This window comes from Thioclava electrotropha, from assembly GCF_002085925.2.
GTDB classification, from domain to species: domain Bacteria; phylum Pseudomonadota; class Alphaproteobacteria; order Rhodobacterales; family Rhodobacteraceae; genus Thioclava; species Thioclava electrotropha.
The window spans coordinates 851161-907254 of the sequence record NZ_CP053562.1 but is presented as its reverse complement, the minus strand read 5'-3'; the positions used below and the strand labels follow the sequence as shown (position 1 = coordinate 907254).

The following is a 56094-nucleotide window of genomic DNA, read 5'->3' as shown; positions in this document are numbered from 1 at the left end:
GTCACCCACGACCAGATCGAGGCGATGACGCTGGCGACCCGGATCGCGGTGATGGATAACGGACATATCCGTCAGGTGGCCGAACCCGGAGAGATCTACGACGATCCGGTGGACCTCTTCGTCGCGAGCTTCATGGGATCGCCGTCGATGAACATGCTGCCAGGCGCTCTGCGGCGCGATGGGCAGACGGGCGCGCTGTCGGTGGAGGTGGCCGAGGGCACGGCGGGGGCGCTTCGCTTTCCCCTGCCTGCGAGGTTCACCGAGCGGGTCACCGCACCCGATGGACACAAGGTCGTTCTGGGGCTCCGGCCGGAGGCGATCTTCATGGCCGGGACCGAACTGCCCGGCCCCGACCGTTTCGTCTTCGAACGCCCGGTCGATCTGGTCGAGCCGACAGGCCCCGACACGATGATCGTCTTCGCCCTTGGCGAGATCGAGGTGATCGCCCGGGTCCGCCCGGAGGATGCCCTGCCCCCGGGCGCGCCCTTCAGCTTCGAGGTCGATATGGGCAAGGCCAAGGTCTTCGATGCCGAGACCGGCCTGCGCCTGTGACGCGGACCTTCGTAAGCCCCTAAAGCCCCCCGCGCCGATTGGCGCAACGCGGCTTTCGGCTATCGTCTTCGCAAGAGGAAAACCCGGTGGAGCGTCAAAGCTTACAGCAGGCCGCGACTTGCAGCGATGCTCGCAGCTTCTCTCAATGTCTTGGCCCCGAGGCGGTCCGCAGCGCCCCTGAGACGGGCCTTTACCCCGCCGACCGAGAGCTGCAATTCGTGGGCGACTTGCTTGTGCAGATAGCCCTTGGAATAGAGTTGAAGGGCCTGCATCTGCGCCTCTGTCGGCATCTCGGGCTCGGCGGCATGGATGCGCGACAGCACCGTCTCGATCTCTTCCATCTCGGAGACGTGCAGCTCCCGGTCAGCGCGCGCAAAGATCCCGAGGCTCCGCTTCGGCATCTCCTCCGTCCCATGGATCGACACGACACTTCCGAATTCGAAGCCAAATTTCCGATAGTCGCGCATGAAGTCCGTGCCGACGAAGCTGTCTATGTCCTTCCATCGCGCATAGCCCGAATTTTCCTGACACCAACGCAACAGCGGGTCGGCCAGCGCCAGTCCAGAAAAGGTATAATGATTGATCCAGTCAGCCGGAAACAGGTTCAACTCGGCCTCAGGCGCGAAGAAACCCGCCCGCAAAGCGATGTAGCAACCGGCTGGCGCGCGTTCGGCGAAAAGACTTTGAAAATCACTTAGCATCGTGTCGTTTCGATCTTCCATTCCCTCCGAGGGATTTATAGTCACCAAAGAGGAGAGCTCAATTAGGCCAAGCTAGTGCCGCGGCGTTTTGGTCAAGAATTTCTGTCAAGTTTATACAAGGATAGCTGCATGATCGACGTGCATGAAATGCGCCAGAGCTTGCAACGTCTGGGTGAAGTATCTGATTGGAAATTCGCCCTAGGGCTGCACATTCGCTTCGCCAATCCTACGCTGCTCTACCAGACATATCCACAAGAATGGATGAATTTCTACACCGCAAACGGCCTCGTATTCGTCGATCCGACGGTCAAGTGGGCGATGACCCATACAGGGATTTGTGATTGGTCCGAGCTCGCGGACCAAGACGAGAGCAATGTGTTCGGTCAGGCCGCCGAATTCGGACTGCGCTTCGGGAAGGCCATCGCGATCGGGGAGACCTCCCGGTCCGCTGGATTTTTCACACACCCTTCGCGGAAGATCGAAGACGCTGAGGCCGAGGAAGCCCGAGCGCTCCTGGAAGAGCTTCACGAGATGACGAAAGGTGTCGAGTCGTTGTCCGAGGGCGAGTTGGAGCGGCTCCGGTCTGAACTCCGCTTCTGAGACGATCCGGAAAGCCGGATCGTCCCCGAGAAAGCGCAGCAAGCCCGTGCTGTGTTCGCCCGAGCTTCGCTGCACGCATTGCGATCACCCGTCGAGTCGCACCGCGGGCTCGGGTCGCCCTGCAATCCCGGAGGGGGCGCAATAGACCCGGCCCTGCGCGACGTCGGGCGCCTCGATCCCTTCCTGAGCCGTGGTCACGAAAAGCGTCGTGAACTCCGCTCCGCCGAAAGCGGGACAGGAACTGTGCCGCCCGCCGACCGCGATCGCCCGGTCGAAGCGCCCGTCGGGCAGGTAGCGCGCCACGCGCCCAGCCCCCCATTGCGCACTCCAGAGTGCGCCCTCGGCATCGGTCTGCGCGCCGTCGGGGTTCAGACCCTCCGCACTCAGATCGACGAAGATTTCCGGCGCGTCCTCGGGCCAACCCTGCGCGTCGAGCGCGACGGTCATGATCTTTCCGGTCGGGGTGTCGGCGAAATAGGCGCGCCGGCCGTCCGGCGCGAAACAGATCGAATTGGGGATGGTGATCTCGGGAAAGAGCCGCTCCACCGTGCCCTCGAAATAGCGGTAGATCGCCCCCGCGCCCGTCTCCGCGTTCTTGCCCATGGTCGACGCCCAGAAGCCGCCCATCGGATCGGCCCGGCCATCGTTGCAGCGGGTGGCGGTGCTGTCGGCCTCGATCGCGGCGAGCGGCTCATGCGCACCCGTGGAGATGTCGAAACGACGCAGCCCGGTCTCGGTCGAGATCACCAGCGTCTCGGCATCGACCCAGCCCGCAGCCGAAGCCATCTGCCCGATCTCCCATTCGCGCGGCCTGCTCGCGTCGCGGCTGAGCATCCGCCCCGCGAGGATGTCGAACCAGAACAGCTGGCCACGTTCGGGATGCCAGAACGGCCCCTCGCCAAGGAAACAGGCGCGGTCGTCGAAAATCTCGAAACTCATGCCCCGCAGGCCTCGTCATAGCTGGCGACCAGCGCGCGGGCTTTCTCGGCAACGGTCTCTACGCTGTCGCCGGGTTTGTAGATCGACGAGCCGATGCCGTAGCCGGCCGCGCCCGCCTTGTGCCACTCGCCCATATTCGCGGCCGAGACACCGCCCACCGCATAAAGCGGCACCTCGGGCGGCAGCACAGCGCGCATCGCCTTGAGACCAATCGGCCCGATCAGCTCGCCCGGAAACAGCTTGAGCCCATCCGCCCCAGCGGCAAGCGCCGCGAAGGCCTCGGTCGGGGTCATCACGCCAGGAAAGCTCTGCAGTCCGGCGGCTTTCGAGGCAGCGATCACCTCGGTGTTGCAATTGGGCGAGACGATCAGCTTCGCACCGGTCGCGGCGACGGCGGCGACCTGATCCGTGGTCAGGACCGTCCCCGCCCCGATCAGCGCGTCGGAGCCGAAGCGCTCCACCATCGCGGCGATGCTGTCGAGCGGATCGGGCGAGTTCAGCGGCACCTCGATCCGGGTCACGCCCTCGGCGATCAGCGCCTCGCAGACGGGAAGGGCTTCAGCGGGGGTGATCCCGCGCAGGATGGCGATGATGGGTCGGCTCATGTGTCAGCTCCGATGGTCTGGCGCGCGGCATAGAGCCCCGCAAGGGTCACGTCTTCGGCGTCATGACTGGCTGCTTGGATGCCGCAACCGGCCAGCGCCCGGGTGTAGAGTGGGCTGAGAACAGGGCTTCCGATCAGCGCGACGGGCTGGCCCTGCCAGAGATCGCGCGTGGCGGACAGCTCCCAGCCGACCAGCAGCCCGGAGAGGCGGCATGCGGCGGTCTCGGGCGATTGCGCACCCAGTAGCGCCCCGGCCCGCAGCGCGAACAGCGCGCCATAGGCCGCCGCGGGATCGGCCAGCGCCTCGGCCACCGCCGCGTCGAAAGCTGCCATGTCCTGACAGCCTTCCCCGATCGTGTGGCGCAGCACCGAGCGATGCGCGAGCAGGTCGTAGATCTCGCCGGTCATGCAGCTGCGGAACCGCTCGATCCGGCCCGCGCGCAGGGCCACCCATTTCGTATGGGTTCCCGGCAGACAGATCGTGCCCTCGAAGCCGGGATTGCGCAGCAGGAAGCCCGCGATCTGGGTTTCCTCGCCGCGCATCACGTCGGGCGGACTGTCCTGACGCAGGCCGCAGGCGATATAGACGGGGCGCGCGGCATGATCCGGCACCCGCACGAGGCGCGGTTGGGCAGTGCAGGGCACCGGCGCGTAAGGCGCCTCGGCCCAGCCCTGACGCGAGCCGACCATGCCGCAGGTCACGACCGGGGCCGCGCCCCAGCCCGCGACGGCGTCTTCCAGCACCGGGCCGAACTCGGCGGGGGTGAGCTTGCCCATCCCCTGCTCCGAGCTCCGTCGGTCGAGCACCTCGCGCCCGCGCATCGACCAGACGCGCAAATGCGTCGTGCCCCAATCGGCGGCGATCCAGTCGGGAGCCGCGTCACTCATAGTCTTTCTCCTTCAATCACGTGAATGCGCTCGGGGAAGGTCCAGGGCAGGGTGATCCCCTGCCCCATCAACGCTTGCCCGCTGAGCGTAATCGGTCCGGTCTTGAGCGCGGGCGCCCCACGCGACAACCGGGGCAGATCTTCCGCGGTGATCAGCCGCAACCGGTAGCGCGCCGCGGGGTCGAGCCCGGTCAGCCGCAAGGGGCGCGGCAGGATCTGCGCAGAGGTCGCCGCCTGACCTGCGAAGGCCACGAAACGGCTGCCATCCTCGGCCAGCTGCAACTCGGCGATCACGGCCGGGTCAGCGCTGTCGAGCCGCAGGATATCTGCGCGCATCCGCCAGTCGCGGTTGTCCTTCCACCAGCGGGTGACGGCGCTCAGAACCTCGGCCTCCTCCGTGGTCAATTCGCGCGGGTCCATCTCGAAGCCCATATGGCGTTGCGCCGCGACCCATGCCCGGGTGCGAATGTCGATCACCCGGCCCGAGGTGTGGCAATGGCGCGGACCGACATGGGAGCCGGTGACGCAGCTCGGCAGGAACAGCGCCGCGTCATGCTGGATACGCAGGCGTTCGAGCGCGTCGTTGCTATCCGAGAGCCAAACCCGACCGGTGCGCTCGAGAATGCCGAAATCGATCCGGCCGCCGCCCGAGGCGCAGCTTTCGAACTCCACGTCTGGATGGGCCGCGCGCAGCCGGTCGAGCAGATCGTAGAGGCCGCGCGCCTGCGCGGCATCGGGATGCGGCAGCACCCGGTTATGATCCCATTTCACGTAAGAGATCGCGTAGGCCGAGAGCACCGCGTCGATCGCCGCGAAAAGATGATCGCGCACCGCCGGGTTCGCCATGTCTAGCACGCGCTGCTGGCGGCCCTCGATCTGATCCTCCGGGCCCAGCAGCCAGTCGGGATGCGCGCGCGCCAGATCGCTGTCGCGATTGACCATCTCGGGCTCGAACCAGAGGCCGAATTCCATCCCGAGGCTTTGGACATGATCGACCAGCGGCGTCAGCCCGTCGGGATATTTGCGCGGATCGACCGTCCAGTCGCCCAGCGAGGTCGTGTCGTCGTCACGCTTGCCGAACCAGCCATCGTCGAGCACGAAACGCTCCGCGCCAAGTGCTGCGGCGCGCTCTGCGATGGATTTCAGCTCGGCCAGATCATGTTTGAAATAAACCGCCTCCCAGCAGTTGTAATGCACCGGGCGCGCCTTGGCCCAAGGGGCGTATTTGCGCAAATGGCGCTGGAAGGCGACCGCGCAGCCATTGGAGCCCGATTCCGAGAAGGCCGCATACAGCGTCGCGGTCTCAAACCGCGTCGCCGGTTCCGGCTCGGAGCCGCTCGCATGGCCGAACTGGATTTGGCGCCGCCCGTCGGGCAGTTCCTCGGCAACGATCCGGTGCCCGCCGGACCAGCCGTAGTGGAAGGCGCGGGTTTCGCCCTGGGTCTTGGTGGCACCGCGCGACGGCAGGATCAGCCCCGGGAAATGTTCGTGCCCGGTGCGGCCCGTATGGTTGTCGCGCACGCGCTGGCCGGGACGCCACGGCGTCGGCTCGATCTGGAATTCACCGATCCAGCGACCGGAAAATTCATGCATCTCGTCGGCCAGTTGTGGCCCGGGGAAAACCGGGGCGGCGAGCCAATGGAGTGTGATCGGCGTGGCGCTCTCCAGCTCGGCCCGCGCTGCAATCAGTCCGGTGTCGGCGTCGAGCGCGAAGCTGGCCCTATAGCTCACACCCGACGCCGCATCGCGATAGACCAGCGTGAGCCGATCCTCGCGAAGCTCTTCCGACGCGAAGCGGAAGGCGGGCCGTAGCGGCCGCCCTGCCCCGTCGCGCGCGATCAGGCCCGGTTCACCGGGGAAGCTCTGGCTGGCCTCGGGACAGATCGAGACCTCCGGCGCGCGATCGAGCATCCCGCCGGTGACATCCGGCACGCTCGCCGCGGCCAAGCCCGCGAGATCTTCCCCCTTGGGCAGCGCCGCGCCCCAATAGACGATCTCGGGAAGCCGGTCGTCGTGACCCGCCAGAACGAGGCTCTGGCGGGCGTCTTGCAAATGCCACGTGCGGATCATTTCACCGCCCCGAGCGTCAGCCCTGCGATGAAGTGTTTCTGCATCAGGAAGAACATAGCCACCGGCGGCAGCGCGGCGAGGATCGAGCCTGCCGAGACCAGTTGCCACGCCGCGACCCATTGGCCGTTGAGCGATTGCAGTCCCGCGGTGATCGGCTGGGTATCCGCCCCCGTCGTCAGCACCGTCGCCCAGAAATAGTCATTCCAGATGAAGGTGAAGATCAGCACCGACAGCGCCGCGATCGCGGGCCGCACCAGAGGCAGCACGATGTGCCAGAAGATCTGCCATTCGCCGACACCTTCAACGCGGGCGGCCTCGATCAACTCTTTCGGCAGCGCCTTGATGAAGTTGCGCATGAAGAGCGTGCAGAAGCCGGTCTGGAAGGCGACATGGAACAGCGCGAGCCCCGTGATCGTGTCGTAAAGCCCCATCTTCACCGTCAGGTCGCGCACAGGCACCATGAGGATCTGGAAGGGCACGAAGTTCCCCGCCACGAAGATGAAGAAGATCAGCAGGTTGCCCTTGAACTTGTAGACGGCGAGCGCAAAGCCCGTCAGGCAGGACAGTGCGACCGCCCCGATCACCGTCGGGATCGTCACCTTGAACGAGTTCAGCATGTAGCTCGCGAAAGGCGAGTTCTTGAACACGTCGAGATAGTTCGAAAACGCCAGATAGGACGGTATGCCGAAGTAGTTGCCCTGCGCGAGATCGCTGGAGGGCCGGATCGAAGTGACGGCGACGCCCAGAAGCGGCAGCAGCCAGACCACCAGCATCACCGGAAGGGCTATCTGATAGGTCAGCCGGGCGGCGGGGCTCATGGATTGAATGGGTTTGGGAAACATCTCACAGGCCCCTTTCGTCGCGCCACATCTTCCAGATGAAGCCCGAAATGAAGATCATCATGATCGCGAACAGCACCACCGCGATCGCCGCGCCGTAGCCCATGCGATAGCCGTATTCCGACAGCGCCTGCTCATACATGTAGTAGGACAGCACCCGCGAGGAGCCGAAGGGCCCGCCATCGGTCATGATCGAGACGAGATCGAAGCTGCGCAGCGCCCCGATCACGGTGACGACGACCGCGATGAAAGTGGCCGGGCGCAGTTGCGGCAGCACGACATACCAGAGCATCTTGATGCCCTTCGCCCCATCGAGACGCGCCGCCTCGATCTGGTCGGGCGCGACCGCGTTCAGGCCGGTCAGGTAGAGGATCATGCAATAGGCGATCTGCGGCCACAGACCCGCTGCGATGATCCCGTAGGTCACCGTGTTGGGGTTCGCGAGGATCGCGATCCCAGTCCCGTCGAGCCATTTCGTCAGCTCGAAGAACAGCCCGAAGCCCGGTGCATAGAACCACGAGAAGATCAGGCCGACCACGACCTGAGAGATCACGAAGGGGAAGAAGAACAGCGACTTGTAGATCCGGATACCGCGCACGGTCTGGTTCAGGAACAGAGCGATGAACAGCCCGAACGGGATCGCCAGCATATAGAGCACCAGCCAGATCAGGTTGTTCTTGAGGCTGGTGTAAAAAGCGTCGTCATCGAGCAGCTCGAGATAATTCGACAGCCCGACCCACGTTTTCGCGCTCAGCCCGTCCCATTGGAAGAACGAGATCCACATCGACTCGCCGATCGGGATCAGCACGTAGATCAGGAACATCAGCACGCCGGGGGCGAGAAACAGCCAGGGCGCAAGTTTTCGGTTCAACCGGCGGCGGCGCGGTGCGGGCATGCCGGTCTCCGCGCGCGGCTCGGACATAGCGGGTGAGACGGTCATCGTCGCACTCCTCGGATCTGGAAAAACAGGAAGGGGCGGCGCCCTGTGACAGGCACCGCCCCTCGGGGAGGATCAGTTCTTGTAGACGCGCTGACGCACCTTCTCGAGACGCTCGAGGATTGCGTCGAGATGGTCAGGATAGGCCATGAATTCCTGGAAGCCTTCCATGCCCGCCTTCGCCATCTGCGCAGGTGCGTCACGGTCGAAGAACTGCGCGATGCCGCCATCGGCCGTGGACAGGATTTTGAAGCCCGCCTGCAGATAGGGATCGTCGCCCACCGAAGAGTTCTTGTTGATCGGCAGCTGACCGAGTTCTTCGTTCATCTTGGTCTGCACATCGGCCTTCGCGACATAGGCGAGGAACTTCTTGGCGTCCGCCTTGTTCTTGGCGCCTGCCGGAATGTGGATCGTATCGGTCGGCGCTTCTTCGGCGCGCGGGATATCCGGGTTGATCGTCGGGAAGTCCATGAAGCCCAGCGTGTCGTTGGTCATCCCGCCATCCTTGAAGGTGGCGACGGCGAAGTTGCCCATGACGTAATTCGCGGCCTTGCCCTGCACGATGTTCGACACCGCATCCTGCCAGTCGATCGCGGCGACGTTCTTCGTGGTGTAGGGCAGAACTTTCTTCCACTCCGCGAAGACGGCCTTCACCCGGTCATCGGTCCACGGAATCTCACCGCTGGTGAGCTTCATGTGGAAATCGTAGCCGTTGGTGCGCAGATCGAGATAGTCGAAGATCCCTGCCGCCGGCCACAGCGCCTTGGTGCCGGTGGTCAGGCAGTCGACGCCCATCTCCTTGAACTTCTTGCAGTTCGAGATGAACTCGTCCCAGGTCTTGGGCACCTCCACCCCGGCCTTCTTGTACACGTCTTTGTTATAGTAGATGCCCCACTGGTAGTAGGTATAGGGCACGCCCCATTGCTTGCCGTCGATGGTCATCGACTTGAGCGCGGAGCCGAGGCTGTCCTTGAGTCCGTTCTCCTCCCAGACATCGGACACATCGGTGAACTGCCCGGCATTGACGAAGGGCGCCATGCGGTTGCCCGCATACCAGTTCGCCAGATCGGGGCTGTCGGCGGTCAGGAAGTTGCGGATCGCGGTCTTGTAGCCCTCGTGATCGAAGGTGTTCACCTCGACTTTCACATCCGGATTTTCGGCCTCGAAGCCTTTCACGAGCTGTTCGAACGCGGCTTTCGGCGCCGGATCGGACGCATCTGTGAACAGCTTGAGCACGCGCTGCTCGGCCATCGCCGGAATGGCGATAGAGCCCATCAGCGCCACAAGCGCGGTGGTTTTCAGGAAATTCATTCGGTTCTCCTCCCGTTTCAGTAGCACATGGCTCAAAGATTTTAGTTTCAAATATTGGAACCATGTTTTACATATTGAAATGCTGCCGCGAATCTCTCATCCTGTCAACAGCCCTGAGGAGGAGCCCATGAACGACGCCACGCCAAAGTCGGAGAAATCGGACGGCACGGTTGGACGCACGCTGGCCGTGCTCGACCGCGTTGCCGAATTCGGCCGCCCCGTGCGTTTCGCCGAGTTGCTGCCGGTCTGCGATCTGCCCAAGGCGACCCTGTATCGCTTCGTGCAGACGCTCACGAACCAGGGCATGCTCGCCTTCGACGAGGATCGTCAGACCTATCGGCCGGGTTTGCGCCTCGTGCGCCTTGCTCATGCCGCCTGGGCGCAAAGTTCGCTTGCGCCGATCGCAGCGCCCTACCTCGACCAACTGTCGAAGGAGACCGGTCAGACGCTGCACCTCGCGCAGCTCGATCAGGGCATGGTGCTCTATGTCGACAAGCGCAACGCCTCGCGCCCGGTCGAGATGTTCTCGCAATCGGGCAAGGTCGGTCCGGCCTATTGCACGGGCGTGGGCAAGGCGATGCTCGCCTATCTACCCGAGGACGCGCTGCAGAATGCGCTGACGCGGCAGAGCTTTCATCGTTTCACGGAACACACCCTGACCGACGCGACGAGCCTGCGCGCCGAGCTGGAGAACATCCGCAAGCGCGGTTTTGCCTGGGATGACGAGGAGCACGAGCCCGGCATCCGCTGCATCGCCGCTCCGATCCTGTCGCCGCAGGGCCGCGTTCTGGGCGCGCTCTCGATCACCTCGGGCCAGCCCGACGGTCAAAAACAACTCGAAACCTATGCCCCGCTGATCCTCGAGACAGCGGAGAAGATCGCGAAAGCGGCCAGTGACTGGCGCTTTCCGGAACAGAAACGCGCCGACTGAACCCCGGCGCGTAAAAACAGGGAGGAGACCCCGTGAGCGGAGTCGCATTGGAGAAGATCGTCAAGAGATTTGGCGATGCGGAGGTGATCCACGGCGTCGATCTGACGGTCGACCCGGGGGAATTCTGTGTCTTCGTCGGGCCGTCCGGCTGTGGCAAGTCGACGCTTTTGCGGATGATCGCGGGGTTGGAGGAGACCTCGGACGGCGCAATCCGCATCGGCGGGCGCGAAGTCACGAAGGCCGAACCCGCCGAGCGCGGCATCGCGATGGTGTTTCAGACCTACGCGCTCTACCCGCATATGACGGTAGGCGAGAATATGGGCTTCGGGCTGAAGATGAACGGCCATCCGAAGGCCCAGATCAGTGACAAGGTGCAGGAAGCGGCGCGGATCCTGAAGCTGGAGCCGCTTCTGGACCGTAAGCCTGCCGCACTCTCGGGCGGTCAGCGCCAGCGTGTGGCCATCGGCCGCGCGATCACCCGTGGCCCGGAGGTGTTCCTCTTCGACGAACCGCTCTCCAACCTCGATGCCGAATTGCGCGTCGAGATGCGCGCCGAGATCGCGCGCCTGCACCGCGAGATCGGGGCGACGATGATCTACGTCACCCACGATCAGGTCGAGGCGATGACGATGGCCGACAAGATCGTCGTGCTGCGCGCGGGCAATATCGAACAGGTCGGAAGCCCGATGGAGCTTTACGACGATCCCGACAATCGCTTCGTTGCGGGCTTCATGGGCTCGCCTTCGATGAACTTCCTCGCCGCGACCGTGGTGGAGGGGCAGCTCGACGTGCCCGCTCTGGGGCAGCGCGTCGACAGCCCCGTTGCCTTGCCGGCAGACGGCACGAAGCTGGAAATCGGCATCCGCCCCAACGCGCTGCGCCTGAGCGGTGCGGAGGGCAACTTCACCATCGAGATGGCCGAGAACCTTGGCGGCGTCAGCTATGCGCATCTCGACGCGGCCACCGGCGAGCGCGTCGTGGTCGAGACCGATCAGCGCCTCCACGGCGCGGTCGGCGGCAAGACCGGGCTCAGCTTCGATCTGGCCTCGGTCTATGTGTTTGACACCAGCACGGGCGCACGGGTGCGCGGATGAGCCTTGCCATCGGCCTCGTGGGGCTGGGAGCGATCGCCCGCGCCCAGCACCTTCCCGCGATCGCGGATACCGACGGCGTGCATCTCGCCGCCATCGCGAGCCGCAATGCCACCCTGCCCGACCTGCCAAGCTATCCCGACCTGCGCGCGATGCTGGACGCCGAGCCCGAGATCGGCGCCGTCTCGCTCTGCACCCCGCCGCAGGGGCGGTTCGATCAGGCGATGGCGGTGCTGCGCGCGGGCCGTCACCTGATGCTCGAAAAGCCGCCCGGCATGACGCTGAGCGAGGTCGAGGCGCTGCGCGAGACCGCCGCCAAGGCGGGACTGACGATCTTCGCCACCTGGCATTCGCGCGAGGCGGCGGCCGTGGACGCGGCGCGCCAATGGCTCGCCGGGCGCGAGATTTCCGCGATCCGGATCGACTGGCGCGAGGACGTACGCAAGTGGCATCCCGGCCAGGAGTGGATCTGGCAGCCGGGCGGGCTCGGGGTCTTCGATCCCGGCATCAACGCGCTCTCGATCCTGACCCGTATCCTGCGCCAGCCGGTGCGGCTGACAGCGGCCGCGCTAAGCATCCCGCGAGGTCGCCAGACCCCGATCGCCGCTGATCTGGAGATGTGCGCAGGCGAGACCCCGATCACCGCAGCCTTCGACTGGCGGGAAACGGGTGACGAGCTGTGGCGCATCACCCTTCAGACCGAACGCGGCACAGCCATGCTCGACAAGGGCGGAGCTGAGTTCAGCGTCGATGGCGAGGTGATCGCCACGGGCGAGAACCGCGAATACGCCAATCTCTACGCCCGGATGCGCGATCTGGTGCGCGCCGGCCAAAGCGATCTCGACCTCGCGCCAATGCGGCTTGTCGCAGACGCCTTCATCAATGCACGTTTCGCGATCACCGATCCTTTCGACGCCTGATCGCGCCCACTAACCCTGAGGACCGTTATGAAAATCACCGCCATCGAAACCTTCATCGTGCCGCCGCGCTGGTGTTTCGTGAAAATCTCCACCGACGAGGGCATCTCCGGCTGGGGCGAACCGGTGCTCGAAGGCCGCGCAGCCTCTGTCGCCGCCTGCGTCGAGGAACTGTCGGACTACCTGATCGGCAAGGACCCCGGCCATATTCAGGACCACTGGACGGTGATGTATCGCGGCGGCTTCTATCGCGGCGGCGGGATCCACATGTCGGCCATCGCCGGGCTCGATCAGGCGCTGTGGGACATCAAGGGCAAGGCGCTTGGCGTGCCTGTCCATGCGCTTCTGGGCGGCCAGCAACGCGACCGCATCCGGGTCTATAGCTGGATCGGCGGCGACCGGCCCGGCGACACGGCGCAGATGGCGCGCGAGTGCGGCGACCGGGGCTTCACTGCGGTGAAGATGAACGGCACCGAGGAGCTGCAATTCATCGACTCCCACGACAAGATAGACGCCGTTCTGGCGCGCGTGCAGGCGATCCGCGAGGAAATGGGCCCCGATTTCGGCATCGGCGTGGACTTCCACGGTCGCGTCCATCGCCCGATGGCCAAGCAGCTCGCGAAGGAACTCGAGCCCTTCAATCTGATGTTCATCGAGGAGCCGGTGCTGAGCGAAAACGCCGAGGCGCTGCGTGAGATCGCCAACCATTGCTCCACCCCGATCGCATTGGGCGAGCGGCTCTATACGCGCTGGGATTTCAAATCGATCCTGCAGGGCGGTTACGTCGATATCGTCCAGCCCGACCCCTCGCATTCTGGCGGCATCACCGAGACCTACCGCATCGCGGCGATGGCCGAAGCGCATGACGTGGCGCTGGCGCTGCATTGCCCGCTGGGGCCGATCGCGCTGGCGGCGAACCTGCAGCTCGATGCGGTCTGCTACAACGCCTTCATTCAGGAGCAGTCGCTGGGCATCCATTACAACAAGGGCTCGGACCTGCTCGATTATCTGAGCAACCCGTCGGTCTTCGAATATGACGACGGCTTCGTCGCGATCCCGCAGGGCCCCGGCCTCGGCGTCGAGGTCAACGAGGAGAAAGTCCGTCAGGCGGCCTCTGAAGGTCACCGCTGGCGCAACCCGATCTGGCGCCATGCCGATGGCAGCTTCGCGGAGTGGTAAGCATGAGAGAGATCAGCAAACTGAACGAGGGCTGGACGTTCGCGGAAGGCTTCGACGCGGCGAAGGTCGCGGAGCCGCTGCAGGGCGAGACGGTCACCCTGCCCCATAACGCCGCCGACCTGCCGATGAGCTATTTCGACGAAGCCGCGTTCCAGCGCCCCTTCACCTATCAGCGCGAGATCGCGTGGAACGATGCGTGGGCGGGCAAGCTGGTGCGTCTGCGGTTCGACGGAGCGATGGCCGATGCCGTGGTCTATGTGAACGGCGCGGAAGTGCTGCGCCACCGCGATGGCTACACGCCCTTCACCGTCGATCTGACGGACCGGTTCGAAGGCGGCACGGCGCTGGTGACGGTGCATATCGACGGGTCGGAAAACCCCGAGATCCCGCCCTTCGGTGGCCGCATCGACTACCTCACCTATGCCGGGATCTATCGCGATGCGTGGCTCGAGGTGCTGCCCGAGGCCCATATCGCAAGCGTGAAGATCGAGACGCCCGACGTGCTGGCCGAGGCCAAGCGCGTTCTGGTCAAGCTCGACGCGCCGGGCACGGTGGAGGCGGTTCTGTCGGACGCCGACGGCCACGAGATCGCGCGCGGCGAGGGCACCGGAGAGATCACCTTCGAGGGCCTCAGCGGCATCACGCTCTGGTCGGTCGAGACGCCCGTGCTCTACACGCTGGCTCTGACCCTGAGCCAAAGCGGCGACCGCCTCACTCAGCGCTTCGGTTTCCGTCACGCGGAATTCACGCCCGAGGGGTTCTTCCTCAACGGCAAACGCGTGGTCCTGCGCGGCCTGAACCGGCACCAGAGTTTCCCCTATTCGGGCTATGCCCAAGGCAAACGCAGTCAGGAGCGCGACGCGGAAATCCTGCGTTACGATCTGGCCTGCAACATCGCGCGCACCTCGCATTACCCGCAAAGCCCCTATTTCCTCGACCGCTGCGACGAGATCGGCCTCATGGTCTTCGAGGAAATCCCCGGTTGGCAGCATATCGGCGGCGATGTCTGGCAGGACGAGTCCGTCGCCAATGTCGAGCGGATGATCCGGCGCGACTGGAACCACCCCTCGATCATCATCTGGGGCGTGCGGATCAACGAGAGCCCCGATGCGGAAGCGTTCTATAAACGCACCAATGCCCTCGCGCATGAGTTGGATGCGACGCGCCCCACCGGCGGCGTGCGCTGCATCACCGACAGCCAACTGCTCGAAGACGTCTACACGATGAACGATTTCATCCTCGGCGATTTCGAACTGCCCTTCTCGAACCGGCCGCGCACGAGCTTGCGCGACCAGCAGGAGGTGACGGGGCTTCCCACGCGCGTGCCCTATCTGGTGACCGAGTATAACGGGCACATGTATCCCACCAAGGCGGGCGACCCCGAGCATCGCCAGCACGAGCATGTGCTGCGCCATCTCGACGTGCTCAACGCCGCCCATGATCCCGATGCCGGGCTTGCGGGCTGCATCGGCTGGTGCATGTTCGACTACAACACCCACAAGGATTTCGGCGCGGGCGACCGGATCTGCCATCACGGCGTGATGTCGATCTTCCGCGAGCCGAAATTCGCGGCCTACGCCTATGCCAGCCAGCGCGATCCCGACGAGGCGATCGTGATGGAGCCGGTCACCGTCTGGTCGCGCGGCGAGCGCAATATCGGCGGGGTGATCCCGTTGATCGTGCTGACGAATTGCGACGAGGTGGAACTGTCCTATGCCGATGTGGTCAAGCGCGTCGGGCCTGATCGCACCCGCTTCCCGCATCTGCCGCACGCGCCGGTTATCATCGACTACGAGCATTTTACCCCGGACGAGGTGACCGCTTGGGGAGAGAGCTGGCATGCGGGCCGCCTGCGCGGCTATCGCAACGGCGAGTTGGTGATCGAGCGCGACTTCCCCGCCGATGCGATGTTCGACCGGCTCGAAGTGGCGCCCGATGTCACCGAGGCCGAGGCCGATCCGAGCGAGGAAATCCGCGTAATGATCCGCGCCCGCGATCAGGCCGGCAACAAGCTGCACTTCCTCAACGAGCCCGTTCACCTCACCGTCGAAGGCCCGGCTAAGCTGATCGGCTCCGACTGTCCGGTGCTCGCCGACGGTGCGACCGGTTGCTGGATTCGCCTGACGGGGACGCGCGGCACGATCAAGGTGACCGCGCGGCTTCGTGAGACGGTCGAGACAATCGAGATCGCGGCGGAGTAAGCGGCAAAGGCAGTGACGCTCGGTCAAGGCCATGGGGCAACCCGTTCGCGGCATGACATGTCGTTGAACGGGCGCCCGCTTTGGCCGGTTCGAACCTGTCGGGGTCGCATGACGCCAGCGCTCGGATTCCGCTGACAAAATGCCGATGCATAATTTTACATTATATGTCTTATTACAATTTCCAAATTTTTATTTATCACACTGCCTGCTATGAGCATCGGGCAAGGTAGGGACCCACGTGCCGTAGCCCCTATTCGGACAAGCTGCGGCATGTCAGACTTTAACCGGTCTCCCCGATCAACCCCGTGCTCAGCAGGAGGAAGCACAGATGGACGGAAATGACGTGAACACGGGCGGCAAGTGCCCGGTGATGCATGGCGGCAATACCGAGCTTGGCTCGAACGTGATGAACTGGTGGCCGCAGGCGCTCAATCTCGACATCCTGCACCAGCATGACACCAAGACGGACCCGCTGGGGCGCAGCTTCGACTATGCCGAAGAGGTCGAGAAGCTCGACTACGACGCGCTGAAAGCCGATCTGCATGCGCTGCTGACCGAAAGTCAGGAGTGGTGGCCGGCTGACTGGGGCCATTACGGCGGTTTGATGATCCGCCTCGCCTGGCACTCGGCGGGCTCCTACCGTCTCGCGGATGGGCGCGGCGGCGCGGGCACCGGCAATATCCGCTTCGCCCCGCTCAACTCGTGGCCCGACAATGCGAGCCTCGACAAGGCCCGTCGTCTGCTCTGGCCGCTCAAGAAAAAATACGGGAACCGGCTCAGCTGGGCGGACCTGATCATCCTCGCCGGCACCGTCGCCTATGAAAGCATGGGTCTGAAGACCTTCGGCTTCGCCTTTGGCCGCGAGGACATCTGGCATCCCGAGAAGGACACCTATTGGGGCGCCGAGAAGGAATGGCTCGCGCCGTCGGACGAGCGCTATGCCAATGTCGACAAGCCCGACACGATGGAAAACCCGCTCGCCGCCGTGCAGATGGGCCTGATCTACGTGAACCCCGAAGGCGTCAACGGCCAGCCCGACCCGATGAAGACCGCGGCGCAGGTCCGTGAGACCTTCGCGCGCATGGCGATGAATGACGAGGAAACCGCCGCGCTGACCGCGGGCGGCCACACCGTCGGCAAATGCCACGGCAATGGCGACGCGTCGGCGCTCGGCGCGGAACCTGAAGCCGCCGATGTCGAGCAGCAGGGTCTCGGCTGGTTCAACCCGAACCTGAAGGGGCAAGCGAGCAACTCGATCACCGGCGGGCCGGAAGGTGCCTGGACGACGAACCCGCTCGAATTCGACATGGGGTATTTCGAGATGCTCTTCGGTCATGAATGGGAAGTCACCCAGAGCCCCGCTGGCGCGAAACAGTGGAAGCCGGTGGACATCGCCGAAAAGGACATGCCGCTCGACACTTCGGACCCGAGCCAGCGCCGGATGCCGATGATGACCGATGCCGACATGGCGATGAAGGTCGACCCGATCTACAACGAAATCTGCCAGAAATTCATGGCCGATCCGGAGTATTTCAAGGAGACCTTCGCCCGCGCCTGGTTCAAGCTGACCCACCGCGATATGGGCCCGAAGGTCCGCTACAAGGGCCCGTGGGTGCCCTCGGAAGATCTGGTCTGGCAAGACCCGGTCCCCGCCGGGTCTACCGATTGGGACGTGGACGCTGTGAAGGCGAAGATCGCGGCCTCGGATCTGTCGGTGGCCGAACTGGTCTCGACCGCTTGGGACAGCGCGCGCACCTATCGCGGCTCGGACATGCGCGGCGGCGCCAATGGCGCGCGCATCCGTCTGGCCCCGCAGAAGGACTGGGAAGGCAACGAGCCCGCCCGTCTGCAAAAGGTGCTTTCGGTGCTCGAGCCGATCGCGGCGGAAGCCGGTGCCTCGGTGGCCGACGTTATCGTGTTGGCGGGCAATGTCGGCGTCGAGAAGGCGATCAAGGCCGCCGGTCATGACGCGACGGTGCCCTTCGCGCCGGGTCGTGGCGACGCGAGCGACGAGATGACCGATGCCGACAGCTTCGATGTGCTCGAACCGCTCGCCGACGGGTTCCGCAACTGGCTCAAGAAGGACTACGTCGTCTCGCCCGAGGAGATGCTTCTGGACCGTGCCCAGCTGATGGGACTGACCGCGCATGAAATGACCGTCCTGATCGGCGGCATGCGGACGATCGGCACCAACTATGGCGGAACCAAGCACGGCGTCTTCACCGACCGTGAAGGCCAGCTGACGACCGACTTCTTCGTCAACCTGACCGATATGGGCTATAGCTGGCATCCGGTGGGCGACGGCGCCTACGAGATCCGCGACCGCAAAACCGGCGCGGTTAAGTGGACCGCGAGCCGCGTCGATCTGGTCTTCGGCTCGAACGCGATCCTGCGCGCCTATGCCGAGGTCTATGCGCAGGACGACGCAAGCGAGAAGTTCGTGGAGGACTTCGTGGCCGCCTGGACCAAGGTGATGAACGCCGATCGCTTCGATCTGGGCTGATCGCCTCTCCCGAAGAAAATCGCGCCCCTCGCAGGATGACCTGCGGGGGGCGTTTTCGTTTGGGGGATCAGCGAGACTCCGGTCCCGGCTCAGACCGACGCCCGGGGCGACCAGTCCCGGGCAGCGCCCGACCTCCCCCCGGGAGGGCGCTTTTGCCACCTCGACGCGAGCACACCTGTCGATCGGATGTGGTACGATAAAGCACAGACCACCTATCTCGTGCCTGCGCCCACCCGAGGTCGGGCCCCGCCCTCATCGCAGGCGGATAGCCGAAAAGGATATGGGCGCCGTTCCGCCTTACAGCGCCGCCGTCGTCACATAGCGCAGCGCGCGGGCCACCTGCTCGGGCGTGCGCGCGACCGCATTGGCCGCCGCATCGACCTCCTTGAGCGCATGATCGTGCTCGGGCGGCTGAAGCACGATGATCGGCTTACCGAGCGCCGCCGCATAGCCCGCGTCGAAGGCCGCGTTCCACTGCTTGTATTTCTCTCCGAAACACACGACGAGCACGTCGCAGCGCTCGATCCCGGTGCGGATACGGATCGCGTTGAGCGACGCGCCCTTGCGGTCATGCCAGAACTTGTCCTCTTCCGCGCCGAAGATCTCGACCCCGCAATCATCCGAGGCCCCGTGATCCGTCACTGGCCCCGACCATTCGATCTCGAGCCCTTCGCAGGCCGATTTCACCGCCTCGCGCCAATCGGTGTGAATTTCGCCGGCCAGATAGACATTCAGTTTCATCGCATCCTCTTTTCGCTGTGGCGTGGGCCCCGCTTCGGGCCGCGTCTCTTTTCCAGCGCGATCCTTGAGGATCGGGACCAGCTTGGCAACCTCTCCGGTCGTCCGCCCCCCTCCGATCCGCTCCCCATGCGTTTGATCCGCCAGCAGGCATAGCGACATGTCATTGACGCCGGTCAGTGCGCGAAATCGGCCACCTGCTTTGCTGGGAAGTGTTCGAAATCCTGGGAGGAGGAGAAAGCAATGAACGGTGTGGTGATTTCAAGCGTGGCAGCGCTCCTGCTGCTGACAACAAACGCTCTGGCGCAGGAGGATGCCGGTCGCGAGGAATACATGGTCGCCTGCGCTGGATGTCATGGCGAGACCGCGAAGGGGAATGGCCCGCTGGCAGGGCTGCTGGATATTCAGACACCCGACCTCACGAGCCTCGCGGCGAAGAAGGGCAACGGCGAATTCCCGTTCGACTACACGCTTCGGATGATAGATGGCCGAAACGAGACGCGGGCGCATGGCAGCAAGATGCCGGTCTGGGGGGACCGTTACGCGGCCTCGGCGACCAGCGAGCGCGGAGAAACGGCGGACATGGTGGCCCGGGGGCGCATCCTGTCTCTCATCTATTATCTGGCCTCGATACAGCAGTAGCGCCCCGGCGCAGATGGTGGTGGGCCTCGGCATCTGTGCCGGCACTTTGATCGGCGGGCGCGCGGCGGACCGCTACCGCTTTGGCGCGATGAAGATGGCGGCCTTCAAAATCGCCAACGCCCTCGGCATGGCGGCGGGCGGGCGGGCGGAAGGAGCTGATGATCATCGACGGCACCAATCACGTCGACCCCTACGGCCAGACGGACATCATTCCCGTCGGCAAGCTGCAGAGCGTCTTCGAAGGCCATATGGCCTGATCACACACGAGGCAGGAAGCCGGGCCTCGTGTCCGGCTTCTTGATGTCCGCGGCCATGCCAGACGAAACACACGATGTGGCTTAGTCCTCATCAATCGGCCGAACAGCATGGAGCGCGCGACCCTTAGGATGGAAATCCTTCCTCTGCAGGACGAACATGCCGCAGCTTCTCGGGGTTTCGGACAATCCATATTGCTTTGATCTTTCCGGAATGAACCGCGAAGGCCGTGGTTTGCAGGACACCATTTTCCCGCACCACATATCCTGTTGCTCCGTTGATCAACTGCGGTCTCGGCACAGGCCCATTCGTCAGCTTGCCCTTCCGGGCCAACCCTTCGAAGAAGCGCGCGGCGTTCCGGCTCCCTCTCAGCACGTTGATCGCCGCCGGAACCTTGCCGCCACCATCCGTATGCACCTCGATATCTTCAGCGAAGATTTCCAGCAGCCGATCCATATCGCCCTCGCGGCTCGCAGCCCAGAATGCCGCGACAAGCGGGTGGGTCTCCCCTGCCCATTCCGGCGAGTTCCGATCGGCACCGGCGAGCTTGCGTCTTGCCCGCGAGACCAGCTGCCGACAATTTGCGGAAGACTGGCCGACGACCGCCGAGATCTCTTCGAAACTGTTATCGAACCCGTCGCGAAGAATGAACGCTGCGCGCATCTCGGGCGATAGTCGATCGAGCGTGAGCAGGAGTGCAATCCCCACGTCTTCGGTCAGGATCCAATCGCTTTCGGCATCCGCCGCATGGTCGGTGACAATCGGCTCGGGCAGCCACGCCCCCACATAGGTTTCCCGCCTCTTCTGCGCCGATCGCAGATGGTCGAGGCAAAGGCGCGTGACGACGGTCGACAACCATTGCGCCGGACGTTCGATGCCGGAGAGCCCGACGGTTTGCAGTTTCAGCGCCGCATCCTGAAGGATGTCTTCCGTCTCCGAGACTGACCCGGTCATTCGATAGGCGAGCCCCGCCAAGCGGCGGCGCTCCCTTTCGAAAACCTGCTGTGTCTCAGGCAACGGCATGATCGCGCTCTCTGATCTTGTGGGTAGACCGGAACCCAATCGCGAAACGATTCCACGCGTTAATCAACGTAACAGCGAAAGTCAGGTCGACGCATTCGCGCTCCGTAAAAACATTTCGGAGGCGCTGGAAGACCTCCTCCGAAGCACCCTGTTGCTCGATCCTTGTCAGGGCTTCGGCCCAATCGAGTGCGGCGCATTCGCGTTCGTCAAACGCAGGGCTTTCCCGCCAGGCCGCCAGCACATCGAGCTTTTGCTGCGACACACCCGCCTCCCGCGCGGCAGGCGCATGCATATCGAGGCAATAAGCACATCCGTTGATTTGCGACACGCGCATCTTGATAAGCTCCCGCAGCATAAGCGAAATCGAAAGCTCCTTCGTCGCCTCCTCGGCCGCCCTCATGGCCTTCATGGTCTCGGGGGCCGCTTCGTAGTAGTTCATTCGGGGCGTCATCGGCATCTCCTTGGGTTATATACCAGAAGACGAGACAGCCCCCCGCTTTGTGACAGGCGGAAAGAAAATCTCTCTGTTCAGGTAGCCGGGTCTGGAGCCTAAGGGGACCTACGCCTTTTCGCCAAAGCCATGCGCCGGAACGGACGAACTCGGTCGAAGCTTTCGTCGCGCGGGGCATTTTAACGTAGATGCAATTCGCGGCGGCTTGTTCGGGCCAGCACGCGCGAATTTCAAACGTCGCGCTGCACTTCTTCAAGCACCTCGGCCAGCACCGACACGGCCAGCAGCCGCGGATCGCGCGCGGATTGGATCAGCCCGATTGGCCCATGAACCCGCGCGCGCGTCGCCGCGTCGATACCGCGGGCCTGCAAGCCCTCCTGCCGTCGGCTTTGCGTGCGCACGCTGCCTTGTGCCCCGATGTAGAACGCAGGGGTTGCGAGCGCCGCCTCGAGAATATCCAGCTCCCAATCGTGGTCGTGAAACAGAAGGATCACCGCCGTGCGCGCGTCGATGGCAACGTCTGAGGGGATCGCGCTTCGGTCCAACCTGCGCACCGTGCAGCCTGCACCTTCGGCATTGGCGAAACTGGCGTCTTCGGGCGTGAGCAAAAGATGCGGCGCGCCGGTGGCCCGCACCAGATCGGCGAAGAACACCGCCTCGGCCCCGGCACCGAAGATCACGAAGCGCGGCTCGGGGCGAAAGGCGATACGCAGCTCTCCCGGCTCGTCGGGGGCCTCGTCCTCCTGCATCAAACGCAAGCACCCCGAGGCGCTCAGTCCCAAGGCCGCCTCCGCGCGGCGCGCCCGCCTTGCCGCAAGCTCGCGAAGCAAAGAACGGTCCGGCGCGGGGATCACCGTGACCTCGAGCGCGCCGCCGCAGGGCAGCTTCAGATCGAAAAAGGGCGAACCGGCCCCATAGCGCAGCTTGCGCACCTGCCCGTCGGCCTGCGCCGCGCGCGCATGTTCGGCCACATCTTCTTCGATACAGCCAGAGCTAAGCGCTCCGAAGCGCCGACCGTCCGGCAAGATCGCCATCGCGGTGCCGACATTGCGATAGGCCGGGCCTTCGATGGCAGAGATCACCGCGATCGCACCGGGTGTGTCGGACCGCGCCAGTTCGAACCACGGATCTTGCGCGGCGGGATGGGTCACGGCTGGCCCCTCAATCGTTCGACCCGGCCAGCGCGCGCTGCGCGACCTCGACAAAGAATTGCACGCCCAGCGGCAGGATGGAGTCGTTGAAATCGTAATGCGGGCTGTGCAGGTTGCGCCCGCCCTCGGTCGATCCGTTGCCGATCCAGCCGTAAGCGCCGGGCACCTTCTCCAGCAGGAAGGCGAAATCCTCGCTCGCCATGCTGGGCGCGTAATCGACCTGTACCGCGTCGCGGCCCACGATGGCCTCGGCGGCGCGACGTGCGGTTTCGGCGGCCTCGGCATCGTTGATCGTGGCCGGGTAGCGGCGCTGATAGATCAGCTCGGCCTTGGCATGAAACGCCTCGGCGATCATTTCGGCGCGGCGCGTCATCTCGGCCTGCACGAAATCGCGCGTCGCGGGGCGCAGGGTGCGCACAGTGCCGTGCAGGGTCACTTCGTCGGGGATCACATTGAGCGTGTGGCCCGCATGGATCTGCGTGACCGAGATCACCGTCGCGTCGGTCGGATCCACCGCGCGGCTGACGATGGTTTGCCAGGCCATCTGCAGCTGGGCCGCCAGCGTGATCGGGTCGATCCCCTCATGCGGCATCGCGCCATGCGAGCCCTTGCCCATCACCTTCAGCTCGAACGTGTCGAACGCGGCCATCACGGGGCCCGCGCGCATCGCGATCTTGCCCGCCTCCAGCCCCGGCCAGTTATGCAGCGCAAAGGTGCTGTCGAGCGGGAATTGGTCAAGCAACCCATCCTCGATCATCACCCGCGCGCCGCCTTCGTTTTCCTCGGCGGGCTGGAAGATGAACACCACCGTGCCCGGTCCCGGCGGATCGGCCGCCATCGCCTGCGCGGCGCCCAGAAGCATCGTGGTGTGACCGTCATGGCCACAGGCATGCATCTTGCCGGGGATCTCGGAGGCATAATCCGCGCCGGTCAGTTCGGAGATCGGCAGCGCGTCGATATCGGCGCGCAGGCCGACCGTCGGCCCCTCGCCATTTCGCAGAACGCCGATCACCCCGGTCCCGGCCAGCCCCTCATGGACCTCAAGTCCGAAAGCACGCAACTCAGCCGCGATGAAGGCGGCGGTCTCGTGTTCCTCGAAGGCCAGTTCGGGGCGGCGATGCAACGCGTGCCGCCATTCGACCAACTGGTCTTCCATCGCCTTGATCGCCGGGGTGATGTTCATCGCGCGTCCTTTTCAACCAAAGAGCCAGCAGATCCCAAGCCCGAGGCCAAGACCGACCAGAAGCCACGCCACGCGGTCGATCAGCGGAATATGTCCCGCCGCCGCAGTGGCCACCGCGCCCGTCGGGGCAGCGCCTTCGCTTGACGGAGCGGTCTCTTCCGCCTCGCCGGTCACGACCCGCGAGAAGGCATTGAAGAAGTCCTCGGCATTCTTGCGCGCCACGCCCTGAATCAATCGCCCGCCGACTGCGGCCAGTTTACCGCCAACCTCGACATCGGCGACATAGGACAAACGCGTGCCCTCGCCTTCGGGCGCGAGCTTGATTTCCGCGCCGCCCTTGGCGAAGCCCGCAGGCCCGCCCTGCCCGCGCCCGGAGATCCGGTAGGACACGGGCGGAACGAGATCGCTCAGCTCCACCTTGCCGCGAAAGCTGGCCGAGACGGGGCCGACCCGTGCCACGACCGTGGCGGTATATTCGGCCTCACCCGTCTGCTCCATCGCTTCGCAGCCCGGGATCGCGCGGCGCAGCACCTCGGGGTCGTTGAGCCCGCGCCAGACCGTTTCGGGATCGGCCGGGATCAGGTGATCGCCTTCGAACCGCATCACCCGGCCTCCGCATGGATCGCGTTATAGGCACGGTAGAGCGCCTGCGTGCCCTCTTCGCCGAAGCCGTCATCCACCAGCTTGCCATAGAGGCTGCGCGCCAGCGACAGGCCCGGCAGATCGAGGCCCAATCTTTCGGCTTCGCTCAGCGCGATCGACATGTCCTTGACGAAGTGGTGGACGAAGAAGCCGGGCGCGAAATCCTCGTCCACCATCTTCGGCCCAAGCCCGTTGAGCAGGAAGCTCGACGCAGCCCCGGTTCCGATGACTTTGAGAACCTGCATCGGATCCAGACCGGCGGCGCGCGCGTAGCTGATGCTTTCCGCGACCGCGAGCATGGTCGAGGCGATGGCGATCTGGTTGGCCATCTTGGTGTGCTGCCCAGCGCCCGCCTTTCCCATCAGCGCGATATTCCCGCCCATCAGCTCCAGCACCGGAAGGACCCGCTCGAATGCCCGCGCATCGCCGCCCAGCATGATCGCGAGCTTGCCCGCCTTCGCACCGACATCGCCGCCGGACACCGGGGCGTCGAGCGCAGAGAGGCCGCGCGCGAGAGCCGCCTGCGCGATCTTCCCGGCCAGGGCCGGGCTCGAGGTGGTCATGTCGATCAGCACCGAGCCCGGGCGCGCCTTGGCGATGATCCCATCCTCACCGAGGTAGACCTGTTCGACATCGGCTGGGTAGCCCACGATGGTGATCGTGATATCGCTGGCCTCGGCCACGGCGCCGGGGCTGTCACACCACGTCGCCCCCTTCGCGACGAGGGCGTCGCCCTTGGCGCGGGTGCGGTTGTAGATGTTGAGCGGATGCCCCGCGGCGAGGATATGCCCCGCCATGTGCTGGCCCATGATTCCGAGTCCGATGAAGCCGACGCTGAGTTTCTCTTCTGTCACGGCTGGGTCCTTTTCGTTGAGCTGGGCGCGGCCTCTCGGAGAAGCGCGCGAATGGATTGGGGGGTCAACGGAAGACGCTCGATCGTCACGCCGCGCGGCGCGAGCGCATCGCTCACCGCGTTGGCGAGCACGCCGATTGCGCCCATCACGCCGCCTTCGGCCATACCCTTGATCCCCGCGGGGGTGCGGCGGTTCGGCGTGTTGTGATGCAGGATTTCGAATTCCGGGAGTTCGTTCGGGGAGGCCACGAGGTAATCGGCGAGCGTCGCGGAGAGGTTCTGCCCCGTGCCGTCGTAGATCACCTGTTCGAGCAGCGCGCCGCTCAGCCCCATCGCGATTGCGCCCTGCTGCTGGCCGCGCACGACGATCGGGTTGAGAACGGTGCCGGAATCCTCGGCGACGAGATAACGGTCTATGGTGATAGCGCCGGTCTGCGGGTCGACCTCGACCTCGCAGGCATGGGTCGAGTTGGAATAGGTCATCGCGGGCGGGTCGTAGCTATGCGAAAAGTCGAGCCCCGGCGCGATCCCTTCGGGAAGCGCCAGCGGATCGAGATAGGCGCGCCGCGCGATATCGGTCAGCGCAAGGCCCGTCTCCTGCCAGTCGTCGCCGATCATCCGTTCGATCTGGCCTGCGCGCATGCGCAGCCCGCCAGCATCGTTGAGATCGAGCATCGAAGCCGCAATCGCGAGCACCCGCTCGCGCGCCTTGAGCGCACAGAGATAGAGCGTCCCGCCGCCGGCCGTCGCGCCGCGTCCGCCGCGGCTGCCCATGCCGTAGGGCGCGATATCGGTGTTGCCCATATGGACCGTGACATCTTCCGAGCGCACGCCGAGCCCTTCGGCCACCGCCTGCGAAAGCGGGCTCTCGTAGCCCTGCCCAGTGCCCATCAGGCCGACGGAGGCGTTGACCGCTCCGCTCGGTTCGATCCGCACCCAGGCTGATTCATGGCCCGATCCGGGGATACCGGCGGATTTGTAGAATTCCGAGCCATAGGTCGTGCTCTCGATCACCGTGCACAGCCCGAGCCCCAGATAGCGCCCCTCGGCGCGCGCCTGCGCCTGCCGGGCACGGAAGGCCGCGACGTCGATCGCGTCCACGGCGATCTCGAGCGTCTCCCGTGGGCTGACATCTTCGAGGAGTTCGCCCGTGGGCATCTTGTAGGGCAAATCCTCCGGGCCGAGCGCGTTGATACGGCGCACCTCGACCGGGTCGAGGTCGAGGTCGCGGGCGATGGCGTCGATCGTGCCCTCCATCACCCAGCTCGTGATCGCCATGGGCGCGCGCATCGGGCCTGCGCCGCATTTATTGGTCAGCGCGACGCGGACTTCGTAGGCGTAGTCCTGAATCCGGTAGGGACCGGTCATGATCAGGGCGATGACGCGGGCCATATAGTTGGCCGGGTAGAAGCAATAGCCGCCGAAATCCTCGTCGATCTCGAGCTCGAGACCGAGAATCCGTCCGGTTTCGCTGACCGAGGCGCGGGTGCGGCACTCGTATTCCCGCGCATGGGCGGCGGACATCAGGTTCTCCATCCGATCCTCGCGCCACCGGATCGGGCGGCGCAGGTGGCGAGACAGAGCCGCGACCGTGAGTTCCTCGCGATAGAGCGCGATCTTCTGACCGAAGGCGCCGCCCACATCGGGGCTCATCACCGTCACCTGGCTTTCCGACAGGCCCAGCCGCGCAGCAAGCTGGCTGCGCAACGGATGCGGGACCTGATTGCCGATATGCATGTTCAGATGCGCGCGCCCGTCATCCCAATCGGCGACGCAGCCGCGCGTCTCCAGCGGGACATGCGTGTGGCGATGGAGCGAGAAACGGGCCTCGACGACGCGATGCGCCTCGGCCCGGCGCGCGGCAGGATCGCCGACGCACAGGCTTTGATGCGAGACCATGTTGCTGGTCAGGCTGTCATCGACCAGAGCGGCATCGGACGCGAAGGCCTCGGTGATCGAAGTCACCGCCGGAAGCTGGTCATATTCGACGGCGACACATTCGGCGGCATCCTCGGCGAGGTAGCGATCGGTCGCGACGACGCAGACCACCGGATCGCCGTGGAAGCGGACCTTGTCGATCGGAAGCGTCGTCAGCTCGGTCGGCTGCAGCCCCTCGATCGGCGGTGCGAGGCGCAGCCGCGTCGTCATCTGATCGAGATCGCGCCCGGTGAAAATCCCCACGACCCCCGGCATCTCAGCGGCTTCGGCGCTGTCGATCCCGAGAATGCGCGCATGAGCGTGGGGCGAGCGCACGAAGCTCACATGCAGCGCGCCGGGAAAGGCGAGGTCGTCGAGATAACGCCCGCGACCGGAGACGAGGCGTCGATCTTCCTTGCGCGGCAGGGCGCGACCAATCTCGGTGAAATCACCGCTCATGCCGCCTCTCCACGCATCCGGGCCGCAGCCTTCAGCACGGCGGCGACGATATTCTGATAGCCCGTGCAGCGGCACAGGTTGCCCGACAGGACATCGCGCACTTCCTCTGCGGTCGGATCCGGGTTCTCGCGCAGGTAATGCTCGAAGGTCACCACGATGCCGGGCGTGCAGAAACCGCATTGCAGCCCATGTTCCTCGTGCAGCGCCTGCTGAAGCGCCGAGAGCGCGTCGGGCCGTCCCATGGCCTCGACCGTCGTGACCTCGTGGCCCTCCATCTGGGCGGCGAAAGTCAGGCAGGCGCGCGCCGGACGGCCGTCGATCAGCACGGTGCAGGCGCCGCAGACGCCGTGTTCGCAGCCGACATGGGTGCCGGTCAGGCCGAGGTCGTCGCGCAGCACATCCGAGAGCAGCTTGCGCGCAGGCACCCGAACGTCGTGGGTTTCGCCATTCACGCTCAGCGAAAGCGTCAGGGGGTCGTGTGTCGGAGCGGTCATGCACCCTCCTCCCGGGTCAGAGCGGACTGGAACGCGCGAATGACAAGCGTTTCGGCAAGCTCCCGGCGATAGACGGCGGGCACCTGTTCACTGTCTTCGGGCGCGATCGCCGCGGCGGCCGCGGCTGCGAGGTCGCGAATGGTGTCCTCATCGGCCAGCCTGCCCTGCGCGCGCGCCTCGATCTCGGGCAGGCGCAGCGGGACGGTATCGACGCCGCCGAGCCCGAGCCGCAGCGCATCGATCTTGCCCTCCGCGTCGCGCGCGAAACTGAGCGCGACGCTGACCAGCGCGAAATCGCCGTGACGGCGCGAGAAAGCCTCGAAGGCCCAGAGATCGCCGACCGGGAGCGGAAAGCGCAGCGCGGTGATGAGTTCGCCATCGCGCAGATCGACCGTCATGATCGATTGCAGGAAATCGGCGGCGGCAACTTCGCGCGTGCCTGCCGGTCCCGATATCACCAGCGTCGCGTCCAGCGTGACTGCGATCAGCGGCAACTGGGCGGCGGGGTCCGCATGGGCGAGGCTGCCGCCGATCGTGCCACGCTGACGGATCGCGTAATGCCCGATCGAGGCGGCAGCGGCACCGAGAAGCGGCAGGCTCCGCTGCACTTCCGGCGCATTGGCCAGCCGGTGATGGCGCGTCAGCGCTCCGATCTCCAGCATGTCCTCCTTCACCCGCACGCGGTCCAGCTCGATCAGATCGTTGAGATCGATCAGATGGCCCGGGCGCGCCAGCCGCATGTTCAGCATCGGCCCTAGGCTTTGCCCTCCGGCGATCGGCTTGGCCGCCGGCCCATGCGTGCGCAACAGCGCCAGTGCCTCGGCAAGGCTCGCAGGCCGGTGGTAAGTGAAAGGGGCGGGTTTCATCGTGTCAGGCCGCGTTCCAGATCAGCGACTGACCGGTTTCGCGGTCGAAGACATGCAGGCGGTTGAGATCCACCGCGAGGGTGATGCTCTCGCCGAACGCATGGCGCAGATCCTTGCCGACGCGGAAGAACAGCTCCTCGCCGCCGAAATCCATACCCAGATACTGATCCGAGCCAACCGGAAGCACCGAGTTCACGGTGCCGCTGAGCGCATTGTATCCCGGCTCGGCAGTGCCTTCCGCGACATCCTCGGCCCGGATACCCAGCCGCACCGCGCGGCCCTCCTGCCCTTTCAGGGACGCTGCATGATCTGCCGGCAGTACGAGACGCAACCCATCGCGGACGAAGGCCATCTCGTCATCCGGCCCGGCCTCGAGCACGCCGTCGAAATAGTTGATCGGCGGGCTGCCGAGGAACGACGCCACGAAAGTGTTCGCGGGGCGCTCGTAGATGTCGTCGGGCGTGCCGATCTGCTGCACGACCCCGTCATTCATCACCACGATACGATCCGCGAGCGTGAGCGCCTCGGCCTGATCGTGGGTCACGTAGACGAAGGTGGTCTCCATCGCGCGGTGGAGTTCCTTGATCTCCGCGCGCATCGAGATCCGCAGCGCCGCGTCGAGGTTCGACAGCGGCTCATCCATCAGGAAGACCGACGGGTCACGGACCATCGCGCGTCCCAGCGCCACACGCTGACGCTGGCCGCCCGAAAGCTGCGACGGACGGCGGTCGAGCAGGTGCGAAATCTCGAGCTTCTTCGCGGCATCTTGCACGCGTTCGTCGATCTCTTCCTTCGACGCGTTCCGCATCTTCAGCCCGAAGCCGATATTGTCGTAGACGGTCTTATGCGGGTAGAGCGCGTAGCTCTGGAACACCATCGCGACGTCGCGCTTGTGCGGCGGGACGTAGTTCACGACCTGCTCGTCGAAGATCAGATCGCCGTCCGAGACTTCCTCGAGCCCTGCAATCATGTTGAGGGTCGTGGATTTGCCGCAGCCCGAGGGGCCGAGCAGGACGATGAACTCGCGATCCTCGATATCGAGGTTGAGATTGCGCACGGCATGGAAGCCGTTGGCGTATTTCTTGTTTACGTTGGTGAAGCGGATCCGGGCCAAGACTTTGTCCTTTCTAACCTTTGACAGCCCCGGCGGTCAGACCGGAAACGATGTAGCGTTCGAAGACGATGGCGACGATCACCGGCGGCACGACCGCCAGGACGCCAGCGGCGTTGAGGAAGGAGAAGCTCACCGTGAAATCGGAGGTGAACGAGGCCAGCAGGATCGGCAGGGTCTGCGACGCGGAGGTCTGCGTGAACATCAGCGCGAGCAGGAATTCGTTCCAGCTGGTAAGGAAGGTGAAGAGGACCACGGCGACGAGCGAGGGCAGCGAGAGCGGCAGGAACACCTTGATCAGCGCCTGGAACCGCGAACAGCCATCGACCCGCGCGGCCTTGTCCAGCTCGTCCGGGAGGCCCTCGAAATACTGGATCAGGATGAAGACCGTGAAGGGCACCGTGATCGCGAGATAGGTGATCACCAGGGATCCGAGCGTATCGAGCATCCCGAGTTTGCGGATCACCAGGAAGAACGGCACGACCAGCGCGATATCGGGGATCACCCGCGTGATCAGGATGAAGTAGACCGACGCGTTGCGCCCCCAGAACCGGATCTTCGCGATCGCATAGGCGGCCGGCACCCCGACGAGCAGGTTCAGGATCACCACCAGGATCGAGACGATCAGGCTGTTGGCCATCGACGGCAGGAGGTTCTCCGCGGTGGAGGGGATGAAGTCACCGGCAGCCGGATCGGCGCCCGAGCGCGTCTCGTAGGTGACGGGCTCGTCGTTCCCGGCGGTGAAGATCGCCTCGAAATTGCGCAGGGTCGGCTCTTCGGGAATCCAGTGCGGCGGGATCGAAACGATCTCGGTCTCGGTCTGGAACGCCGAAGAGACGAGCCAGGACACCGGGGCGAGAATGTAGGCCGCAAGGACGATCGCGGAGACCACGATCACCAGACGCTGCACAATACGCCCGATTTTCTGGCGGCGGCGGTAGTCGATCGTGTCGACAGGCGGGGTGATAGGCATATCGCTCATGTCAGATCTTGCGCCCCAGCGTTCGGATGAAGAGGTAGGAGAGTGCGAAAGTCGCGATTGCGAGGAGGTAGGACATCGCAGCACCGCTCCCGAAGGACAGGTTGCGGAAGGTCTCGACATAGATGTGCCACGAGAGCACATGCGACGCGCTGCCGGGCCCGCCCTCGGTCAGGATGAAGAAGAGATCGAAATGGCGGATCGCCATCATCGTCTCGTAGATCATCACCAGCATGAAACCGGGCTTCATCGCAGGCAGGGTGACATGCACGAAGCGCTGCCAGACCGTCGCGCCATCGACGCGTGCCGCCGCATAGAGATCAGACGGGATCGACTTGAGCGAGACCAGCAGAAGGATCGTCGTCAGCGGCACTTCCTTCCAGACGAAGGCATTGGCGATCAGGAACAGCGTTTTGTCCTGATCCCCCAGCCAGACCATGTATTTGTCGATGAAATCGAGCTGATAGAGCAGGCCGTTCAGTGCCCCGTAGCTGGAATCGTAGATCCATTTCCACATCAGCGCGTTCGCGACATAGGGGATCGCCCACGGCACCAGCAGGATCGTCGACAGGATACGACGCCCGCGGAATTCCTGATTCAGCAGCAGCGAGACAAGCAAGGCTATGAAAGCAATCGCGGTAACCGAGACGAGCGAGAAACTCACCGTGCGCCAGACCGCGCCCCAGAAAGCCTCATCGCCGAGAAGATCGGTATAGTTCTTCAGCCCGACAAAGGGGGTCCGGTTCGGACGCGTCAGTTTGATGCTGAAGAAGCTGATATAAAGCGAATAGGCGATCGGGAAGACCGCAACCGCGCCCAGAACGGCCATGACAGGAGCAAGAAACAGCATGGCGCTGCGCTCCTCGTATCCCACCCGCCATTTCGGGCGTGTCGCCCGTGTCATTGCATTCGCCACGTCATGCTCTCCCGTTGCCCTGCCCGACAGGCGGCGGGCCTTTTAGAAAGGCCCGCCGCACCTGCTCAGTAGCTGTCCTTCAGCTCGTTCCACAGATCGGCAGATTTCTTGACCGCTCCGGCCGGATCGACATTGCCGAGGATGGCCGATTGCCAGGCCGACCCGTTGGTGTCGTTCCACTCGCCGAACCACGGGGTGACCGTGTCCTTCTTGCGAGCGAGCGCCTGCTGAGCCTGAATCATGTCGACATCGCCATAGGAGTCGTAGGCCGCGCGGATCTCGGGATCCTCGAACAGCGGCTTCACGCCGAACCCGGCGCCGATATCGAGGAACAGGAGCTTCTGGAACGTGTAGGCGCCATCCGCCTTGCCGCCGAACCATTCGATCAGCTTCGCGGCATTCTCGGCGCGCGCCTTGTCTTGTGCAGCCTGCGCCGACATGCCGTGGAAACGCATCCAACCGACCGTCGCGTGAGAGCCGTTGGCGCCTTTCGGCATCATCGCCTGCTTCACATTGCCCGCGATCTGCGACTGCTCGGGATCGTTGAGCATCCGCAGACGGTATTTCGCGACCATCGCGAAGGCGTGGTTGCCCGCCGCGAAGGATTTCAGGCCAGCCAGTTCGCCGGTCTCGACACAGGCGGGCGAGACGATCTCGTGCTTGTTGACCGCATCGACGACCCAGCTCAGCGCCTCTACAGCCCCCTCTTTCGGGTCCTGCATCACGGCCATGCCGTTGTCGTCGACCAGACGGCCACCATGCGAATAGACCAGCGTCGAGATGAACTCGATCAGCCAGCTTTCCTGCGCCATCGCGAGCATCATCGGATAGTCGGCAATGCCCTTCTCTTTCATGACGAGCGACTGCTCGACCAGCTCGTCCCAGGTTTCCGGCGGAGCGTCGAAGCCGGCTTCCTTGAGCTTCGCCTCGTCATAGAAGAAGGCCATGTAGTCGGTGTAATAGGTCAGGCCGTACTGACGACCGCCATAGGTCATGGAGTCGGTGCAGAAATCCTCGGCCTCGGCGTTGTATTTCATCAGGCTGTCGAACTCGTCGACCGGAGCGATCCAGCCGGCTTCGGCCCATTCGGGCAGCCAGGAATCCGACACCCACATCGCATCGAGCGGCGCACCGCCCACGAATTTCGCGACCATGCCCTCGCGGTACTGGGCCCAGGGCGAGTTGCCGTAATTGACCGGGATCCCGGTTTCCTTGGTGAAGGCGCTGAGGTGGCTCTGCACGGTGTCGACCGCCGCCGACCAGGTGTGCATCGTCAGCGCGGCCGTTTCGGCCTTCGCCGGACGAACCAGACCCGGCGCCATCAGCGCCCCTGCGCCCGCCGCCGAGTAGCGGAGGAAATCCCGGCGCCCGAGACGGCGCGTCTTATCCTTGAGCATCTTTCGATTCCTTTTGCATGGCCGCCTCAGCCCGAGCCCGTTCAAAGCCCAACCTGCAGCAAGCCGTCCCTGTTGATCTTGTTTATGGGAACCGACGCTATTGGCGATTTATTTATTCGTCAACTGACGACAAACGAAAAAGTGAGGATTTCCCTTCCGCAACGGAAATCGCACAAAATTTCAGCGCCTGCGGAAGCCTCCGCAGGCGAAATCAGGGAAAATGTAGCGGATTGCAGCGCTCAGCGGCCGCTGCACACCTCGACCATGTCTTCGAATCCCGCGAGGAACACGCGGACATGCATCGTTACCACCTGGTCTTCGGAGAGCGACAGGCTGCTTTGATAGATATGGCGTCGAATCGCGTAGTGAGAGATCGCACCGTGCAGCGTCCACGCCATTTCGCGGAGCAATGCGGGATCTTCCGGCAGCTCTACGCCCCGCTCATGCGCCACTTCGCGCATCACGGTCTCCAGCAACTGCATGACGATCGCTGCGATGTAGTCAGGCGCCATATTCGCCTCGGCCAGCGAGGCATAAAGGAACAATCGCAACCACTTCCGGGTCAAGGTAGACTGAAGATAGTCGCGATAGAATGCGTCGAGGCGCACGGCCATGGGCTGCGAACGATCCTGAAGCTCAACGAACCAGACGGCCTTGAAAGCACCAAGAATTTCTCGGTTATAGACCTCTTTGAGCAAGTCTTCCTTGGTCGGAAAGAAGCGATAGAGAAGACGCTGGGAGATGCCGCATTTCTCCGCCAGCTGCCGCGTCTGCCCCGCAAGCCCGTTCTCCGCAAAGAACTCGGTGGCGACGTCCAAAATCTGGGCACGACGCTCATTGAACGGCATGCGCACAGCGCCTTGCGGCGAGCCGGGCTTATTTCCGGCGCCGTTCGTTTTGGACGAACCTTCAGTCATTTTTGGCTTGGCCTGCACGTTTTCCCCTTGGCACCCCTTGTTGTTCATTCCGACGCCGGACGCAACGACTTCAGCTCCCTACATTAGCCCATTCCGCGCGAAGGCAAAGTATCTTTTCGTCACTTGACGACTTATGTGTTGCGAAAACCTGAAGTTTGGTCGTAGCTTCGGCGCATGACGGGACGTCAGTGCCCGCGATTTTCTGCCATTCACGCCGGAGTCCAACATGATCTACGAACAAAGAACCTACCGCATCACCCCCGGGAAGGCGCCCGAGTTCCTCAAGCTCTATGAAGCCGAGGGTCTGCACATCATCACCCAATATGCGAAGCTTGCCGGATGCTGGGTCAGCGACAGCGGCGTGCTCAACGCGGTCACCTTCCTCTGGGCCTATGAGGATTACGGCCACCGCAGCGCGCAACGCGCCAAGCTGGGCGCAGACCCGGAATGGCAGGCTTTCGTGCCCAAGATCCTGCCTTATCTCGTGCATCAGGAAAGCATCTTCCTGCAGCCCGCGGCCTTCTCGCCGCTCGACTGATCCGGGCGCGGGCCACCATGCGCACGCTTGGCATCCTCCTCGCCGCCGGCGCCTCGCGTCGGTTCGGCGCTCAGGATAAGCTGCTTGCCGACTGGAACGGCGCCCCTTTGGTGCTGGCAGCGGCGCGCGCGCTCGAGGCGTCGGGATGCGATGCGCTCGTGGCGATCGTCTCTTCCGAGAGGGTCGCCGTTTCTCTCCCGCCGTCGTTCAAGGTGCATCACGTGGCACCGGGCCTGCCGCTCTCCGAGAGCTGGCGAGCGGCGCGCGGCGTCGCAACGAGCCGCCGGGCAGAACGTGCGCTGTTTATGCTGGGCGACACGCCTTTCGTTTCAACCGACACGCTCCGCGCCTTGGTGAATAGCGACGGCGGCAGCCGCGCCTGCACCTTCAACGGTATCCCGATGCCGCCAGCGCTTCTGACCGCGCACGACTTGAGACACGCACCCGATCAGGACGAAGATCAAGGTGCCCGGGAGCTGTTGCGCGCCCTGCCGCGTAAGTCGCTCATCCCCCTTTCAGCCGAAGAGGCGAGTGACATCGACACGCCCGAAGACCTCCGCCATCGTGGGGTTGGCCTCAAGCGTGAGGATCGCGCCTGACCCTTTCTCCAGGGCGCGCATTGTCGGGATACCGATCTTGGCGCGGCACGCGAGTTCGGCTTGCGTAGGTCCGCATCCCATGCGCCCGGCTCTCAAGACCGACAAAAGACGACAGCGTCCAACGCCCGTCCGTAATTTTCAGCTTTTCGTCCCGATCTCATCGAGCGCGCGGCAGAGCCGTTCCGTCACCTGCTCGGTGCTGGCTGTGCCGCCGAGGTCGCGCGGGCGACTCTCGGGATCGGCTGTCACGACCTCGATCGCGCGCATCATCTGCGCCTCGGCCTCAGTCTCTCCCAGATGCCCCAGCATCATCGAAGCACTCCAGAAGGTGCCGATGGGATTGGCGACGCCCTTGCCGGTGATATCGAAGGCCGAGCCATGGATCGGCTCGAACATCGACGGCGCGGCGCGTTCGGGATTGAGGTTGGCTGTGGGGGCGATGCCGATCGACCCTGCGAGCGCCGCCGCCAGATCCGAGAGGATGTCGGCGTGAAGGTTCGTTGCGACGATCGTGTCGAGCGAACGCGGATCGAGCGTCATGCGCACGGTCATCGCGTCGACCAGCATCCGATCCCATGTCACGTCGGGAAACTCGCGCGCGACCTCTGCGGCGATCTCGTCCCATAGCACCAGCCCGTAGCGCTGCGCGTTGGATTTCGTCACCACCGTCAGACGCTTACGTGGGCGCGCCTGGGCCTGCGAGAAGGCCACGCGCATGATGCGCTCGACGCCGGTGCGGGTGAAGATGGCGGTCTCGGTGGCGACCTCGTGCGGCTGGCCGCGATGGCTGCGCCCGCCCTGCCCCGCATATTCGCCCTCGGAGTTCTCGCGCACGATCAGCCAGTCCAGATCGTCCGGACCGACACCGGCAAGCGGGCTCGACAGGCCCGGCAAGATCCGGGTGGGCCGTAGGTTCGCATATTGATCGAGCCCCTGACAGATCGCGAGGCGCAGCCCCCAGAGCGTCAGGTGATCGGGCACGTCCGGAGCGCCGACCGCGCCGAAAAGGATCGAGTCATAGGTTCGCAGTGCATCGACCCCGTCTGCGGGCATGAAAGTGCCCTCGCGCTGAAAGCGTTTCGAGCCCCAGTCGAAGCGGTCGACCTCGAGCCGGAACGCGTTGGTCTGGCGGCTCAGGTGGTCAAGCGCTGTCAATGCGGCGTCGACCACCTCTGGCCCGATCCCGTCGCCGGGGATGGCCGCGATACGATGAACCCGGGTCGTCATGGGCGCATCACTTCTTGAGCCACGCCTTGAAGGCGTCACCGTAATCGGGATGCCAGCGCGACAAGGGCGGGCGGTTCTCGGTGATGTCGCCCGCTGCCCAGAGGATGCGCTTCACATCCGTTGCGCGATCCACGTCGTTGTCTGGGCACAGAATGTAGAAATCGCCGCGCTCGATCGAGTCGAAGAGGAACTCCACGACCTGCTCGGGCGTCCATGCATCGGCGGGTTTCTCGGTGCGCCCGCCCGCAGTGAGCGGCGTGTAGACGAAGCCCGGGATAAACAGCCGCGCCTCGACCTTGCAGTCCGCGCGATTGCGCAGCTCGTGCTGAAGCGCCTCGGTAAAGGCCTTCACGCCGACTTTCGACACGTTATAGGCCGGATCGCCCGGAGGCGTGGTGATCCCCTGCTTGGAGCCGGTATTGACGATCAGCCCCGGCGCGCCCGACGCAATCATGCGCGGCGCAAAAATCTGGCTGCCCCGGATGATGCCACCCATATTCACGTCGAGGATGCGGTCCCAGTTGCCTTCCGCATCGAAGATCGAGCTGCCGGGCTGCATGCCCGCATTGTTCATCAGCAGATTGACCGGCCCGAAATGCGCCCAGACCTCATCAGCGAGCGCCGTGATCTGCGCCCGGTCCGAGACATCGGTGGCCTGCGTCATTACGTCAGCCGCCGCCGCACCCGCAGCGATCAGGGCGTCGTAGGCGGCTTCGAGGGCCGCCCCCGGCAGATCGGCGATGCAGACACGCATCCCCAGCCCGGCGAGGTGGCGGGCGGCGGCGAGACCGATACCCGAGGCCCCTCCGGTGACGACTGCGACATTGCCTTTGGCGAGAGCGGGATGCATGGGATTTCTCCTTTTTTCGTTCGGTGTCCGAGCTCGACGCGCCTCAGGCGGTTGCGCCGGCGAAGACCTCGAAATCAGTGTCGATGATGGTGGGTGTCGACGGGCGCTCGGGCGAGGCCAGAACCTCCTCGATCGCCTTCTTGCCGATGAGATAGCGGTTCGAGCGGACGGTCGAGAGCGGCTGGGGCAGCTCCTTGCCGATATCGAGACCGTTGAAGCCGAATATGGCGAATTGGTCGGGCAGGCTGATGCCTTCGGCAAGGCAGTGGAAGACGCCGCCCACGGCCATGTCGTCGTTGGAATAGACCGCGACGTCGATCTGCGGGGCCGACGCACGCAGGCGCGCGGTCTGCTCCCGGCCCGTCCCGACCGAGCTGGGTCCGTCGTCGATCGCATGCGCCTCGACCGACAGGCCGGATTCCGCGAGCGCCTCGCACAGCCCGTCATAGCGCAGCCGCGCCCGGCGGTCGGCGTTCCAGTCATGGCCGACATAGCCGAAATGGCGGTAGCCGCGCGAGATCAGGTGGCGACCGATCGCGTGGCCCGCGCGGCGGTGCGAGGTGCCCACCGCGATGTCGATCGGCGTGCTGTCGATATCCATCATCTCGACGACGCGGATGTCGCTTTGCTCGAGCATCTTGCGGGTGGCGTCGGTGTGGTCGAACCCGGCGAGCAGGATCGCGGCGGGTTTCCAGCTGAGAATGCCGCGCACGACGGCCTCTTCGCGGTCGACATTGTAATCCGTGGTCGAGATCACCGGCTGCAGGTCGCTTCCTTCGAGCCCGGCATGGACGCCCTGCAGAACCTCCGGGAACACGATGTTGGAGAGCGACGGGATGACGACGCCCACGAGGAAGGAGTCGAGCGAGGCCAGCGAGCCCGCGATGCGGTTGGGGACGTAGCCCATCGCGCGGACCGTCTCCATGACCTTCTCGCGGGTGGACTCGGCGACGAGCCCCTTGTTGCGCATGATCCGCGAAACCGTCGACTCGCTGACATTGGCACGGCGCGCGACCTCGCGCACCGTGATCTTGCTTTTGCGGTCAGGCAATCGCTGTTTGGTCCCCATGACGCTTTCCTCCAATTCCTTTCGGGCAAGCCCGAGTCAATGACCCAGAAATGCACCTAGCGGCAGCGTTTTCATAGGCCATACGTGCATGGGCGCTAAAAACATCGCGGGGACCGTGGCGATCATACCTCCACGTATTTGCGCCACGGATGCGCTTCCTTGAAGCCCAGAACCTCGCGCGCCTTGCGGTTCGAAATCGGCGCCTCGTCGGCGCCCATCTCGCGGGTGATCGGCGTGTTCGGGCAGTATTTCTTCAAGAACTCGGTGGTCGGCATATCGGCGGTGATCGTGTCGTTGACCGCGTTGAACACCTGATAGCCCAGCCCGTCCTTCTCGATGCACAGATGCACGATCTCACCCAGGTCGCGGGCGTCGATATAGCTCCAGGCGTTGCGCTTGCGGCTCATCGGGTCCTTAAGGAAGCCTTTGAACATGCCGTATTCATCCGGCTCGATCACGTTGCCGATGCGCAGCGCATAGATATCCGCGCCGTAGCGGGCGGCGAAAGCGCGGGCGGTCTTTTCGTTGCAGACCTTGGAGAGCCCGTAGCTGTCCATCGGATCGCTGTCGTAATCTTCCTCGAGCGGGAAGGAGTGGAAATCCTTGTCGCCCTCGGCGAAGCACACGCCGTAGGTCGTCTCGGACGAGGCGATGATCACCTTGCGCACGCCGAGCTTCATTGCCGCCTCGAGCACATTGTAGGTGCTCATGACATTGGCCTGATAGGTCACGTTGTCGGGCTCGATCAGCACGCGCGGGATCGCGGCGAAATGCACGATCGCATCGGGCGGCGAAGGCGGCGCGCCCTTCTCGAACCCGCCGAAGTCGTGGTGGGTGGTCAGCGCGTTGAACACGGCGCCGCTGTCGGTCACATCGGTGATCAGCGTGTTGACGCCGGGCAGGTCGAGCGGCTTGAGGTCGACGTTGAGCACATCGTAGCCCTTGCTCAGCAGATGCGGCACCGCATGACGCCCAGCCTTGCCGGTTCCGCCTGTAAATACTACGCGCTTGGTCATTTCAGTCTCCGTTTCGTTCATTCACATTTGGTTCGACGGGACGGCCTCAGCCGGTCGCCGCCAGCATCACGCTCTCCTGCGTGGCGTTCTCTCGGGTCAGTTCACCGCTGATCTTCCCCTCCTTCAGCACGATCACACGGTCGCTGATCGCAAGGATCTCCGGCAGGTCCGAAGAGACCACGATGATCGACATGCCCTCCTCGGCCATCTTGCCCAGCAACGTGTGGACCTCGGCCTTCGCGCCGATGTCGATCCCGCGCGTCGGTTCGTCGACGATCAGGATCTGCGGGCGGCGCGCGGCCCATTTCGCCAAGACGACCTTCTGCTGGTTGCCGCCCGACAGGTTGAGCACCTTCTGCTCGGGCGACGGCGTTTTGATGCCCAGCGCGCGGATGTAATCCGCACAGGCCGCGGTTTCCTTGCGACGGTTCACGAAGTCGAGGCTGCAATAGTCACTCAGATGCGTCAGCGAGAAATTCTCGCGCACCGACATGCCGAGGACAAGCCCGCGCGACTGCCGATCCTCGGTCACAAATCCGAGCCCATGCTCGATCGCGTCCGAGGGCGAGGAAATCCGCGCCGGTTTGCCGTTGATCGAAATCTCGCCGCTATGGGGGCGGCTGCCGAAGATCATCTCCATCACTTCGGTCCGCCCGGCGCCGACCAGACCGAAGAAGCCCAGCACCTCGCCGCGACGCAGGTCGAAATCGACGTCGCGCACGAAGACGCCTTCGTCCTTCACGCGCTTCTCGGTGAGATTGCGCACCGACATCAGAACCTCGTCGGTCGCATGGGAGATGTGATGACCGAAGAGCTGATCGAGCTCGCGATCCACCATCAGGCGCACCAGCAGGTCGCTCGTCATCTCGGACACGGGCCGAGTGTCCACCGTGCGCCCGTCGCGCAGCACGGTGACGCGGTCGGCGATCTCGAAGATTTCCTCGAGCTTGTGCGAAATGAAGACGATGCCGACACCCTGCGCGGCCAGCTTGCGCGACATGCGCAACAGTGTCGATGCCTCGTGGTGGCTGAGCGACGCGGTCGGCTCGTCCATGATGATGAGCTTGGAATTGTAGGAGATGGCACGCGCGATCTCGATCAGCTGCCTCTGGCCGATCGAAAGCGTGCCGACCATCGCTTCGGGATCGATTTCCACGCCAAGCTCGTGCAGCACCGCGCGGGTGTCCGCATTCATCTTGGTGCGGTCGATCAGGCCCGTGGGCAATAGCGGCTCGCGCGCGAGAAAGACGTTCTCGGCGACGGTGAGATTATTCACCACCGCGAGTTCCTGGTAGATGATCGAGATGCCGAGCGACCGGGCATGGACCGGGTTCTTGATGACGACGGGTTCGCCCTCGACCCGGATCTCGCCGCCCGGATCCGCGCGCAGCACGCCGGTCATGATCTTCATCAGGGTGCTCTTGCCGGCGCCGTTCTCGCCCGCCAGCACATGCACCTCTCCGGAATTGAGATGCAGGTCGACGTGGTCCAGCGCCTTCACCCCGGGAAAGGTCTTGGAAATGCCGATCATTTCGAGAAACGGTTTCATCGCGGCCTCTGGCTGAAGAATGTCGGGCGGGGCCGCGTTTGGCCCCGCCCAGGTCTTGTCGGAGATTACTTGGTGTAGCTGTCGAGGTTGTCGGCAGTCACAACGGTCACACCGGTGTCGATGTTCTGCGGGTCGGTCTCTTCACCCTTGATCTGGGCCACGAGATGCTCGACCGCGAGCTTGCCCATCGTGATCGGGCGCTGCACCATGATGCCGTCGATGAAGCCTTCCTTCACGCCTTTGATCGTGTCGGGCAGATCGTCGAAGGCAAAGACCTTCAGCTGGCCTTTCTTATCCGCGAATTCCTGCTGCGCGAGAACCTTCGCCACGGCCGGGCCACCGACCTGGCTGATGCCGAAGATGCCCGAGAGGTTCGGGTTGGCGCGCAGGAGCGCCTCGGTCACCGACACGGCGCGCGCGAGGTCATCCTCGGTGCCTTCGGTCGCGACCAGCTTGATGTCGGGATAGTCCGCCAGCGCTTCCTTCACGCCGTCGATCCGCTCGTTCAGGTTCGAGGCGCCGAGCTGACCGGTGACGATCGCCACCTCACCCTTGCCACCGAGCGCTTCCGCCATGGATTTGCCCATGGTCACGCCAGCCTGCTTGTTGATCGTGCCGATATACATGCTGCGCGAGCTGTTGGCGCTGTCACTGTCGAAGGTGACGACCTTGATGCCCGCATCGGTGGCCTGCTTGATGATGCCTTCGACCGATTTCGGCTCGTTGACCGAGATCCCGATCCCGTCGACATGGCGTGCCATCAGGTCCTCGATGATCTTGACCTGCGTCGAACCTTGCGTGTTCGCGGGCACAACCCACTGATACTTCACGCCCAGTTCATTGGCCGCTTCCGCGCCACCGGTGTTGCAGTCGTCGAAGAACGGAACGGCCACTTTCGGCACGAGCGCCACGGTGATGTCCTGAGCATAGGACGCTGCCGTCCCCATACCGGTTGCCAGGGCCAGAACCGCAGCGGCGGCTTTCATTGCAATACGCATCTTGTCTCCTCCTCCGGACCCAACCAACCGCGGCGGGCCCCTGTTGTTGATGCAGTTTCGGTTTCACGCCCCGCACCGGGGCATTCTTCGTCCGGATCTCGCGCCGCTCTCTCCTCTTCGAGACGCGGTCCGGCTTCTTGATCTTGTTCCTTCCCGGACGGCGCGGCTCAGCCGCGCCCGCCCATCCGATTGCGCAGCACGTCCAGGCTGACCGCGATCAGGATCACGCCGCCGGTAATAGCCTGCTGGGCATAGGTGTTGATGTTGAGCAGCACGACGCCGTTGGCGATCTCGCCGATCAGGGCCGCCCCGATGACCGCGCCGAGCACCGAGCCGATACCGCCCGCGAGGCTCGCCCCGCCGATTGCGGCCGCAGCGATCACTTCAAGTTCCGAGCCGAAGCCCGAGGCCGGCTCTGCCGAAAGATAGCGCGAGAAGGCGATGACGCCGGCCAGCGCGGAAATCGTCGAGGACAGAACATAGACCGCGAGCTTGACGCGCTGGACCTTCACCCCGCTCAGACGCGCCGCGTTCTCGTTGCCGCCCGTGGCGTAGACATGCCGACCGAAGCGGGTCCGGGTCATGATAACCGTGAAGATGAGCGTCAGCACGAGCAGGATGACCACCGGCACCGGCACCGGGCCGACATAGCCCTGCCCCAGAAAGCTGAAGCTCTCGGGCGTCTCCGGGGTCAGCGGCACGCCGTGGGTGATCATGTACATAAGGCCGCGCCCGATACTCAGCGTGCCGAGCGTCGCGATGAAGGGCGGCAAGCCGATCGCGGTGATCAGCAACCCGTTGGTCAGCCCGAAGGCAAGCCCGACACCGAGCCCCGCAGCCACCGCCGCATATTGCGAATAGCCCGCGTCGAAACAGAGTGCCGTGATCAGACCGGCAAGCCCCATCGCGGAGCCAACCGAAAGGTCGATCCCGCCCGTGATGATGACCATCACCATGCCGATGCTCATGATGGCCGTCAGCGAGAATGCCCGCGACACGCCCATCAGGTTCGACACGGTCAGGAAATACGGTGTGAACAGGCTGATCAGCAGCCCCATCAGGATCAACGCGATCAGAACGTTGAATTCACGCATGTGACGCAGTTGAAGCAATTGATGCAGGACTCGCATGGATTTCCTTTCCGATGGCGTGACCGAATTTTCCGACAGTGCCAAAACGCCCCTCCCTTCTCCGCATCCCCGACGTTCCACTCGCCCATCCCGGAACCGATCTCGTCGGTGAGGGGCTGGCGGGTCGGACGGGGATACGCCCGAAAATGCTAGCGCTGCCATTCCTCCGGTGACAGCGCTGTCATATTGCGAACTGCAAAGACGACTTGTCAATCAGCAAATAACAAAAACTTGTCTCAGGACAGGTGTCGGAACGACGCGCCCTCCCCGGCGGAACGTAGTTCCGACCCCCGCCAAAGCGTTTCAAACAAGGGTCTTGAGACATTCCGGCTTGTCATCGAGCCGGGTCCGTGGTGATACTCGCAAAACATGACAGCGCTGTCATCGCCAACGGGGCGAAAGCACCCAGACCGCAGCAAAGGAGCCCGCCGATGACCGACGAAAGCTACGAATCACCCCGCCCTCTGGCGATGATCCACACCGTCGCCGGACTGATCCCGGAACTCGAAGGTCTGGCGCAGGAGCACCTGCCCGACTGGAAAGTGTTCAACATGCTCGACGAGAGCCTTCTGCGCCTGACGATCCGCGAGGGATCGGTCAGCCCGATGACGGCGCGACGCCTGACGGGCATGATCTGGTCGGCGGTCGATGCGGGGGCCGAAGCCGTGCTCGTGACCTGCTCCAGCCTCGGCGGCGCGGTCGAACGTATCGCACCGCTCTGCCCCGTCCCGCTGATCCGTATCGACGAGGGAATGGCGCAGGAGGCCGTCGCAAAAGGCCGCCGCATAGGCGTGCTCGCAACCCTGCAATCGACCCTGACACCCACCGTCGAACTGGTCGAACGCGTCAGCCGCGAGGCCGGGGCGGACAGCACCATCACGAGCGAGGTCGTCGAAGGCGCCTTCGAGACGCTGCAATCGGGCGACCGGGAGGGGCACGACGCGCGGGTGGCCGAAGGCATCGCCCGGCTCTCCCGCGAAAACGACGTGGTGGTTCTGGCACAGGCCTCGATGGCGCGCGCGCTCGAGCGGCTCGAACCGAGCGCGGATGACCCGCCGGTTCTGACCAGCCCGACGCTGGGCATCGCCCACGCAGCAAAACGTCTGGCGCGCTGATCGCGCCTGAGGAAACGATACTCAAGAGGAGGAGATATCCATGAAATACAGACCCCTAGGACGATCGGGACTCAAGGTCTCGGTGCTCACGATGGGCACGTTCACCTTCGGCGGCGCAGGCGCCTTCAAGGCCGTCGGCGCCCAAGGCGTCAGCGAAGCGCGCAAGCTGGTCGATACCTGCATCGACGCCGGTATCAACCTCTACGACACCGCGAACATGTACTCGACCGGCCTCTCGGAAGAGATCCTTGGCGAAGTGCTCGACGGTCGGCGCGACGACGTGCTGATCTCCTCCAAGGCGCGGATGCGGATCGCCGACGGCCCCAACGACGAGGGCTTCTCGCGCTATCACCTGATCCGCGAATGCGAACGCTCGCTCAAGCGGCTGCGCACCGACCACATCGACATCTACCACATGCATGAATGGGACGGCGTGACCCCGATGGAGGAGATGGTCTCGGCGCTCGACACGCTCGTGCAACAGGGCAAGGTCCGCTACATCGCCTGCTCGAATTTCTCGGGCTGGCACATCATGAAGGCGCTCGGCGTCAGCGACCGGAGCCTGCGCGAGCGCTTCGTGGCCCAGCAGATCCACTACACGCTCGAGGCCCGCGAGGCGGAATACGAATTGCTGCCGATCTCGGTCGATCAGGGGCTTGGCGTGCTGGTCTGGAGCCCGCTCGCCGCCGGTCTCCTCTCGGGCAAGCATCGCCGCGGCAAGGACACCCCGGAAGGCTCGCGTCAGTTCGCAGGCTGGACCGAGCCGCCGATCCGCGACGAAGAGAAGCTGTGGAACATCGTCGACACGCTGGTCGAGATCGGCGACGCGCATGGGGTCTCTGCCGCGCAGGTCGCGCTAGCATGGCTGCTGACGCGTCCTGCAGTCAGCACGCTCGTCATCGGCGGACGCAATGAACAGCAGTTCCGCGACAATTTCCGCGCCGTGGATCTGGAGCTGAGCGAGGACGAGCTGAAGCGCCTGCACGAGGTCAGCAAACTGCCCGTGATCTATCCCTACTGGCACCAGCAGCAATTCGCCTCGGACCGGTTCAGCTCGGGCGACTGGGCGCTGCATCGCGATTACATCGAAAGCTGATGAGGGGCGCGCCTTCGTCTCAGGCGAAGGCGCGCATCCACCCGAGGCCGTCCTCGGTCCGGCCCGCCGGGCGATATTCGCAGCCCACGAACCCCTCATAGCCCAGCGCGTCCAGCTCATGCAGGATGCGCGTATCGTCGAGCTCACCGGTTCCGGGCTCATGCCGATCCGGTACCGCAGCGATCTGCACATGCCCGATGATCGGCGCCATCTCCCGCAGCCCCATCAGCACGTCACCGTGCAGGATCTGGCGGTGATAGATGTCGAATTGCAGCTTGAGATTGGGCAGCCCCAGCTCCGCGATCAGATCGGCGGCGAAGCTGAAATCATCCAGAAAATACCCCGGCATGTCGCGCGTGTTGATCGGCTCGATCACCACGTCGCGCCCCTGCGCCCCGGCGGCATCGCAGACCCGCCGCAGCGAGTCGCGATAGGCCTGCCGCGCTGCCGTATCTTGGCGTGACGCAAGCCCGCTCATCACATGGACCCGCCCTACCCCGGTCGCCTCGGCATAGCGCAGCGCGGTATCGATCGAGGCCCGGAATTCCTCTCCGCGCTCTGGCAGAGCCGCCAGCCCGCGATCGCCTGCCTCCCAGTTGCCGGGCGGCAGATTGAAGAGCGCCTGCGTCAGCCCGTGCTCATGCAGCCGCTCCGCAATCGCCTCGGGCGGGTGGTCGTAGGGAAAGAGATATTCGACCGCATCGAAGCCTGCCTTTTTCGCCGCAGCGAAGCGGTCGAGAAAATCGTGCTCGGTGAACATCATCGTCAGGTTGGCGGCAAATTTCGGCATCGCTCAGCCCTCGCTCGCGGGGTTTGCGGTGGGCAATTCGAGACCTGCGATATCTGCCAGCATCCGCGCCACCGAGGCATCGTCATCGCGCCCCATTCCGGCCGCCGCCGTCATGACGAACATCTGCATGGCCGTGCTTGCAATCGGCGTCGGGAATTTCATGTCCCGCCCAATATCCGCCACGATCCCGAGGTCCTTGGTGAAGATATCCACCGCACTGCGCGGGCTGTAATCGCCCTCGAGCACATGCGGCACCCGGTTCTCGAACATCCAGGAATTGCCCGCCGAGGCGGTGATCACCTCGTAGACCTTCTCCAGATCCAGATCCATCGCCTTGGCGAATGTGATCGCCTCGCAGGCCGCCGCGATATGCACCCCGGCCAGAAGCTGATTGACCACCTTGAAGGCCGCGCCCGTGCCCGCCTCCTCGCCCAACTCGTAGACCTTGGCCGCGACGCTATCGAGCGCCGGACGGATGCGCGCAAAGGTCGCAGACGGGCCCGAGCCCATGATCGTCAATTCACCGCTGGCCGCGCGTACGGCGCCGCCGCTGATCGGCGTGTCGAGATACTCCACGCCGACCTCGGCGCAGCGCTTGGCGAAGACGCTCGCCAGATCGGGCGCCATCGTGGCGCAGGACATCACGACGCCGCCTTTGGACATGGTCGCGACGGCGCCGCCCGGTCCGAAAAGCACCTGCTCTGTCTGGTCGGCATTGACGACCACGGCAATCACCAGATCCGCATCTTGCGCACCCGTCGCAGGGTCAGCCGCAACCGCGCCGCCAAGCGCCGCGAAGCGCTCCATCGCATCGGCATTCACATCGACGCCCGTCACCGCGAACCCGTCTCGCAGCAAGCTCTCGGCCATGCCGAAGCCCATCGATCCCAGACCGATGACACAGACCTTCGTCTCTTGGGGTGACTTCATGCGGAATACCTCTCAATCGCCGATTTCTAGTCTCACTCCGCCCCCTCCCAGCGTCCATCTTGCGCTTGCATTGCTGGAATGATAGCGTTGTCATTACATCGTTAGCCCGAGCCGCAACGGCTTGGCAAGGGCTATGTGAAATCGCCGCCCCGAGCCGTCGGGGCGATCGGCGATCTGTGGACCGAGGGAGGAATTTCCATGCTGATCGGAGCGGTCGCCGACGATATTACCGGCGCCACTGACCTGTGCCTGATGCTGTCACGCAGCGGGTTGAAGACGCGGCAGGTCATCGGCCTGCCGGGGCCGCAAATGGACCTTTCGGGCGCCGATGCGGTGGTGGTCGCGCTGAAGTCGCGCACCATTCCGGCAGCCGACGCGGTCGAGATGTCGCTGCAGGCCGCGAAGGCCCTGCGCGCAGCTGGGGCGCAGCGCCTGATGTTCAAGTATTGCTCGACCTTCGACTCCACCGACGAAGGCAATATCGGGCCCGTCACCGAGGCCCTGATGGAGTTCACCGGCGCGACCCTGACCATCGCCTGCCCCGCCTTCCCGGCGACCGGGCGCACGGTCTACAAGGGGCACCTTTTCGTGGGCGATCGTCTGCTGTCGGAAAGCCCGCTGAAAGACCACCCGCTCACCCCGATGCGCGACCCCGATCTGGTGCGGGTTCTGGGGCGGCAGACGGCGCTGAAAGTGGGCTCCATCGACGTCACGACGATCCGGCAGGGAGAGGCCGCGCTGCGCAAAGCGCTCGAGGCCGCACGTGCCGCTGGCACCCGCATCGTCGTCACCGACACGATCGACGAATCGGATCTGATGACGCTCGGCGCGGCCTGCGCGGAGATGCCGCTGATCACGGGCGGCTCGGGTATCGGTCTGGGTCTGGCCGCAGCGCTTCGCGACCAGAGCGACGCGCATAGCGCCCCGGATCGGATGCCAGCGCCGGAGGGCCGCTGCGCGATCCTCGCGGGCTCCTGCTCGGTCGCGACCCGTGGCCAGATCGCGGCGGCGCAAGCGGCAGGCCTGCCGAGCCGCGCGCTCGACGTGGAGGCGCTGACCGAAGGCCGACAGAGCGCGGATGAGATCGCCGACTGGGCCATCGCGCAGCCCGCCGACAGCACGCCCCTGATCTATTCCAGCGCCGATCCCGCGCAGCTCAGCAAAATCCAGTCCCGTCTGGGCCGTGACGCCTCCGGCGCGCTGGTCGAAGACACGCTGGCCGCGGTCGCCGAACGCCTGCGCGACGCCGGCTTCACCCGAATGCTCATCGCGGGCGGCGAGACGTCGGGCGCGGTGACGACGGCGCTCGGCGTGCGCCTGCTCGACATCGGCCCCGAGATCGACCCCGGCGTTCCGTGGACGATGAGCCTGTCCGGCCCGCGCCTCGCGCTCGCGCTAAAGTCGGGCAATTTCGGCGCCGAGGATTTCTTCCTCAAGGCGTGGGACCTGCTGGAGCCGGAGGCCGAACATGTCTGACGAAACGCGTCTGCGCGACCAGATCTGCACCATCGGGCGCTCGCTCTTCGACCGCGGCCTGACCGCAGGGTCTTCGGGCAATATCTCGGCGCGGCTGCCCGATGGCGGCTGGCTGATGACACCCACCAATGCCTCGCTCGGCACGCTCGACCCGGCTCGAATCTCGCTCTTCGACCGGGACGGCAACTTCGTCTCGGGCGACAAGCCGACCAAGGAATCTTTCCTGCATTTCGCGATGTATGACGAGCGTCAGGAGGCGGGCGCGGTGATCCACCTGCACTCGACCCATTCGACGGCCGTCTCGATCCTGCGCGACATCGACCCCGAGGACGTGCTGCCGCCGCTGACCGCCTATCACGTGATGCGCGTGGGCAAGCTGCCGCTGGTCCCCTACTACGCGCCGGGCGATCCCGAACTGGCCGAGGCCGTGCGCTCGCTCGCCAGCGCGCATCACTCGGTGCTGCTGGCCAATCACGGCCCCGTCGTTGCGGGCACCAGCCTGTCGAACGCGCAATATGCCGCAGAAGAGCTGGAGGAGACCTCCAAGCTGTTCCTCGCGCTGCAAGGCCACGCGATCCGCCCGCTCACCCAGTCGCAGGTCGCGGACCTGCGCAAGCGCTTCAATCTCTGACCCGATTTTCACGACCTACCGACCCAAGCGGAGTACCCAATGACTAAGACCCAGGAAACCATCGGCTTCATCGGCACCGGCCTGATGGGCCACGGCATGGCCAAGAACATCGTCGAGAAAGGCTATCCGCTGACCGTGATCGCCCACCGCAACCGCAAGCCGATCGAGGACCTGGTCTCGCGCGGGGCGACCGAGGCATCGTCCTACGAAGACCTCGCCGCCCGTTCGTCGATCATCTTCCTGTGCCTCACCGGCGCGCCGGAAGCCGCCGAGGCGGTCGCGAAGCTGACCCCGGGCCTGAAAGAAGGCAGCGTGATCATTGATTGCTCGACCGGCGAGCCGACCATGACGATGAAGCTCGCACAGGACATGGAGGCGATCGGCGTCGCCTATGCCGATGCGCCGCTCAGCCGCACCCCGAAAGAGGCTTGGGAAGGTACGCTCGATTGCATGGTCGGCGCCGATGAAGAGCTGTTCGCGCGCATCGAACCGGTCATCGACACCTGGGCGGGCAAGATCGTGCGCGTGGGCAGTCTGGGCGACGGCCACCGTATGAAGCTGCTCAACAACTTCATCTCTCTCGGCTATGCCGCGCTTTATTCCGAAGCCCTCGCGCTGTCGCGCAAGGTGGGCATTCCGATCGAGCAGTTCGACAAGGTGATCCGGGGCGGCCGGATGGATTGCGGCTTCTACCAGACCTTCATGGGCTACGCGCTCGAGGGCAACCGCGAGGCGCACAAGTTCACCCTCGCCAATGCCTACAAGGATCTGCGCTATGTCGAGACGATGGCCAATGCCGCCACCGTCGCGACCCCGCTCGCCAGCACGGCCAAAAACGCCTTCGCGATGGCGATGGCGACCGGTGGCGACGGCTCTGAAGATTACGTGCCGCATCTCGCGGATTTCGTAGCACGCGCGAACGGGCTCGACTGAGCCCACGCACCTCCCGAAAGCGACGTTTCAGCCCGGCCAGAAATGGTCGGGCTGAGCATTTATCGGCTCCGCCTGAGGGGGCCGTTTTGAGTGCTCGTGCATGGCCGACCTCAGGTCCATCGGGAGGATGGGCTCAGGGGCCGATGGGTGCCACCCCTCACTCGTCGGGGTGGAACAGATGCGTCCGGGCGGGGTCGAAAGCCAGATCGATCCGTTCGCCGCGTTCGAATTGCTTGTCCTCGCTGAAGGCGGCGATCAGGCTCGTGCCGTCCGCCATCGCCAGATCGACGACCGTTTCACTGCCCAGCCGTTCGACGAGCGATACCTGACCGTGCAGGACGCCCTCATCGGGCGTGCTGGGGGTGACGTATTGCGGGCGCAGGCCCAGCAGGGCGGTGTCGCCGGGGGCGAACTTACGACCGCGCACGGGCACGACGATCGGGTCCATGGAATGCCGCGCGACCTTGGCGTTTTCGCTGTCGGCCTCTAGGATTTCGACCTCGAGGAAATTCATCGACGGCGCGCCGAGGAAGCCTGCGACGAAGCGGTTGGCTGGGTTGTGATAGAGCTCCATCGGCGAGCCCGACTGCATCACCAGCCCGTCGCGCAGCACCACGATCTTGTCGGCGAGCGTCATCGCCTCGACCTGATCGTGGGTGACGTAGATCATCGTCGCGCCCAGCTGCTTGTGGAGCTTGCCGATCTCCATGCGCATGTCCATCCGAAGCGCCGCATCGAGGTTCGAGAGCGGCTCGTCGAAGAGGAAGACCGAGGGGTTGCGGGTGATCGCGCGCCCGATCGCGACACGCTGGCGCTGGCCGCCCGAGAGCTGGCTGGGGCGACGGTCGAGCAGATGCTCCATCTGCAGGATCTCGGCGGCGCGCTGCACCTTCTCCGCCTTCTCGGCCTTCGAGGCGCCCGAGATGGTGAGGCCGAAGGCCATGTTTTCGCGCACGCTCATATGCGGGAAGATCGCGTAGCTCTGGAACACCATCGCCACGCCGCGTTCGCGGGGCTGAACGTCATTGACGCGCTCGCCGTCGATCTCCAGCGTGCCGCCCGAGATGTCCTCGAGCCCGGCGATCATCCGCAGCAGCGTGGATTTCCCGCAGCCCGAGGGGCCTACGAAAACGCAGAACTCGCCATCGGCCACGTCGATATCGACGCCGCGGATGACCTCATGCGCACCATAGTTCTTGCGCAGACCGCGCAGCTTGATGTCTGCCATGTCACTTCCCTCCCTGCTCGGCATCCGGGTCGATGTGCAGATAACCCTCCGCGTCCACGAGAACGGGCTCCGGGTCCCGGATCTGGCCGACGAAATGGTCGTGGCCGTTGTCGTCGAACCCCATGATCACCAGACCCTCGGCGGTCTTGAGGATGCGTGCGGCATAGCGCCGGCACGGGTTTGCGCCATCGAGGAAGCCGGGGGCGATCCGCCACGGCCCGCGCGGGTCGTCTGCGATCAGGTAGTGGTTGCCGGTCACCGGGGTCATGCCGGTTTCCGCGATGCGCGCACGGCTCCAATGCTCGGCGGCGGTGCAGAACAGGCAATACCAGCGCCCGTTCTCCTCGAAGACCTGCGGCACTTCGAGCTGACCGAACCCGCCGACGAAGACCGGCGGCTGGAGGTCCCAGTGGATCAGGTCGGGCGAGGTGGCGAAGCCGATGGCCCCGGCCGCGTTCGCCTCTTCGATGCCGGGGGCGCGGGCGGTGAAATACATCAGCCAGCCGTCGCCTGCCGGGTCGCGCATCACCCAAGGGTCGCGCATCGCCCGGTCGTGCCAGTGACCGACCATGTGTTCGGCCTCGTACTGCGCGGCATTGGGGCCGGTCAGGTCGAGGCAGAGCCCGTCGCCCACGCGGTCCCAGTTGTGCATGTCGTGCGAGGTCGCGTGGCCGATGCGCTGATAGAGCCCGCCTTCGGATTGCCGACCGCCCGTGTAAAACAAGTGCCACAGCCCGTCATCGTCGCGCAGCACCGAGCCGGTCCAGGTGACCAGATCGTCCCAGGCCGGGGCCGGAGCCGGGGCCAGCGACGTCCCCAGATGCTGCCAGCTTATCAGGTCGTCCGAGACCGCGTGGCCCTGGCTGACGTTGAAGTGGCGCAGGTCCGGATCGCCGAGCGACTTGTCGGCCTTGAGGAACCAGGCATGCCAGCGTTCGCCGTCATGGGCATACCAGCTGTCCCAGACCCATTGCTTGTCGAGTGCGAGAACCATGTCGGATTATCCTTTCACGCCGGTAGAGGCGATGGAGGCGATGAACGCCTTTTGAAGCACGAGATAGAAGGCGAGAACCGGCACCGTGATCAGCGTCAGGTAAGCCATGATCTCCCCCCAGGCGGGGTTGAGTTGGAAGAAATACTGCAGGCCGACCATCACCGGGCGATACTGCTCTTGTTGCACTACGATCAGCGGCCAGAGATACTGGTTGTACATGATCAGGAATTTCAGGATCGCGGCGGTCGCGATTACGGGCCCCGAGAGCGGGATCACCACGCGGCGATAGATCTGGAACCAGCTTGCGCCCTCGACGCGGGCCGCTTCGATCAGCTCGCCGGGCAGGCCTTTGAAATACTGCACGAAGAGGAAGATCGTCAGCCCGTCCGCGATCCACGGGATGATCTGCACGCGGTAGCTGTCGAGCCAGCCCCAGCTGAGCCCGTCCAGCCCCAGCCAGGGCAGTTTCGACACTTCCAGCAGAAGCGGGATCGCGATCGTCTCGAACGGCACGATGAAGGTCGCGAGAATGATCGAGAGCATCACGTCGCGCCCGCGCCATTGCAGGAAGACAAAGGAGAACCCGGCGAGGGAACAGATCACCAGCGACAGCAGCACCGTCGTCCCGGTCACGAAGATCGAGTTGAAGACGAAGAGCCCGACCGGGGCGCGCTCGAAGGCGCCGGTGTAATTGTCGAGGCTGAGCTGGCCCACCGGCAGGAAGGCGCGCAGGCTCGAGGTGTCGCGCAGCAGCTCGTCGCTGGGCTTGAAGCTCGACATCACCATGAACAGCAGCGGCAGGACGAAGATCAGCGCGATCAGGATCAGCACGAGATAGCGCACACCCAGCCGCAGATTGCGGTTATCGGAACCAATGACACTCATTTCAGCGCTCCCTCGTCAGCCAGCGTTGGATCATCGAAATCACCAGAACGATCAGGAACAGGATCACCGAGATCGCCGAGCCGCCCGCGATGTTCTGCATTCCGTAGCCGCGTTGCACGGCCTGGAAGACCAGCGTCTGGGTGGAGTCGAGCGGACCGCCCTTCGTCATGACGTCGATCTGGGCGAAGATCGCGAAGGCCTGCATTGTGATCACGATCAGCACGAGCACCGCGGTGTGGCGCAGCGCCGGCCAGGTGACATAGCGGAAAGTCTGCCATTTCGACGAGCCTTCGATCGCTGCGGCCTCGTAAAGCGTGGGCGGGATCGTCTGAAGCCCGGAGAGCCAGATCACCATGTGGAAGCCCACCGCCTGCCAGATCGACATCGTGATGATCGCGCCAAGCGCGGTATGAGGATTGCCCAGCCAGTCGACGGGTTGGAAATGCCCGAAGCTCAGGAAGGACAGCATGTTGTTCAAGAGCCCGTTCTGTCCCGAATAGATGAAACGCCAGAGCAGCGAGACGACGACGATCGAGACGACCACGGGCATGAAATAGATGGTGCGGAAAATCGTGATCCCGCGCAGTTTCTGATTGATCAGCAGTGCGAGACCCAGCGCGATCGCGGCCTGGATCGGTGCAACCATCAGCACGAAAATGCAGGTGTTGAGCAGCGCTTTCCAGAAGACGACGTCGCTTGCGATCACCACATGCGCCGTGTCGCCCGAGACCCAGCGGAACCATTCCTGCATGCCGTGATATTGCGGCGTGTCGGGGTTGCGCGTGATGGAGCGCAGGCGGGGAAATTCGGCCTGCCCATCGGCATCGGTGACGGTCTTGCCCGCGCTATCGGTCTTGGCCTGAAGGTCGACCACCGCGATGTTGAGCATTTCCCGGTAGTTCTCGAGGCCGACGAAACGCGTGGCATTGGGCGAGATCAGCCGCTGGTTGGTCAGCGAGAAGCCAACGCCCAGAAAGAAAGGCGTGATGATGAAGGCGAGGATAAGCACGATGCCCGGCAGGGCAAAGGCCCATCCCGCCCGATTGGCGGAAGTCAGTGACGAGCGCATGGCGCGGTCTCCCGGTCTGAAGTTGGAGGTGGGGGCGCGGCAATCGCGCGCCCCCGCGGCACAGCGGCTCAGTTCTTCTTGTAGCCGTCGTTGCGCTTGATATCGGCGTTGATCTGGTCGGTGGCGGAATCGAGCGTGTCGATCACGTCAGCCCCGTCCGCGATATCCGCGGCGGCCTTCTGGAACACCTTGGAGTCGACGACGTAGCCGGGCGTCACCGGACGTTTCTCGGCTTGCGCCTCGGACAGGCCGTAGAACACCGCGAGCGGACCGCCCGTCTTGTAGTTCTTGGTCATCTGCGCGGCCGACTTGGTCGCCGGGATCAGGCCGAGCGCATCCGAGAACTCCGCCAGATACTTGTCCTGCGTCGCGAACTTGATGAACTCCGCAGCACCCTCGGGAGCCTTGGAGCTGGCCGAGATGCCGAACTGCCAGGACGCGCCGCCGATCTTGGAGCCGTTGCCGAAGTCCGGCGCAGGCAGGAACTCGACATCGTCGACCTTGTCCATCGTCTTGACCGCATTCCAGTTGCCGTTCCACGAGAAGGCGTATTTGCCGTCGATGAAGCCGGTTTCATGGGCTGCCGGGTCCTGGCTGGTGCCGGGCGCCAGCTTGTCGGTGAACAGCGACTGCCACCAGTTGCCCCATGCGACCGCGGCGTCGCCGTTGAGCACGCCCTCTGCGGTGTCGTAGGTCTTGCGGTTGACCAGCCCGCCGCCGAAGCTCTGCAGGAAGGGCAGGAAGGCATAGGGATACCACTCGCCCTTGTCCGACATGCCCAGATCGATCGCGTAGTCGAATTTGCCGCTCTTCTTCGCGGCCTCGAGCGCGCTCATGAACTCGTCTTTGGTCCAGGGCTTGTCGAGCGTGGGCGTGCGCAGCCCCAGCTCTTTCATCGTGGACTTGCGTGCATAAAGCGCGACCGCCGCGTCCCAGAGCCCGATCGAGTAGAGCTTGCCGTCATAGACGCCCTTGGTGCCGGGCAGGAAATCCTTGAAGTGATCTTCCGGGATCGGCAGCGGCTGCAGATAGCCCGACCAGGCCCAGTTCGGCATGATCGGCCCGTCCATGTCGAGAATGTCGGGCAGGTTGCCCGCGAGGGCTGCTGCCGTCACCGAGTCGTTGTAGCTGTTTTGCGGGAAGCTCTGCAGCGCGACCTTGTAGTCCGACTGGCTCTTGTTGAAGTCGTCGATGATCTGGTGGACGATCTTGCTCTCCACCTTGTTGCCCGCGCCGTGATACCACATCGTCAGATCGGTGGTCGCGAAGGCAGCACTGCAGAACCCGGTGGCGGCAATGACCGCCCCGGCCGTCACATTCAATAGTTTCATGTCATCCTCCCTTGGATGTCTGGCTTTCGAGTTCGAGGTCAGTCACGGAGGAGCGCCAGAATACGCGTCCCGCCACCCGCACAGGGTCGTGCGGACGGGATGCCTCCTCCGAGATCAAGGAAAGCAAAAGCTCGGCCGCCTGCCTGCCCATCTCGGCATAGGGCAGTTCGACCGTGCTCAGCGGTGGGTAGAGGGTCTCTGCGATCGCGCGGTAATTGTCGAAACCGGCGATGGAGATATCCTCCGGGACACGGATGCCGCGGGTGCGCAGCAATCCGTAAAGCTGCATCGCCATCTCGTCATTGCCGCAGCAGATCACGGTTGGCGGTTCCGGCAGCGCGAGGATCCGGTCGAGCGCCTCGTCGAGCCACCGGTGCAGAAATT

54 protein-coding genes (2 of these 54 cut by a window edge) are annotated in these 56094 nt (G+C 64.4%); 16 read left to right on the top strand and 38 right to left on the bottom strand.

What is annotated here, in order from left to right:
• Window positions 1-552, top strand: partial view of an ABC transporter ATP-binding protein gene (locus tag AKL02_RS04525; protein ID WP_083078795.1) — the 3' portion only. 570 nt of this gene lie to the left of the window's left edge; 552 of the gene's 1122 nt are visible here — the last part of the coding sequence; its start codon lies off the left edge, out of view; its stop codon occupies window positions 550-552.
• A gap of 101 nt (window positions 553-653) precedes the next feature.
• Here AKL02_RS04525 and AKL02_RS04520 read toward each other — a convergent pair whose 3' ends face one another.
• Entirely contained in the window at window positions 654-1274 is a 621-nt protein-coding gene (locus tag AKL02_RS04520) for an autoinducer binding domain-containing protein (protein ID WP_078539936.1), read from the bottom strand.
• 108 nt (window positions 1275-1382) lie between these two features.
• Between AKL02_RS04520 and AKL02_RS04515 the strand changes: the two genes are divergently transcribed.
• Complete coding sequence (locus AKL02_RS04515; RefSeq protein ID WP_083078793.1) at window positions 1383-1853, top strand: autoinducer binding domain-containing protein; 471 nt, start codon at window positions 1383-1385, stop codon at window positions 1851-1853.
• An 84-nt stretch (window positions 1854-1937) separates the two neighbouring features.
• Here AKL02_RS04515 and AKL02_RS04510 read toward each other — a convergent pair whose 3' ends face one another.
• The 7 genes from AKL02_RS04510 to AKL02_RS04480 all read right to left on the bottom strand — a co-directional run bounded on the left by AKL02_RS04510 (window position 1938) and on the right by AKL02_RS04480 (window position 9440).
• Window positions 1938-2792, bottom strand: coding sequence for an SMP-30/gluconolactonase/LRE family protein (locus AKL02_RS04510; RefSeq protein WP_083078791.1), 855 nt, complete (start codon window positions 2790-2792; stop codon window positions 1938-1940).
• Window positions 2789-3397 (bottom strand): 2-dehydro-3-deoxy-6-phosphogalactonate aldolase, encoded by a 609-nt coding sequence (locus tag AKL02_RS04505; protein ID WP_083078788.1) that lies wholly within the window; start codon window positions 3395-3397, stop codon window positions 2789-2791. Before AKL02_RS04505 ends, AKL02_RS04510 begins: the two co-directional genes overlap by 4 nt.
• The gene (locus AKL02_RS04500; protein ID WP_083078785.1) at window positions 3394-4284 is read right to left on the bottom strand and encodes a 2-dehydro-3-deoxygalactonokinase; all 891 of its coding nucleotides are present in this window, start codon (window positions 4282-4284) and stop codon (window positions 3394-3396) included. Before AKL02_RS04500 ends, AKL02_RS04505 begins: the two co-directional genes overlap by 4 nt.
• Complete coding sequence (locus AKL02_RS04495) at window positions 4281-6353, bottom strand: alpha-galactosidase (protein WP_083078783.1); 2073 nt, start codon at window positions 6351-6353, stop codon at window positions 4281-4283. Before AKL02_RS04495 ends, AKL02_RS04500 begins: the two co-directional genes overlap by 4 nt.
• Entirely contained in the window at window positions 6350-7195 is an 846-nt protein-coding gene (locus AKL02_RS04490; protein ID WP_078519897.1) for a carbohydrate ABC transporter permease, read from the bottom strand. Before AKL02_RS04490 ends, AKL02_RS04495 begins: the two co-directional genes overlap by 4 nt.
• Before the next feature lies 1 nt (window position 7196).
• Complete coding sequence (locus AKL02_RS04485; protein ID WP_078520040.1) at window positions 7197-8087, bottom strand: carbohydrate ABC transporter permease; 891 nt, start codon at window positions 8085-8087, stop codon at window positions 7197-7199.
• Window positions 8088-8204: 117 nt separating this feature from the next.
• Window positions 8205-9440, bottom strand: a complete 1236-nt coding sequence (locus tag AKL02_RS04480) for an ABC transporter substrate-binding protein (RefSeq protein ID WP_078604105.1) — start codon at window positions 9438-9440, stop codon at window positions 8205-8207.
• 127 nt (window positions 9441-9567) lie between these two features.
• Here AKL02_RS04480 and AKL02_RS04475 point away from each other — a divergent pair, with 127 nt between their 5' ends.
• From AKL02_RS04475 to katG, 6 genes are all read left to right on the top strand, one after another.
• Window positions 9568-10371: an IclR family transcriptional regulator gene (locus tag AKL02_RS04475; RefSeq protein WP_083078780.1), complete on the top strand. Its 804-nt coding sequence runs from the start codon at window positions 9568-9570 to the stop codon at window positions 10369-10371.
• 32 nt (window positions 10372-10403) lie between these two features.
• Window positions 10404-11465: an ABC transporter ATP-binding protein gene (locus AKL02_RS04470; RefSeq protein WP_083078777.1), complete on the top strand. Its 1062-nt coding sequence runs from the start codon at window positions 10404-10406 to the stop codon at window positions 11463-11465.
• Window positions 11462-12382, top strand: coding sequence for a Gfo/Idh/MocA family protein (locus tag AKL02_RS04465; protein WP_083078774.1), 921 nt, complete (start codon window positions 11462-11464; stop codon window positions 12380-12382). The genes AKL02_RS04470 and AKL02_RS04465 overlap by 4 nt, the downstream gene beginning before the upstream one ends.
• A 27-nt stretch (window positions 12383-12409) precedes the next feature.
• Complete coding sequence (gene dgoD, locus AKL02_RS04460; RefSeq protein ID WP_078599638.1) at window positions 12410-13558, top strand: galactonate dehydratase; 1149 nt, start codon at window positions 12410-12412, stop codon at window positions 13556-13558.
• Window positions 13559-13560: 2 nt separating this feature from the next.
• Window positions 13561-15759: a glycoside hydrolase family 2 protein gene (locus AKL02_RS04455; RefSeq protein ID WP_083078771.1), complete on the top strand. Its 2199-nt coding sequence runs from the start codon at window positions 13561-13563 to the stop codon at window positions 15757-15759.
• 328 nt (window positions 15760-16087) lie between these two features.
• A complete protein-coding gene (katG, locus tag AKL02_RS04450; RefSeq protein ID WP_083078768.1) occupies window positions 16088-18262 on the top strand; it encodes a catalase/peroxidase HPI in 2175 nt (724 codons plus the stop codon).
• A 297-nt stretch (window positions 18263-18559) separates the two neighbouring features.
• On the opposite strand, the gene AKL02_RS04445 is transcribed toward katG, so the two are convergent.
• Window positions 18560-19003: a YtoQ family protein gene (locus AKL02_RS04445; protein WP_078519905.1), complete on the bottom strand. Its 444-nt coding sequence runs from the start codon at window positions 19001-19003 to the stop codon at window positions 18560-18562.
• A gap of 240 nt (window positions 19004-19243) precedes the next feature.
• Here AKL02_RS04445 and AKL02_RS04440 point away from each other — a divergent pair, with 240 nt between their 5' ends.
• Window positions 19244-19642 carry a c-type cytochrome gene (locus tag AKL02_RS04440; protein ID WP_078519906.1) on the top strand — a complete coding sequence of 133 codons (399 nt, stop codon included), beginning with the start codon at window positions 19244-19246 and terminating at the stop codon, window positions 19640-19642.
• A gap of 381 nt (window positions 19643-20023) precedes the next feature.
• Here AKL02_RS04440 and sigJ read toward each other — a convergent pair whose 3' ends face one another.
• From sigJ to AKL02_RS04370, 14 genes are all read right to left on the bottom strand, one after another.
• Entirely contained in the window at window positions 20024-20920 is an 897-nt protein-coding gene (sigJ, locus tag AKL02_RS04435; protein WP_198453255.1) for an RNA polymerase sigma factor SigJ, read from the bottom strand.
• On the bottom strand, window positions 20907-21359 hold the full coding sequence (locus AKL02_RS04430; RefSeq protein WP_198453254.1) for a carboxymuconolactone decarboxylase family protein: 453 nt from the start codon (window positions 21357-21359) through the stop codon (window positions 20907-20909). The genes sigJ and AKL02_RS04430 overlap by 14 nt, the downstream gene beginning before the upstream one ends.
• Window positions 21360-21601: 242 nt before the next feature.
• Window positions 21602-22522, bottom strand: coding sequence for an XdhC family protein (locus tag AKL02_RS04425; protein WP_165757006.1), 921 nt, complete (start codon window positions 22520-22522; stop codon window positions 21602-21604).
• Window positions 22523-22532: 10 nt separating this feature from the next.
• Window positions 22533-23705 carry a M20 aminoacylase family protein gene (locus AKL02_RS04420; protein ID WP_083078763.1) on the bottom strand — a complete coding sequence of 391 codons (1173 nt, stop codon included), beginning with the start codon at window positions 23703-23705 and terminating at the stop codon, window positions 22533-22535.
• Window positions 23706-23717: 12 nt separating this feature from the next.
• On the bottom strand, window positions 23718-24308 hold the full coding sequence (locus AKL02_RS04415) for an SRPBCC family protein (RefSeq protein ID WP_083078760.1): 591 nt from the start codon (window positions 24306-24308) through the stop codon (window positions 23718-23720).
• The gene (locus tag AKL02_RS04410; protein ID WP_078539954.1) at window positions 24308-25201 is read right to left on the bottom strand and encodes an NAD(P)-dependent oxidoreductase; all 894 of its coding nucleotides are present in this window, start codon (window positions 25199-25201) and stop codon (window positions 24308-24310) included. The genes AKL02_RS04415 and AKL02_RS04410 overlap by 1 nt, the downstream gene beginning before the upstream one ends.
• Window positions 25198-27576 (bottom strand): xanthine dehydrogenase family protein molybdopterin-binding subunit, encoded by a 2379-nt coding sequence (locus tag AKL02_RS04405; RefSeq protein WP_083078757.1) that lies wholly within the window; start codon window positions 27574-27576, stop codon window positions 25198-25200. Before AKL02_RS04405 ends, AKL02_RS04410 begins: the two co-directional genes overlap by 4 nt.
• Window positions 27573-28070, bottom strand: coding sequence for a (2Fe-2S)-binding protein (locus AKL02_RS04400; RefSeq protein WP_083078755.1), 498 nt, complete (start codon window positions 28068-28070; stop codon window positions 27573-27575). Before AKL02_RS04400 ends, AKL02_RS04405 begins: the two co-directional genes overlap by 4 nt.
• Entirely contained in the window at window positions 28067-28936 is an 870-nt protein-coding gene (locus AKL02_RS04395) for an FAD binding domain-containing protein (RefSeq protein ID WP_083078753.1), read from the bottom strand. The genes AKL02_RS04400 and AKL02_RS04395 overlap by 4 nt, the downstream gene beginning before the upstream one ends.
• 4 nt (window positions 28937-28940) lie before the next feature.
• On the bottom strand, window positions 28941-30050 hold the full coding sequence (locus tag AKL02_RS04390) for an ABC transporter ATP-binding protein (RefSeq protein WP_083078750.1): 1110 nt from the start codon (window positions 30048-30050) through the stop codon (window positions 28941-28943).
• 13 nt (window positions 30051-30063) lie between these two features.
• Window positions 30064-31029: a carbohydrate ABC transporter permease gene (locus AKL02_RS04385; protein WP_198453253.1), complete on the bottom strand. Its 966-nt coding sequence runs from the start codon at window positions 31027-31029 to the stop codon at window positions 30064-30066.
• A gap of 1 nt (window position 31030) precedes the next feature.
• Window positions 31031-31876 (bottom strand): carbohydrate ABC transporter permease, encoded by an 846-nt coding sequence (locus tag AKL02_RS04380; protein WP_198453252.1) that lies wholly within the window; start codon window positions 31874-31876, stop codon window positions 31031-31033.
• A 131-nt stretch (window positions 31877-32007) separates the two neighbouring features.
• Entirely contained in the window at window positions 32008-33339 is a 1332-nt protein-coding gene (locus tag AKL02_RS04375) for an extracellular solute-binding protein (RefSeq protein WP_078539960.1), read from the bottom strand.
• Window positions 33340-33578: 239 nt separating this feature from the next.
• Entirely contained in the window at window positions 33579-34304 is a 726-nt protein-coding gene (locus AKL02_RS04370) for a TetR/AcrR family transcriptional regulator (protein WP_198453251.1), read from the bottom strand.
• Between the two features lie 178 nt (window positions 34305-34482).
• Between AKL02_RS04370 and AKL02_RS04365 the strand changes: the two genes are divergently transcribed.
• Window positions 34483-34794: an NIPSNAP family protein gene (locus AKL02_RS04365; RefSeq protein WP_078519919.1), complete on the top strand. Its 312-nt coding sequence runs from the start codon at window positions 34483-34485 to the stop codon at window positions 34792-34794.
• Window positions 34795-34811: 17 nt separating this feature from the next.
• The gene (locus AKL02_RS04360) at window positions 34812-35393 is read left to right on the top strand and encodes a nucleotidyltransferase family protein (protein ID WP_165757005.1); all 582 of its coding nucleotides are present in this window, start codon (window positions 34812-34814) and stop codon (window positions 35391-35393) included.
• A gap of 138 nt (window positions 35394-35531) precedes the next feature.
• Here AKL02_RS04360 and AKL02_RS04355 read toward each other — a convergent pair whose 3' ends face one another.
• The 7 genes from AKL02_RS04355 to AKL02_RS04325 all read right to left on the bottom strand — a co-directional run bounded on the left by AKL02_RS04355 (window position 35532) and on the right by AKL02_RS04325 (window position 43232).
• Window positions 35532-36620 (bottom strand): tartrate dehydrogenase, encoded by a 1089-nt coding sequence (locus AKL02_RS04355; RefSeq protein ID WP_083078742.1) that lies wholly within the window; start codon window positions 36618-36620, stop codon window positions 35532-35534.
• Window positions 36621-36627: 7 nt separating this feature from the next.
• Window positions 36628-37470: an SDR family NAD(P)-dependent oxidoreductase gene (locus AKL02_RS04350; protein ID WP_083078739.1), complete on the bottom strand. Its 843-nt coding sequence runs from the start codon at window positions 37468-37470 to the stop codon at window positions 36628-36630.
• 43 nt (window positions 37471-37513) lie between these two features.
• On the bottom strand, window positions 37514-38539 hold the full coding sequence (locus tag AKL02_RS04345) for a LacI family DNA-binding transcriptional regulator (RefSeq protein ID WP_083078737.1): 1026 nt from the start codon (window positions 38537-38539) through the stop codon (window positions 37514-37516).
• A 122-nt stretch (window positions 38540-38661) separates the two neighbouring features.
• Window positions 38662-39555, bottom strand: coding sequence for an NAD-dependent epimerase/dehydratase family protein (locus AKL02_RS04340; RefSeq protein WP_078545721.1), 894 nt, complete (start codon window positions 39553-39555; stop codon window positions 38662-38664).
• Window positions 39556-39601: 46 nt separating this feature from the next.
• On the bottom strand, window positions 39602-41104 hold the full coding sequence (locus AKL02_RS04335; RefSeq protein WP_078539965.1) for a sugar ABC transporter ATP-binding protein: 1503 nt from the start codon (window positions 41102-41104) through the stop codon (window positions 39602-39604).
• A gap of 65 nt (window positions 41105-41169) precedes the next feature.
• A complete protein-coding gene (locus tag AKL02_RS04330) occupies window positions 41170-42102 on the bottom strand; it encodes a sugar-binding protein (RefSeq protein WP_078519926.1) in 933 nt (310 codons plus the stop codon).
• Between the two features lie 167 nt (window positions 42103-42269).
• A complete protein-coding gene (locus AKL02_RS04325) occupies window positions 42270-43232 on the bottom strand; it encodes an ABC transporter permease (protein WP_075776414.1) in 963 nt (320 codons plus the stop codon).
• 431 nt (window positions 43233-43663) lie between these two features.
• Here AKL02_RS04325 and AKL02_RS04320 point away from each other — a divergent pair, with 431 nt between their 5' ends.
• Window positions 43664-44347: an aspartate/glutamate racemase family protein gene (locus AKL02_RS04320; RefSeq protein ID WP_083078734.1), complete on the top strand. Its 684-nt coding sequence runs from the start codon at window positions 43664-43666 to the stop codon at window positions 44345-44347.
• A 40-nt stretch (window positions 44348-44387) separates the two neighbouring features.
• Window positions 44388-45443: an aldo/keto reductase gene (locus tag AKL02_RS04315; protein ID WP_083078731.1), complete on the top strand. Its 1056-nt coding sequence runs from the start codon at window positions 44388-44390 to the stop codon at window positions 45441-45443.
• A gap of 19 nt (window positions 45444-45462) precedes the next feature.
• Here AKL02_RS04315 and otnI read toward each other — a convergent pair whose 3' ends face one another.
• Entirely contained in the window at window positions 45463-46233 is a 771-nt protein-coding gene (gene otnI, locus AKL02_RS04310; RefSeq protein ID WP_083078719.1) for a 2-oxo-tetronate isomerase, read from the bottom strand.
• Between the two features lie 3 nt (window positions 46234-46236).
• Complete coding sequence (gene ltnD, locus AKL02_RS04305) at window positions 46237-47163, bottom strand: L-threonate dehydrogenase (RefSeq protein ID WP_083078716.1); 927 nt, start codon at window positions 47161-47163, stop codon at window positions 46237-46239.
• Between the two features lie 198 nt (window positions 47164-47361).
• Here ltnD and otnK point away from each other — a divergent pair, with 198 nt between their 5' ends.
• The 3 genes from otnK to AKL02_RS04290 are packed head-to-tail and all read left to right on the top strand — an operon-like array spanning window position 47362 to window position 50203.
• Window positions 47362-48639 (top strand): 3-oxo-tetronate kinase, encoded by a 1278-nt coding sequence (otnK, locus tag AKL02_RS04300; RefSeq protein ID WP_083078714.1) that lies wholly within the window; start codon window positions 47362-47364, stop codon window positions 48637-48639.
• Entirely contained in the window at window positions 48632-49270 is a 639-nt protein-coding gene (otnC, locus tag AKL02_RS04295; protein ID WP_078519932.1) for a 3-oxo-tetronate 4-phosphate decarboxylase, read from the top strand. Before otnK ends, otnC begins: the two co-directional genes overlap by 8 nt.
• Before the next feature lie 39 nt (window positions 49271-49309).
• Complete coding sequence (locus AKL02_RS04290) at window positions 49310-50203, top strand: NAD(P)-dependent oxidoreductase (protein WP_078569684.1); 894 nt, start codon at window positions 49310-49312, stop codon at window positions 50201-50203.
• A 157-nt stretch (window positions 50204-50360) separates the two neighbouring features.
• Here AKL02_RS04290 and AKL02_RS04285 read toward each other — a convergent pair whose 3' ends face one another.
• The 6 genes from AKL02_RS04285 to AKL02_RS04260 form a co-directional block, all read right to left on the bottom strand.
• Entirely contained in the window at window positions 50361-51431 is a 1071-nt protein-coding gene (locus AKL02_RS04285) for an ABC transporter ATP-binding protein (RefSeq protein ID WP_083078711.1), read from the bottom strand.
• Between the two features lies 1 nt (window position 51432).
• Window positions 51433-52425, bottom strand: coding sequence for a glycoside hydrolase family protein (locus AKL02_RS04280; RefSeq protein WP_083078708.1), 993 nt, complete (start codon window positions 52423-52425; stop codon window positions 51433-51435).
• A gap of 6 nt (window positions 52426-52431) precedes the next feature.
• Window positions 52432-53310: a carbohydrate ABC transporter permease gene (locus AKL02_RS04275; RefSeq protein ID WP_078519936.1), complete on the bottom strand. Its 879-nt coding sequence runs from the start codon at window positions 53308-53310 to the stop codon at window positions 52432-52434.
• A 1-nt stretch (window position 53311) separates the two neighbouring features.
• The gene (locus AKL02_RS04270; protein ID WP_083078706.1) at window positions 53312-54379 is read right to left on the bottom strand and encodes a carbohydrate ABC transporter permease; all 1068 of its coding nucleotides are present in this window, start codon (window positions 54377-54379) and stop codon (window positions 53312-53314) included.
• Window positions 54380-54447: 68 nt separating this feature from the next.
• Window positions 54448-55710: an ABC transporter substrate-binding protein gene (locus AKL02_RS04265; RefSeq protein ID WP_083078703.1), complete on the bottom strand. Its 1263-nt coding sequence runs from the start codon at window positions 55708-55710 to the stop codon at window positions 54448-54450.
• Window position 55711: 1 nt separating this feature from the next.
• A protein-coding gene (locus tag AKL02_RS04260; RefSeq protein ID WP_078545697.1) for a LacI family DNA-binding transcriptional regulator crosses the window boundary here: on the bottom strand, window positions 55712-56094 show its 3' portion. The gene runs 688 nt beyond the window's last position; only the last 383 of its 1071 coding nucleotides appear in the window; the start codon falls outside the window, past its right edge; the stop codon is at window positions 55712-55714.

Excerpts from the sequence above, each read along its gene's own strand:
- AKL02_RS04340 (WP_078545721.1), bottom strand. The coding sequence starts at position 39,555 with ATGACCAAGCGCGTAGTATTTACAGGCGGAACCGGCAAGGCTGGGCGT.
- AKL02_RS04475 (WP_083078780.1), top strand. The coding sequence starts at position 9,568 with ATGAACGACGCCACGCCAAAGTCGGAGAAATCGGACGGCACGGTTGGA.
- AKL02_RS04380 (WP_198453252.1), bottom strand. The coding sequence starts at position 31,876 with ATGCTGTTTCTTGCTCCTGTCATGGCCGTTCTGGGCGCGGTTGCGGTC.
- AKL02_RS04485 (WP_078520040.1), bottom strand. The coding sequence starts at position 8,087 with ATGCCCGCACCGCGCCGCCGCCGGTTGAACCGAAAACTTGCGCCCTGG.
- AKL02_RS04275 (WP_078519936.1), bottom strand. The coding sequence starts at position 53,310 with ATGAGTGTCATTGGTTCCGATAACCGCAATCTGCGGCTGGGTGTGCGC.
- AKL02_RS04490 (WP_078519897.1), bottom strand. The coding sequence starts at position 7,195 with ATGTTTCCCAAACCCATTCAATCCATGAGCCCCGCCGCCCGGCTGACC.
- AKL02_RS04405 (WP_083078757.1), bottom strand. The coding sequence starts at position 27,576 with ATGAGCGGTGATTTCACCGAGATTGGTCGCGCCCTGCCGCGCAAGGAA.
- AKL02_RS04510 (WP_083078791.1), bottom strand. The coding sequence starts at position 2,792 with ATGAGTTTCGAGATTTTCGACGACCGCGCCTGTTTCCTTGGCGAGGGG.
- katG (WP_083078768.1), top strand. The coding sequence starts at position 16,088 with ATGGACGGAAATGACGTGAACACGGGCGGCAAGTGCCCGGTGATGCAT.
- AKL02_RS04375 (WP_078539960.1), bottom strand. The coding sequence starts at position 33,339 with ATGCTCAAGGATAAGACGCGCCGTCTCGGGCGCCGGGATTTCCTCCGC.
- AKL02_RS04320 (WP_083078734.1), top strand. The coding sequence starts at position 43,664 with ATGACCGACGAAAGCTACGAATCACCCCGCCCTCTGGCGATGATCCAC.
- AKL02_RS04285 (WP_083078711.1), bottom strand. The coding sequence starts at position 51,431 with ATGGCAGACATCAAGCTGCGCGGTCTGCGCAAGAACTATGGTGCGCAT.
- AKL02_RS04480 (WP_078604105.1), bottom strand. The coding sequence starts at position 9,440 with ATGAATTTCCTGAAAACCACCGCGCTTGTGGCGCTGATGGGCTCTATC.
- AKL02_RS04515 (WP_083078793.1), top strand. The coding sequence starts at position 1,383 with ATGATCGACGTGCATGAAATGCGCCAGAGCTTGCAACGTCTGGGTGAA.
- AKL02_RS04290 (WP_078569684.1), top strand. The coding sequence starts at position 49,310 with ATGACTAAGACCCAGGAAACCATCGGCTTCATCGGCACCGGCCTGATG.
- AKL02_RS04465 (WP_083078774.1), top strand. The coding sequence starts at position 11,462 with ATGAGCCTTGCCATCGGCCTCGTGGGGCTGGGAGCGATCGCCCGCGCC.
- sigJ (WP_198453255.1), bottom strand. The coding sequence starts at position 20,920 with ATGCCGTTGCCTGAGACACAGCAGGTTTTCGAAAGGGAGCGCCGCCGC.
- AKL02_RS04500 (WP_083078785.1), bottom strand. The coding sequence starts at position 4,284 with ATGAGTGACGCGGCTCCCGACTGGATCGCCGCCGATTGGGGCACGACG.
- AKL02_RS04520 (WP_078539936.1), bottom strand. The coding sequence starts at position 1,274 with ATGGAAGATCGAAACGACACGATGCTAAGTGATTTTCAAAGTCTTTTC.
- AKL02_RS04350 (WP_083078739.1), bottom strand. The coding sequence starts at position 37,470 with ATGCATCCCGCTCTCGCCAAAGGCAATGTCGCAGTCGTCACCGGAGGG.
- AKL02_RS04270 (WP_083078706.1), bottom strand. The coding sequence starts at position 54,379 with ATGCGCTCGTCACTGACTTCCGCCAATCGGGCGGGATGGGCCTTTGCC.
- AKL02_RS04430 (WP_198453254.1), bottom strand. The coding sequence starts at position 21,359 with ATGAACTACTACGAAGCGGCCCCCGAGACCATGAAGGCCATGAGGGCG.
- AKL02_RS04265 (WP_083078703.1), bottom strand. The coding sequence starts at position 55,710 with ATGAAACTATTGAATGTGACGGCCGGGGCGGTCATTGCCGCCACCGGG.
- AKL02_RS04365 (WP_078519919.1), top strand. The coding sequence starts at position 34,483 with ATGATCTACGAACAAAGAACCTACCGCATCACCCCCGGGAAGGCGCCC.
- AKL02_RS04455 (WP_083078771.1), top strand. The coding sequence starts at position 13,561 with ATGAGAGAGATCAGCAAACTGAACGAGGGCTGGACGTTCGCGGAAGGC.
- otnC (WP_078519932.1), top strand. The coding sequence starts at position 48,632 with ATGTCTGACGAAACGCGTCTGCGCGACCAGATCTGCACCATCGGGCGC.
- AKL02_RS04360 (WP_165757005.1), top strand. The coding sequence starts at position 34,812 with ATGCGCACGCTTGGCATCCTCCTCGCCGCCGGCGCCTCGCGTCGGTTC.
- AKL02_RS04345 (WP_083078737.1), bottom strand. The coding sequence starts at position 38,539 with ATGGGGACCAAACAGCGATTGCCTGACCGCAAAAGCAAGATCACGGTG.
- AKL02_RS04315 (WP_083078731.1), top strand. The coding sequence starts at position 44,388 with ATGAAATACAGACCCCTAGGACGATCGGGACTCAAGGTCTCGGTGCTC.
- AKL02_RS04325 (WP_075776414.1), bottom strand. The coding sequence starts at position 43,232 with ATGCGAGTCCTGCATCAATTGCTTCAACTGCGTCACATGCGTGAATTC.
- AKL02_RS04370 (WP_198453251.1), bottom strand. The coding sequence starts at position 34,304 with ATGAACAACAAGGGGTGCCAAGGGGAAAACGTGCAGGCCAAGCCAAAA.
- AKL02_RS04400 (WP_083078755.1), bottom strand. The coding sequence starts at position 28,070 with ATGACCGCTCCGACACACGACCCCCTGACGCTTTCGCTGAGCGTGAAT.
- AKL02_RS04355 (WP_083078742.1), bottom strand. The coding sequence starts at position 36,620 with ATGACGACCCGGGTTCATCGTATCGCGGCCATCCCCGGCGACGGGATC.
- AKL02_RS04330 (WP_078519926.1), bottom strand. The coding sequence starts at position 42,102 with ATGCGTATTGCAATGAAAGCCGCCGCTGCGGTTCTGGCCCTGGCAACC.
- AKL02_RS04495 (WP_083078783.1), bottom strand. The coding sequence starts at position 6,353 with ATGATCCGCACGTGGCATTTGCAAGACGCCCGCCAGAGCCTCGTTCTG.
- AKL02_RS04385 (WP_198453253.1), bottom strand. The coding sequence starts at position 31,029 with ATGAGCGATATGCCTATCACCCCGCCTGTCGACACGATCGACTACCGC.
- ltnD (WP_083078716.1), bottom strand. The coding sequence starts at position 47,163 with ATGAAGTCACCCCAAGAGACGAAGGTCTGTGTCATCGGTCTGGGATCG.
- AKL02_RS04505 (WP_083078788.1), bottom strand. The coding sequence starts at position 3,397 with ATGAGCCGACCCATCATCGCCATCCTGCGCGGGATCACCCCCGCTGAA.
- AKL02_RS04445 (WP_078519905.1), bottom strand. The coding sequence starts at position 19,003 with ATGAAACTGAATGTCTATCTGGCCGGCGAAATTCACACCGATTGGCGC.
- AKL02_RS04440 (WP_078519906.1), top strand. The coding sequence starts at position 19,244 with ATGAACGGTGTGGTGATTTCAAGCGTGGCAGCGCTCCTGCTGCTGACA.
- dgoD (WP_078599638.1), top strand. The coding sequence starts at position 12,410 with ATGAAAATCACCGCCATCGAAACCTTCATCGTGCCGCCGCGCTGGTGT.
- otnK (WP_083078714.1), top strand. The coding sequence starts at position 47,362 with ATGCTGATCGGAGCGGTCGCCGACGATATTACCGGCGCCACTGACCTG.
- AKL02_RS04335 (WP_078539965.1), bottom strand. The coding sequence starts at position 41,104 with ATGAAACCGTTTCTCGAAATGATCGGCATTTCCAAGACCTTTCCCGGG.
- AKL02_RS04420 (WP_083078763.1), bottom strand. The coding sequence starts at position 23,705 with ATGAACATCACCCCGGCGATCAAGGCGATGGAAGACCAGTTGGTCGAA.
- AKL02_RS04415 (WP_083078760.1), bottom strand. The coding sequence starts at position 24,308 with ATGCGGTTCGAAGGCGATCACCTGATCCCGGCCGATCCCGAAACGGTC.
- otnI (WP_083078719.1), bottom strand. The coding sequence starts at position 46,233 with ATGCCGAAATTTGCCGCCAACCTGACGATGATGTTCACCGAGCACGAT.
- AKL02_RS04280 (WP_083078708.1), bottom strand. The coding sequence starts at position 52,425 with ATGGTTCTCGCACTCGACAAGCAATGGGTCTGGGACAGCTGGTATGCC.
- AKL02_RS04395 (WP_083078753.1), bottom strand. The coding sequence starts at position 28,936 with ATGAAACCCGCCCCTTTCACTTACCACCGGCCTGCGAGCCTTGCCGAG.